Origin of the sequence: Hyphomonas beringensis (assembly GCF_000682755.1) — a bacterium.
Classification (GTDB): Bacteria; Pseudomonadota; Alphaproteobacteria; order Caulobacterales; family Hyphomonadaceae; genus Hyphomonas; species Hyphomonas beringensis.
On sequence record NZ_AWFF01000098.1, the window covers coordinates 56,053 to 110,223 of the forward strand.

General features: G+C 55.2%; 63 protein-coding genes (2 of these 63 cut by a window edge). 38 read left to right on the forward strand and 25 right to left on the reverse strand.

Features of this window, described 5'->3' with window-relative positions; all coding sequences use genetic code 11:
* Together HY29_RS17115 and HY29_RS17120 are read right to left on the reverse strand one after the other, a co-directional pair.
* On the reverse strand, positions 1-387 hold the 5' portion of the coding sequence (locus HY29_RS17115) for a hypothetical protein (protein WP_155838407.1). The gene continues 234 nt to the left of window position 1, outside the view; only the first 387 of its 621 coding nucleotides appear in the window; it begins with the start codon at positions 385-387; its stop codon lies off the left edge, out of view.
* Positions 388-496: 109 nt separating this feature from the next.
* On the reverse strand, positions 497-1,255 hold the full coding sequence (locus HY29_RS17120) for a YebC/PmpR family DNA-binding transcriptional regulator (RefSeq protein ID WP_034799379.1): 759 nt from the start codon (positions 1,253-1,255) through the stop codon (positions 497-499).
* Positions 1,256-1,497: 242 nt separating this feature from the next.
* Here HY29_RS17120 and HY29_RS17125 point away from each other — a divergent pair, with 242 nt between their 5' ends.
* From HY29_RS17125 to HY29_RS17145, 5 genes are all read left to right on the forward strand, one after another.
* Positions 1,498-2,244, forward strand: a complete 747-nt coding sequence (locus HY29_RS17125; RefSeq protein ID WP_034799382.1) for an electron transfer flavoprotein subunit beta/FixA family protein — start codon at positions 1,498-1,500, stop codon at positions 2,242-2,244.
* Positions 2,244-3,173 (forward strand): electron transfer flavoprotein subunit alpha/FixB family protein, encoded by a 930-nt coding sequence (locus tag HY29_RS17130; RefSeq protein ID WP_034799384.1) that lies wholly within the window; start codon positions 2,244-2,246, stop codon positions 3,171-3,173. Before HY29_RS17125 ends, HY29_RS17130 begins: the two co-directional genes overlap by 1 nt.
* A 225-nt stretch (positions 3,174-3,398) precedes the next feature.
* Positions 3,399-4,394 (forward strand): glycosyltransferase family 2 protein, encoded by a 996-nt coding sequence (locus tag HY29_RS17135; RefSeq protein WP_155838408.1) that lies wholly within the window; start codon positions 3,399-3,401, stop codon positions 4,392-4,394.
* A gap of 42 nt (positions 4,395-4,436) precedes the next feature.
* A complete protein-coding gene (locus tag HY29_RS17140) occupies positions 4,437-4,850 on the forward strand; it encodes a GtrA family protein (protein ID WP_034799387.1) in 414 nt (137 codons plus the stop codon).
* 132 nt (positions 4,851-4,982) lie between these two features.
* Positions 4,983-5,861, forward strand: a complete 879-nt coding sequence (locus HY29_RS17145) for a 3-hydroxybutyryl-CoA dehydrogenase (RefSeq protein ID WP_034799391.1) — start codon at positions 4,983-4,985, stop codon at positions 5,859-5,861.
* Between the two features lie 20 nt (positions 5,862-5,881).
* On the opposite strand, the gene HY29_RS17150 is transcribed toward HY29_RS17145, so the two are convergent.
* Positions 5,882-6,637, reverse strand: a complete 756-nt coding sequence (locus HY29_RS17150; RefSeq protein WP_034799393.1) for a PhyR family response regulator anti-anti-sigma factor — start codon at positions 6,635-6,637, stop codon at positions 5,882-5,884.
* Positions 6,638-6,962: 325 nt separating this feature from the next.
* Between HY29_RS17150 and HY29_RS17155 the strand changes: the two genes are divergently transcribed.
* Positions 6,963-7,571, forward strand: coding sequence for a sigma-70 family RNA polymerase sigma factor (locus HY29_RS17155; protein ID WP_051601729.1), 609 nt, complete (start codon positions 6,963-6,965; stop codon positions 7,569-7,571).
* Between the two features lie 6 nt (positions 7,572-7,577).
* Here the strand turns inward: HY29_RS17155 and HY29_RS17160 are convergent, their stop codons facing one another.
* The 3 genes from HY29_RS17160 to HY29_RS17170 all read right to left on the reverse strand — a co-directional run bounded on the left by HY29_RS17160 (position 7,578) and on the right by HY29_RS17170 (position 8,989).
* The gene (locus HY29_RS17160; RefSeq protein ID WP_034799396.1) at positions 7,578-8,225 is read right to left on the reverse strand and encodes a hypothetical protein; all 648 of its coding nucleotides are present in this window, start codon (positions 8,223-8,225) and stop codon (positions 7,578-7,580) included.
* A gap of 61 nt (positions 8,226-8,286) precedes the next feature.
* On the reverse strand, positions 8,287-8,685 hold the full coding sequence (locus HY29_RS17165; protein WP_034799399.1) for a hypothetical protein: 399 nt from the start codon (positions 8,683-8,685) through the stop codon (positions 8,287-8,289).
* 4 nt (positions 8,686-8,689) lie between these two features.
* A complete protein-coding gene (locus tag HY29_RS17170) occupies positions 8,690-8,989 on the reverse strand; it encodes an ElaB/YgaM/YqjD family protein (protein ID WP_034799402.1) in 300 nt (99 codons plus the stop codon).
* A 98-nt stretch (positions 8,990-9,087) separates the two neighbouring features.
* Here HY29_RS17170 and HY29_RS17175 point away from each other — a divergent pair, with 98 nt between their 5' ends.
* Both HY29_RS17175 and HY29_RS19295 read left to right on the forward strand, forming a co-directional pair.
* On the forward strand, positions 9,088-9,915 hold the full coding sequence (locus HY29_RS17175) for a Crp/Fnr family transcriptional regulator (RefSeq protein WP_081811483.1): 828 nt from the start codon (positions 9,088-9,090) through the stop codon (positions 9,913-9,915).
* A gap of 26 nt (positions 9,916-9,941) precedes the next feature.
* Positions 9,942-10,088, forward strand: a complete 147-nt coding sequence (locus HY29_RS19295) for a hypothetical protein (RefSeq protein ID WP_155838409.1) — start codon at positions 9,942-9,944, stop codon at positions 10,086-10,088.
* Between the two features lie 90 nt (positions 10,089-10,178).
* Here the strand turns inward: HY29_RS19295 and HY29_RS17180 are convergent, their stop codons facing one another.
* Positions 10,179-10,973 (reverse strand): response regulator, encoded by a 795-nt coding sequence (locus HY29_RS17180; RefSeq protein WP_034799405.1) that lies wholly within the window; start codon positions 10,971-10,973, stop codon positions 10,179-10,181.
* Positions 10,974-11,138: 165 nt separating this feature from the next.
* Here HY29_RS17180 and HY29_RS19440 point away from each other — a divergent pair, with 165 nt between their 5' ends.
* Genes HY29_RS19440 through HY29_RS18710 form a run of 3 tightly spaced genes read left to right on the forward strand, consistent with a single transcriptional unit; the run spans position 11,139 to position 13,612 of the window.
* On the forward strand, positions 11,139-11,327 hold the full coding sequence (locus HY29_RS19440; protein ID WP_034799408.1) for a NepR family anti-sigma factor: 189 nt from the start codon (positions 11,139-11,141) through the stop codon (positions 11,325-11,327).
* Between the two features lie 10 nt (positions 11,328-11,337).
* The gene (locus HY29_RS17190) at positions 11,338-11,934 is read left to right on the forward strand and encodes a sigma-70 family RNA polymerase sigma factor (protein WP_051601731.1); all 597 of its coding nucleotides are present in this window, start codon (positions 11,338-11,340) and stop codon (positions 11,932-11,934) included.
* A complete protein-coding gene (locus HY29_RS18710; protein ID WP_051601732.1) occupies positions 11,924-13,612 on the forward strand; it encodes a histidine kinase dimerization/phosphoacceptor domain -containing protein in 1,689 nt (562 codons plus the stop codon). The genes HY29_RS17190 and HY29_RS18710 overlap by 11 nt, the downstream gene beginning before the upstream one ends.
* A gap of 68 nt (positions 13,613-13,680) precedes the next feature.
* Here HY29_RS18710 and HY29_RS17200 read toward each other — a convergent pair whose 3' ends face one another.
* Positions 13,681-13,941, reverse strand: a complete 261-nt coding sequence (locus HY29_RS17200) for a hypothetical protein (protein WP_051601734.1) — start codon at positions 13,939-13,941, stop codon at positions 13,681-13,683.
* A 348-nt stretch (positions 13,942-14,289) separates the two neighbouring features.
* Between HY29_RS17200 and HY29_RS19995 the strand changes: the two genes are divergently transcribed.
* On the forward strand, positions 14,290-14,502 hold the full coding sequence (locus tag HY29_RS19995; RefSeq protein ID WP_422119946.1) for an HVA1 family protein: 213 nt from the start codon (positions 14,290-14,292) through the stop codon (positions 14,500-14,502).
* 50 nt (positions 14,503-14,552) lie between these two features.
* On the opposite strand, the gene HY29_RS19075 is transcribed toward HY29_RS19995, so the two are convergent.
* Complete coding sequence (locus HY29_RS19075) at positions 14,553-14,705, reverse strand: entericidin A/B family lipoprotein (RefSeq protein WP_081811484.1); 153 nt, start codon at positions 14,703-14,705, stop codon at positions 14,553-14,555.
* A 152-nt stretch (positions 14,706-14,857) separates the two neighbouring features.
* On the opposite strand from HY29_RS19075, the gene HY29_RS19080 reads away from it, so the two are divergent.
* The 3 genes from HY29_RS19080 to HY29_RS17215 all read left to right on the forward strand — a co-directional run bounded on the left by HY29_RS19080 (position 14,858) and on the right by HY29_RS17215 (position 16,503).
* Positions 14,858-15,031, forward strand: coding sequence for a DUF1328 domain-containing protein (locus HY29_RS19080; protein WP_034799411.1), 174 nt, complete (start codon positions 14,858-14,860; stop codon positions 15,029-15,031).
* A 146-nt stretch (positions 15,032-15,177) separates the two neighbouring features.
* Positions 15,178-15,342, forward strand: coding sequence for a DUF1328 domain-containing protein (locus HY29_RS19085; protein ID WP_034799587.1), 165 nt, complete (start codon positions 15,178-15,180; stop codon positions 15,340-15,342).
* Between the two features lie 42 nt (positions 15,343-15,384).
* The gene (locus HY29_RS17215) at positions 15,385-16,503 is read left to right on the forward strand and encodes an AI-2E family transporter (RefSeq protein ID WP_081811485.1); all 1,119 of its coding nucleotides are present in this window, start codon (positions 15,385-15,387) and stop codon (positions 16,501-16,503) included.
* 12 nt (positions 16,504-16,515) lie between these two features.
* On the opposite strand, the gene HY29_RS17220 is transcribed toward HY29_RS17215, so the two are convergent.
* Entirely contained in the window at positions 16,516-18,969 is a 2,454-nt protein-coding gene (locus HY29_RS17220; protein ID WP_051601737.1) for a glycoside hydrolase family 3 protein, read from the reverse strand.
* Positions 18,966-20,894, reverse strand: coding sequence for a sodium:solute symporter family protein (locus HY29_RS17225; protein WP_034799413.1), 1,929 nt, complete (start codon positions 20,892-20,894; stop codon positions 18,966-18,968). Before HY29_RS17225 ends, HY29_RS17220 begins: the two co-directional genes overlap by 4 nt.
* A gap of 230 nt (positions 20,895-21,124) precedes the next feature.
* On the opposite strand from HY29_RS17225, the gene HY29_RS17230 reads away from it, so the two are divergent.
* Positions 21,125-22,135, forward strand: coding sequence for a LacI family DNA-binding transcriptional regulator (locus tag HY29_RS17230; RefSeq protein ID WP_034799416.1), 1,011 nt, complete (start codon positions 21,125-21,127; stop codon positions 22,133-22,135).
* A gap of 76 nt (positions 22,136-22,211) precedes the next feature.
* Positions 22,212-23,561: an oxygen-independent coproporphyrinogen III oxidase gene (hemN, locus tag HY29_RS17235; protein ID WP_051601739.1), complete on the forward strand. Its 1,350-nt coding sequence runs from the start codon at positions 22,212-22,214 to the stop codon at positions 23,559-23,561.
* 79 nt (positions 23,562-23,640) lie between these two features.
* Here the strand turns inward: hemN and HY29_RS17240 are convergent, their stop codons facing one another.
* From HY29_RS17240 to HY29_RS17255, 4 genes are all read right to left on the reverse strand, one after another.
* On the reverse strand, positions 23,641-24,030 hold the full coding sequence (locus tag HY29_RS17240; RefSeq protein WP_051601740.1) for a response regulator: 390 nt from the start codon (positions 24,028-24,030) through the stop codon (positions 23,641-23,643).
* 77 nt (positions 24,031-24,107) lie between these two features.
* Positions 24,108-24,737 (reverse strand): response regulator transcription factor, encoded by a 630-nt coding sequence (locus HY29_RS17245; RefSeq protein WP_034799419.1) that lies wholly within the window; start codon positions 24,735-24,737, stop codon positions 24,108-24,110.
* Positions 24,734-25,906 (reverse strand): PAS domain-containing sensor histidine kinase, encoded by a 1,173-nt coding sequence (locus HY29_RS17250; RefSeq protein ID WP_051601741.1) that lies wholly within the window; start codon positions 25,904-25,906, stop codon positions 24,734-24,736. The genes HY29_RS17245 and HY29_RS17250 overlap by 4 nt, the downstream gene beginning before the upstream one ends.
* Before the next feature lie 19 nt (positions 25,907-25,925).
* Positions 25,926-26,189 (reverse strand): hypothetical protein, encoded by a 264-nt coding sequence (locus HY29_RS17255; protein WP_034799422.1) that lies wholly within the window; start codon positions 26,187-26,189, stop codon positions 25,926-25,928.
* A 152-nt stretch (positions 26,190-26,341) separates the two neighbouring features.
* Between HY29_RS17255 and ccoN the strand changes: the two genes are divergently transcribed.
* Genes ccoN through ccoS form a run of 8 tightly spaced genes read left to right on the forward strand, consistent with a single transcriptional unit; the run spans position 26,342 to position 34,208 of the window.
* The gene (gene ccoN / locus HY29_RS17260; RefSeq protein WP_034799425.1) at positions 26,342-28,021 is read left to right on the forward strand and encodes a cytochrome-c oxidase, cbb3-type subunit I; all 1,680 of its coding nucleotides are present in this window, start codon (positions 26,342-26,344) and stop codon (positions 28,019-28,021) included.
* A gap of 13 nt (positions 28,022-28,034) precedes the next feature.
* Entirely contained in the window at positions 28,035-28,805 is a 771-nt protein-coding gene (gene ccoO / locus HY29_RS17265) for a cytochrome-c oxidase, cbb3-type subunit II (RefSeq protein ID WP_034799428.1), read from the forward strand.
* A gap of 11 nt (positions 28,806-28,816) precedes the next feature.
* Positions 28,817-28,978, forward strand: a complete 162-nt coding sequence (locus HY29_RS17270; protein WP_034799431.1) for a cbb3-type cytochrome c oxidase subunit 3 — start codon at positions 28,817-28,819, stop codon at positions 28,976-28,978.
* Positions 28,971-29,855, forward strand: coding sequence for a cytochrome-c oxidase, cbb3-type subunit III (gene ccoP, locus HY29_RS17275; RefSeq protein ID WP_034799433.1), 885 nt, complete (start codon positions 28,971-28,973; stop codon positions 29,853-29,855). The genes HY29_RS17270 and ccoP overlap by 8 nt, the downstream gene beginning before the upstream one ends.
* 9 nt (positions 29,856-29,864) lie before the next feature.
* Positions 29,865-31,334, forward strand: a complete 1,470-nt coding sequence (gene ccoG, locus HY29_RS17280) for a cytochrome c oxidase accessory protein CcoG (protein ID WP_081811486.1) — start codon at positions 29,865-29,867, stop codon at positions 31,332-31,334.
* A complete protein-coding gene (locus HY29_RS18715; protein WP_051601742.1) occupies positions 31,334-31,846 on the forward strand; it encodes a FixH family protein in 513 nt (170 codons plus the stop codon). Before ccoG ends, HY29_RS18715 begins: the two co-directional genes overlap by 1 nt.
* A 2-nt stretch (positions 31,847-31,848) precedes the next feature.
* Positions 31,849-34,059: a heavy metal translocating P-type ATPase gene (locus HY29_RS17290; RefSeq protein WP_241765252.1), complete on the forward strand. Its 2,211-nt coding sequence runs from the start codon at positions 31,849-31,851 to the stop codon at positions 34,057-34,059.
* Positions 34,059-34,208, forward strand: a complete 150-nt coding sequence (gene ccoS / locus HY29_RS19090) for a cbb3-type cytochrome oxidase assembly protein CcoS (RefSeq protein WP_081811487.1) — start codon at positions 34,059-34,061, stop codon at positions 34,206-34,208. Before HY29_RS17290 ends, ccoS begins: the two co-directional genes overlap by 1 nt.
* Positions 34,209-34,223: 15 nt before the next feature.
* On the opposite strand, the gene HY29_RS18720 is transcribed toward ccoS, so the two are convergent.
* From HY29_RS18720 to HY29_RS17305, 3 genes are all read right to left on the reverse strand, one after another.
* Positions 34,224-34,835 carry a MotE family protein gene (locus tag HY29_RS18720; protein WP_051601744.1) on the reverse strand — a complete coding sequence of 204 codons (612 nt, stop codon included), beginning with the start codon at positions 34,833-34,835 and terminating at the stop codon, positions 34,224-34,226.
* On the reverse strand, positions 34,819-35,202 hold the full coding sequence (locus HY29_RS17300; RefSeq protein ID WP_155838412.1) for a hypothetical protein: 384 nt from the start codon (positions 35,200-35,202) through the stop codon (positions 34,819-34,821). Before HY29_RS17300 ends, HY29_RS18720 begins: the two co-directional genes overlap by 17 nt.
* 136 nt (positions 35,203-35,338) lie before the next feature.
* Positions 35,339-35,839 carry a flagellar basal body-associated FliL family protein gene (locus HY29_RS17305; protein ID WP_034799443.1) on the reverse strand — a complete coding sequence of 167 codons (501 nt, stop codon included), beginning with the start codon at positions 35,837-35,839 and terminating at the stop codon, positions 35,339-35,341.
* Positions 35,840-35,970: 131 nt separating this feature from the next.
* Between HY29_RS17305 and fliF the strand changes: the two genes are divergently transcribed.
* Genes fliF through HY29_RS17330 form a run of 5 tightly spaced genes read left to right on the forward strand, consistent with a single transcriptional unit; the run spans position 35,971 to position 40,269 of the window.
* Complete coding sequence (fliF, locus tag HY29_RS17310; protein ID WP_034799446.1) at positions 35,971-37,497, forward strand: flagellar basal-body MS-ring/collar protein FliF; 1,527 nt, start codon at positions 35,971-35,973, stop codon at positions 37,495-37,497.
* Positions 37,490-38,068, forward strand: a complete 579-nt coding sequence (locus HY29_RS17315; RefSeq protein WP_034799449.1) for a hypothetical protein — start codon at positions 37,490-37,492, stop codon at positions 38,066-38,068. The genes fliF and HY29_RS17315 overlap by 8 nt, the downstream gene beginning before the upstream one ends.
* Positions 38,068-38,391: a FliM/FliN family flagellar motor switch protein gene (locus tag HY29_RS17320; protein ID WP_034799452.1), complete on the forward strand. Its 324-nt coding sequence runs from the start codon at positions 38,068-38,070 to the stop codon at positions 38,389-38,391. The genes HY29_RS17315 and HY29_RS17320 overlap by 1 nt, the downstream gene beginning before the upstream one ends.
* A complete protein-coding gene (gene fliP / locus HY29_RS17325) occupies positions 38,375-39,160 on the forward strand; it encodes a flagellar type III secretion system pore protein FliP (protein ID WP_081811489.1) in 786 nt (261 codons plus the stop codon). Before HY29_RS17320 ends, fliP begins: the two co-directional genes overlap by 17 nt.
* Positions 39,157-40,269, forward strand: a complete 1,113-nt coding sequence (locus tag HY29_RS17330) for a FliG C-terminal domain-containing protein (protein WP_034799455.1) — start codon at positions 39,157-39,159, stop codon at positions 40,267-40,269. The genes fliP and HY29_RS17330 overlap by 4 nt, the downstream gene beginning before the upstream one ends.
* A gap of 46 nt (positions 40,270-40,315) precedes the next feature.
* On the opposite strand, the gene HY29_RS17335 is transcribed toward HY29_RS17330, so the two are convergent.
* Genes HY29_RS17335 through HY29_RS17355 form a run of 5 tightly spaced genes read right to left on the reverse strand, consistent with a single transcriptional unit; the run spans position 40,316 to position 46,168 of the window.
* A complete protein-coding gene (locus tag HY29_RS17335) occupies positions 40,316-41,425 on the reverse strand; it encodes a flagellar basal body P-ring protein FlgI (RefSeq protein ID WP_034799606.1) in 1,110 nt (369 codons plus the stop codon).
* A 4-nt stretch (positions 41,426-41,429) separates the two neighbouring features.
* The gene (locus HY29_RS17340) at positions 41,430-42,410 is read right to left on the reverse strand and encodes a flagellin (RefSeq protein ID WP_034799457.1); all 981 of its coding nucleotides are present in this window, start codon (positions 42,408-42,410) and stop codon (positions 41,430-41,432) included.
* A 1-nt stretch (position 42,411) separates the two neighbouring features.
* A complete protein-coding gene (gene flgK / locus HY29_RS17345; protein ID WP_034799459.1) occupies positions 42,412-43,860 on the reverse strand; it encodes a flagellar hook-associated protein FlgK in 1,449 nt (482 codons plus the stop codon).
* A gap of 28 nt (positions 43,861-43,888) precedes the next feature.
* Positions 43,889-45,193, reverse strand: coding sequence for a flagellar hook protein FlgE (locus HY29_RS17350; protein ID WP_034799461.1), 1,305 nt, complete (start codon positions 45,191-45,193; stop codon positions 43,889-43,891).
* A gap of 45 nt (positions 45,194-45,238) precedes the next feature.
* Positions 45,239-46,168, reverse strand: coding sequence for a flagellar motor protein MotB (locus HY29_RS17355; protein ID WP_241765254.1), 930 nt, complete (start codon positions 46,166-46,168; stop codon positions 45,239-45,241).
* Between the two features lie 178 nt (positions 46,169-46,346).
* Between HY29_RS17355 and HY29_RS17360 the strand changes: the two genes are divergently transcribed.
* From HY29_RS17360 to HY29_RS17395, 8 genes are read left to right on the forward strand one after another with little or no spacing between them, the layout of a single operon-like run.
* Positions 46,347-47,183, forward strand: coding sequence for a FliM/FliN family flagellar motor switch protein (locus HY29_RS17360; protein ID WP_034799467.1), 837 nt, complete (start codon positions 46,347-46,349; stop codon positions 47,181-47,183).
* A 44-nt stretch (positions 47,184-47,227) separates the two neighbouring features.
* A complete protein-coding gene (motA, locus tag HY29_RS17365; protein WP_034799470.1) occupies positions 47,228-48,094 on the forward strand; it encodes a flagellar motor stator protein MotA in 867 nt (288 codons plus the stop codon).
* Positions 48,091-49,800 carry a hypothetical protein gene (locus HY29_RS17370; RefSeq protein ID WP_155838414.1) on the forward strand — a complete coding sequence of 570 codons (1,710 nt, stop codon included), beginning with the start codon at positions 48,091-48,093 and terminating at the stop codon, positions 49,798-49,800. Before motA ends, HY29_RS17370 begins: the two co-directional genes overlap by 4 nt.
* Positions 49,800-50,513, forward strand: a complete 714-nt coding sequence (locus HY29_RS17375) for a flagellar hook-basal body complex protein (RefSeq protein WP_034799477.1) — start codon at positions 49,800-49,802, stop codon at positions 50,511-50,513. Before HY29_RS17370 ends, HY29_RS17375 begins: the two co-directional genes overlap by 1 nt.
* A gap of 28 nt (positions 50,514-50,541) precedes the next feature.
* Positions 50,542-51,327, forward strand: coding sequence for a flagellar basal-body rod protein FlgG (flgG, locus tag HY29_RS17380; RefSeq protein WP_034799480.1), 786 nt, complete (start codon positions 50,542-50,544; stop codon positions 51,325-51,327).
* A gap of 37 nt (positions 51,328-51,364) precedes the next feature.
* Positions 51,365-51,739, forward strand: coding sequence for a flagellar basal body P-ring formation chaperone FlgA (gene flgA / locus HY29_RS17385; RefSeq protein ID WP_034799483.1), 375 nt, complete (start codon positions 51,365-51,367; stop codon positions 51,737-51,739).
* Positions 51,736-52,440 carry a flagellar basal body L-ring protein FlgH gene (locus HY29_RS17390; RefSeq protein ID WP_241765255.1) on the forward strand — a complete coding sequence of 235 codons (705 nt, stop codon included), beginning with the start codon at positions 51,736-51,738 and terminating at the stop codon, positions 52,438-52,440. Before flgA ends, HY29_RS17390 begins: the two co-directional genes overlap by 4 nt.
* 6 nt (positions 52,441-52,446) lie before the next feature.
* Positions 52,447-52,977, forward strand: coding sequence for a flagellar basal body-associated FliL family protein (locus HY29_RS17395; protein WP_034799487.1), 531 nt, complete (start codon positions 52,447-52,449; stop codon positions 52,975-52,977).
* A gap of 12 nt (positions 52,978-52,989) precedes the next feature.
* Here the strand turns inward: HY29_RS17395 and HY29_RS17400 are convergent, their stop codons facing one another.
* Together HY29_RS17400 and fliK are read right to left on the reverse strand one after the other, a co-directional pair.
* A complete protein-coding gene (locus tag HY29_RS17400) occupies positions 52,990-53,676 on the reverse strand; it encodes a flagellar hook assembly protein FlgD (RefSeq protein ID WP_034799491.1) in 687 nt (228 codons plus the stop codon).
* Positions 53,677-53,688: 12 nt separating this feature from the next.
* Positions 53,689-54,171: the final stretch of a flagellar hook-length control protein FliK gene (gene fliK / locus HY29_RS17405; RefSeq protein ID WP_034799494.1), read on the reverse strand. It continues 855 nt past the right edge of the window; 483 of the gene's 1,338 nt are visible here — the last part of the coding sequence; its start codon lies beyond the right edge, outside the window — the gene reads right to left on this strand; it ends in the stop codon at positions 53,689-53,691.

Genomic DNA, 54,171 nt, shown 5'->3' on the forward strand with positions numbered 1-54,171 from the left:
GAGGAACGGTGAGAAGACGTCAAAAATCATCGCCGACAGGAAGGCACCAAGGAAGTAGGCGCCGAGAAAATAGCCAGAAGCCTGCCACACAAGAGCAGAGACCTTGTTGCCCGTTGAGGCGCGGCCAGGTTTGCTGTCGGGATAGCTCATCTTCAACAAGTACATGCCGCCGACACCCAGGATGGCATAGGCAATCCACATGATTGCGAAAGCTACAGGCTGAAGGCCGAACATGCCTTCGGCAATGGCGTAGTGGCCGATATAGGCGGCCGTGGTCAGGCCGCCCCACAAGACAAGAAACCTGCCACCTAGAAGCGGCGCATTTTTCCCAGCCTCAGCCAGGTCGCGGATGTAGGCAAGATCATCTGCCATGGTTTGAGGACTCATTTTGATCTCCATAGAGTACTTTGAAAAACAAAGTACATGAGTAATCGAAGGAGTCAATGCCTTGGCCAGGCAGTTTCAAACCGGGCAGGTGATCAGGATTTAAGAGCGCCTATTGCTCGGACAGGCGCGCCATTTCCTCGTCAGAGAGTTCGGAATTGTCATAGACGTTCGAAACGTCGTCCAGATCGTCCAGAACATCGAGCAGCTTCATCAGCGTGTCCGCCTGGTCGCCTTCAACAGGAACTGTGTTTTGCGGTTTCCAGATCAGCTTGGCGGACTTTGCCTCGACGGCTTCCCCGAAATGTTCTTCCAGTGCGTCGGCAACGGTCTGCAGGTCTTCGCGCGCTGTGTAGATCCAGTGGCCTTCCTCGTCGGATTCGACATCCTGGGCGCCAGCCATGATGGCGGCTTCCATCATCTCGTCTTCGCTGCCAGCATCTGCCGGATACTGGATTTCACCGACCTGGTCGAAGCCGAAGGAGACAGAGCCCGTCTCGCCAAGGTTTCCGCCATTCTTGGAGAAGGCCGTGCGGATGTCAGTGGCGGCGCGGTTCTTGTTGTCGGTTGAGGCTTCCACAATGATGCCGACGCCGCCGGGGCCAAAGCCCTCGTAACGGATGTCGAGATAGTCATCGCCGCCGCCGCCCTGGCCCTTGTCGATGGCGCGTTGGATGTTGTCCTTTGGCATGGATTGGCCGCGCGCGTTCTGGATCGCCAGACGCAAGCGTGGATTGCCGTCAGGGTCAGGCCCGCCCATCTTGGAAGCGATGGTGAGTTCCTTGGAAAGGCGTGCGAACAGCGCGGCGCGCTTCTTGTCCTGCGCGCCTTTGCGGTGCTGGATGTTTGCCCATTTACTGTGGCCGGCCATGTGAGTCCTCGTCGGATCGGTTCGGAAGATGGAAAGTGTGGCGTTTAGCGCAGGTTGGCGGGATGGCCAAGGTGGAGGATGCAAGCCATTTTCACCCCTGTGGGCGTGAATGACTGTAGAATTTGCAAAAATTTTCCGCGCCAAATTGACACTTACGTTAACGTCAACCTTGCGTCTTTTATTTGGGGACGATAGGCACAGTCCACGAAGTCTAAACCCCAACAGATATCTGGAGCGCTTGTATGAAGGTCATCGTGCCCGTCAAACGCGTGATCGATTATAATGTGAAGGTCCGGGTCAAACCTGACCAGACCGGCGTCGATCTCGCCAATGTGAAAATGTCCATGAATCCGTTCGACGAAATCTCCGTCGAAGAGGCTGTTCGCATGAAGGAAGCCGGCACGGCGACGGAAGTCGTCATCGTCTCCATCGGCCCGCAACAAGCCCAGGAAACCATCCGTACGGCGCTTGCCATGGGCGGTGACCGCGGCATCCTGATCAAGACGGATGAAACGGTTGAGCCGCTGGCTGTTGCGAAACTGCTCGCAAAGGTCGTGGAAGAAGAAAAACCGGATCTTGTTCTGCTGGGCAAGCAGGCGATTGATGATGATTCCAACCAGACTGGCCAGATGTTGGCCGCTCTGCTCGACTGGCCGCAAGCTACATTCGCCTACAAGCTGGAAAAGGACGGTGACGCCCTGACAGTGACACGCGAAGTGGATGGCGGTCTGCAGACCCTGAAGCTGGCCACACCGGCCATCGTAACGGTTGACCTGCGTCTCAACGAGCCGCGCTATGCGTCCCTGCCGAACATCATGAAGGCGAAGAAAAAGCCGATCGATGAGAAGGCGCCGGGCGATTACGGTGTCGACATTGCGCCGCGCCTGTCCGTGGTGAAAGTGACCGAGCCGCCGGTACGTGAAGCGGGCGAGAAAGTCGAAGACGTCGCCACGCTGGTTTCGAAACTCAAAGCTGCGGGAGCGATCTAATGGCTGTTCTTGTTATTGCCGAACACGACAATGCGTCCCTGAACGACGCGACCCATAAAGTGGTCACTGCTGCTGCCAAATTCGGCGGCGATGTGGATGTCCTCGTGGCGGGCGAAGGTGCTGGCGATGTCGCTGCGGCAGCTGGAAAGATTTCCGGCGTTCGCAAAGTGCTGCACGCTGATGGCGCATCTGTTGCCAAGCAGGTTGCCGAAGCCATGGAGGCCCTGATTGTGCCGCTGATGGATGGCTATGATGCCGTCTTCATCCCAGCCACCACGATGGGCAAGAATATCGGTCCGCGCATTGCAGCCAAACTTGATGTGATGCAGCTGTCCGATATCACCGATGTGATCGATACTGACACGTTCGAGCGTCCGATCTATGCTGGTAACGCCATCCTGACAGTGAAGTCTTCCGACGCCAAGAAAGTCATCACCGTTCGCGGTACGGCTTTTGATGCTGCAGGCGAAGATGGTTCCGCGTCCGTGGAAGCCGTTGATGCCCCGGCAGGTCCGTTCAAGTCGGAGTTTGTTTCCGAGCAGATGGTCAAGTCAGACCGCCCGGAACTGGCAGGCGCCAAGCGCGTCGTCTCCGGCGGCCGTGCCCTCGGTTCCAAGGAAGAGTTCGACCGTTTGATTGTGCCTCTGGCTGACAAGCTGGAAGCCGCCGTTGGCGCCTCTCGCGCCGCCGTCGATGCGGGCTATGCCCCGAACGATTATCAGGTTGGTCAAACCGGCAAGATCGTCGCGCCTGAGCTGTATGTGGCTGTCGGTATTTCCGGCGCCATTCAGCACCTGGCCGGCATGAAGGACTCCAAGATCATTGTTGCGATCAACAAGGACGAAGAGGCTCCGATCTTCCAGGTTGCTGATTATGGCCTGGTCGCTGACCTGTTCAATGCTGTTCCGGAGCTGACCGAAGCGCTCTGATCCAATTAAGCATCAATTCTCAAAAGCCCCCGGTGCATAATGCGCCGGGGGCTTTTTCGTGGCCTGAGCATCGGTGTGGCCATGACGACTGGGACGGCGGCGAGCCAAAAGGAGCCCGTATTCCGTTTTGTTAAGGTCGGTTCGCTATAGAGGGTGCAATGTCTGGGGCTCAGGGCAGTTAGTCTTATGCTTTTTCCTGACTCAAGAGCTGATTGAGGTGGATACATGGCCAAGTCATTTTTGCGATCTGTGCCCGCAGATGCCGGAACGGTCGACACTTTGGGTCTACAGGACCTGAAGATTGCCATTATCCTTCCATGCTACAATGAAGAGGCCTCCATCGCGCAGGTCGTGCAGGAATTCCGCGCGGCGCTGCCTCAGGCGGACATATTTGTCTGTGACAACAATTCTTCGGATCGGACAGCCGAAATTGCCCGCGCAGCTGGTGCTGTCGTTCTCCACGAATCTTACCAGGGAAAAGGCAATGCGGTCCGCCGCTTGTTCAGTGATGTCGAGGCAGACGTTTATGTCATGGCTGATGGTGATGCGACGTATGATGCCGAGGCGGCTCCGCGCATGATCACTCGGCTGGTAGAGGATCGTCTGGCCATGGTCAGCGGCGCGCGAATAAGCGACCATGAGGACGCCTATCGCTTTGGGCATAAGTTCGGAAACTGGATGCTGGCTGGGCTGGTCAGGATGAGCTTTGGCGATCGCTTCCGTGACATGCTGTCAGGTTACCGGGTGATGAGCCGACAATTCGTCAAAAGTTTTCCGGCGCTTTCGAATGGCTTTGAGATCGAAACGGAATTGTGCGTGCATTCCCTTCGGTTGCAATTGCCCGTCATCGAAATGGATACGGCTTATCGCGCGCGTCCCGAAGGATCTGCCAGCAAGCTGAGCACAGTGCGGGATGGCGTGCGTATACTCCGGATGATCAGTCGACTTGTCCGCGATGAGAAGCCGCTGGAATTCTTCTCCACTGTTGCGGCCCTGCTTTTTCTCATGGCCAGTATTCTCATCATTCCGATCCTGATGACTTATGTGGACACTGGTCTGGTGCCGCGCTTCCCGACACTTTTTGTCGCTATCGGCATCTTTGGCATTTCCATGCTGTCGCTGTCAGTGGGGCTGACACTGGACACGCTTTCCAGAGGACGCACTGAAGTCCGGCGTCTCGCCTATCTGGCCGCTTCGTCTTACCGCAAGGACCATTACTGATCGCGGCCAAAAGGCCTTTGGAATCAGGGATAATAGGCCGTGATGGATAAACAGTCGGGCTCCTCCCTGATCAGAAATACGGGGCTGAGATACTTTTTAGTGAGTCTCTGTGCGCTGGGTGTGGATTATGTTCTCACCCTGTCGCTGTTTCATACTACGCATCTGAGTCTCACCTCGGCTGCCGCAGTCTCCTTCATACTGGTCGGCTTCGTGTTCTATTTTGTGCATGAGTTCTGGACATTCAGAAGCGCTGAATCACGGGTCTCGCATCATCGATTGCTGGGCAATCTCGCCGTCCTGTTGCTGGCTGGTCTCGTGAGAGTGATCCTGATCTTCCTTCTGGAATCGTGGAAAGCACCTGTCGGTATTCTCGCAAGCATCTATTTCGCAATTGGGGTCGCAGGCTCCTTTACGACGAACTTTGTCCTGAACCGCTTTCTCGTGTTCCGCCGCTGAGCGCAGGGCTGTGCTTGCAAAGCAACATTATGGCGCACACGCACAGCCAGGCTGCGACATAGACTTGTGTTTGACGCACTGCACAAACACGATATGACATGTCTTTTTGAACAAGCTTGGGGCAAAAGCGAGATGACAGACCTGAAGACAATTGGCGTGATTGGCGCGGGTCAGATGGGCAACGGGATTGCTCATGTGAGCGCTCTCGCAGGATATGACGTTATCCTGAGCGATATCTCCGAAGATGCGCTGCAGCACGGCATGAAAGCGATTGAGCGCAATATGGTGCGCCAGGTTAGCCGTGACCTCATCAATCAGGATGAAATGCAGACTGCGCTGGCACGCATCAAGCCGACAACGGTCATTAAGGACCATGAAGCTGCAGGTTTTGTGATCGAGGCCGCGACAGAGAAACGCGAAGTGAAAGAGCAGATTTTCCGCTCTATTTGCGAGATCGTGCCTCCGGAAACCTATCTAGCGACCAACACATCCTCCATCTCGATTACACGCCTCGCTTCCGTGACCGATAGGCCAGAGAAATTCATCGGCCTGCACTTCATGAACCCGGTGCCGCTGATGAAGCTGGTGGAAGTTATTCGCGGGCTGGCCACAAGCCAGGAAACTTATGAGCTGGCTATCAACTTTGCCAACAGGCTGGAGAAAACCACGACCAATGCCGAGGATTATCCGGCATTTATCGTGAACCGCATTCTTGTCCCGATGATCAATGAGGCCGTCTATGCGCTGTATGAAGGCGTTGGCACGGTTGAAAGCATCGACACGGCAATGCGCCTTGGCGCAAACCACCCTATGGGGCCTCTGACCCTCGCAGACTTTATTGGATTGGATACCTGCCTTTCGATCATGCAGGTTCTGCATGATGGTCTGGCAGATACCAAATACCGCCCGTGCCCGCTGCTGGTGAAATATGTTGAGGCCGGCTGGGTGGGCAAGAAAGTCGGAAAGGGCTTTTACGACTATTCCGGCGAGCATCCTGTCCCGACACGCTAACCTGGATTGGGGTAGCGAGCTTACCGGGCCATCTGGTGCATAAGTAAAGCCTGGCACACCACGGCAGTAACCGTTTTCGTCTTGAAGGGCTTCGGGATGAGAAAGGCCGGCTCCGGTTTGTCTCCGGTCAGCAATTGCTCCGGATAGGCCGTAATAAAGACGACTTGCGCGTTACAGAATTCCTGAATTTCTTCGACTGCTTCCAGACCTGAGCTCTCATCAGCCAGACGCAGGTCTGCCAGGATAAGGGAAGGCTTGTGCATTTTGGCAAGGGCAACGGCCTGCGCATGCGTGTTCGCGGTTGCAGGAACAGTATGTCCCAGTCCCCGCAAAGTCGTAGCCAGGTCATAGGCGATAAAAGGTTCGTCCTCGATCACCATGGCCGTTGTGGCCAGAGAAGACAAAAGCTCCTCAGTTGCATTCCTGACGCGGTCCTGAACGCTATCTGTCTCGATATCCAGTGCCTCTGCCACTTCTTCATCCGAGAAATTCTCGACTGAGGTCAGCAGAAGTGCCCGGCGATCTGTCGTATTTGCAAGGCGCAGATACTCCGGCAAGATGTCGCTCGCCTCGATCTGTACGTCTACCAAATCCCCAAGCGCCTTGTAAAAGGCGGGACGCGAACTGGCGGTATGGCTTAGGTCCAGCTTATCTTCGAGAAGTTGATTCAGGAGGTCTTCAACCAGCTGATCTCCTTCACGTTGTTTGCCCGTGAGAGAGCGGGCATAGCGCCGCAACGATGGCAAAAGGGCCTGAAGGTGTTCGTGCAACGGCATAATAGGCCCCGCGATGGTTATGGCATCGTTCAAGTCTGAGGATCGGCATTCGCGGTTCGTTAACCTGAAACTGTGATCATGCTGAAAGATAGAACAAAAAAGTGAATGTGGAGAGTGTGTTTCTTCCAAAATAGCATGGCAAAAAGAGGGCAGTTTCTCTCTCATGCGTATAGCGTCGCAGGCTTGGAAGAAAATGCATATTTCCACCCAGGGCTTCAGTGGACACAGAGTGTCCCTGCAATATCTGGGGCAGAAATGCCTCTCAATAGGTGCCCGCTAAGGGCTAGGTGGTTTGGTTGAGGAAACAACCGGGGGACAAGATATCATGTGCAAGAGCGATGACTGTTCTGTAGAAAACTGGTCTTTTGTTGATGAGCTGGAAGCCATGCTTCCGCAAATGCGCGCCTTTGCGCGAAGTCTCTGTCATGATGTAACTCTGGCCGACGACATTGTTCAGTCCGCCTGCCTGAAAGCCTGGGGCGCAGCGGATACGTTCGACCGTACTGCCAGTATGCGCCCATGGATTCTGCGAATCGTTCGGAATGAGTATCTGCAGCATTGCCGGCGCTCGTGGCGCACTGTCGATGTCGAACATGGCTATCTTGAGGATACACTGGTCGACCATTGCGCTGCAGAGACGGTAAATGATGCGTCGCGCGCGATTCAGGAAATCTATGCCCTGCCGGTTAAGCAGCGGGACGCAATTATTCTCGTTCTGGGTGCCGGGCTGACATATGAAGAGGCCGGTGAGGTCATGGGCTGTTCCGCGGGTACGATCAAAAGCCGCGTAAGCCGGGCCCGTGCAATCCTGATGGATGGTTTGAACGGTGTGACCCAGCTATCATCGCGCCGTGACGCGCCTGATGTCAGCCATATGCCGCAAATGCACCGGCTGGTTCAGCATGCCGAAATACTTATGGCCAGAGCTGCCTGAGCTTATTCAGGCCATCAGGAAAAAGACACTGACAGAGTAAATCGTCGTGAGTGCAGCCATTTTTATGCCGGCAGAGACCAGGAATGGCCGCAAGTCATTCCATGTTGTGTCTCGCGCTACGGCGGCAACTGCGGTTGCGATTTCCAGATGCACGCCTTCATGGCTTTGCCCCGCCAGCATCAGGACAATTTTGGTCGAGCGGGATGTGGGTGTTGCGCGCGCTTCAGTCAGAACTTCCTGAAACACGCGAGCCGCTACAACTTCACTGAGCGCGCGGCGAGGGCGCCAGCCATATTTGGAGAGTTCTGCGGCTCCTAGCCAGACAAAAGGCCAACTGATCCACATATCCCGCAACAAGAACATTGCTAGGGTTATGCCTGTTAGCACGGCGAATAACTCGCGCTCGATCAGTTGTGTATGATAGATGCCCCACAGCACTGCGAGGATGGTGAGTTTACATCCTGTGGCGATGGCAAAGCGCCGAAAGCTCTTTCGTAGAAAGTCATGAGCATGCCGTTTAACGCGCCGGCGCGTTTCGATCGCGGCATCCTGGATAGCCTTGTCCTTCTGCGCGGTAACGCCGCGCTCCAGATACTTGCGCCCAAGTGCCAGTCCAGCACCGACCGCAGATGCAATAAGCAGGACAGATCTCATGCTTTATATATAGGAAACCCTGGCGGCTTTGTCGCCTCCCGAGGCGCCGCCAGGGCTAGAATTATAGTAACCCCAGCAAGAGCCTCTGGGCGTGCCTTGTCGCTGCTTTAGGGTCGCGTACCAACGTGTAGCCCAAGATCAATGCGCCTGCGGTAACAGATACGGGATATTTTTCGACCAGCTTTTTGAGAGTATCAAAAGGCAGGTCTGCCAGAGCATCTGCCGTGCTGTCTTCCAGATCATCAATCTCTTCCGAAGAGGGCCGATATGGCTTCAGGAAAAGATACATCATGATGACCGAAATCAGCATCAGGATGGAAGACACAAGAAAACACGCTGCAGTCATGCCTATGACGGCAGCCAGAGCCAGCACCCCTGCCGTCATCAAAGCGAGAATGCCGCAAAATCCACACAGGATTCCTACAGCTGCCGCTAGGAGCCGCCCCTTTGTGGCATCCATATTATTATTTGCCCCTCATCATCGCGATGATGAGGCCCGCGCCAAAGGCAATGCCCACTGCTGCAAGAGGATTGTCTCGAATCTGTGTTTCGACCTCAGAACGGGTTTCCTTGAACTGTGTTCCAGCTTTGTCGGCCAGATCCTTGCCTTTTTCCATCCCGTCCTGCGCCTTCACTTTGGCCAGCCCGCGAACATCTTCGATAATGCTTTTGAGATCACCGCGCAGCATGGCGATGTCATCTTTCAGCGCAGCATAATCGCTTTCGGCTTCGGCTTTGAGAATGGTTTCAGTCTTACCCGTCATGGGAGTCTCCTATTCAAGATTCCCTAGTGCAACGCAGAACCGGCATGGAAGTTCCCTGATGATGTGGAACGAAACCAGGGCCCAGACGTTTGCAGGCCATGCAGGTATTTCGAAACAGACTATCACAATATGTAACGCTGGATGATGTCATCTGGAGTGAATTTGAAAAGCTTCAGACTCAGAACAAAGCCTATGAGGCAGGGGATGACCTGATCCGCGTTGGTCAGCGTCCCAAACATGTTTTTCTTCTCACGGAAGGTTGGGCGATCCGGCATCGCACATTGGAAGATGGCCGCCGGCAGATTGTAAACTTCATGCTTCCTGGTGATGTATTTGACCTGCAGGTACTTGCTGGACTTGAGGCGGACCATGGTGTCACGGCCGTAAATCGCACCGCGACTATGCGCATTGAGGCCGATGAGTTCATTACTATGCTGAAGAAGAGCGGACCTTTGGCTTCTGCCTTCTGGTGGTCAGCCGTACAGGAAGAATCCATCCTGCGTGAGCAAATTGTCCGCGTGGGTCGCCGATCTGCCCGGGAGCGGATCGGGCACCTTCTTCTTGAGCTGCAGCGCCGCCTTCAGGCCGCTATCGGGTCAGACAATGATGTCATGCCCTTGCCATTGACGCGAACCGACCTGGCCGATGCACTTGGGCTGACCCCAGTACACGTCTCTAGAACCATGTCCGCACTTCGCCGGGCAGGCCTGATCGAAGAGTCGCGCGGCCGAGTAAAAATTCTCGACGCAGACAAGCTGGCCCGTCAGTCACATTTTGACATGGACTATTTGCACATGCGGCGCCTGGATCTCCTGAATGGGAGCGACGGCATGAATGGGCACGCCGCCGCACACAATGGAAATGGCAGCAGCCACCAGGGCCTGACCGCCTCAACATTACGCCCGCCACGTTCGCGAGATTACTGAGACATGAATCGTCAAGGAGACACAGAATGAATAAGACTGTACACGAACAGGACGTCACGCCCAAGGAGGCTCGACAGGGGCGTCGGGTGGGGCTCGTAAAAATACTTGGGATCGGCATAGCCGTTGCCGTTCTTGGCATTATCGTTGTGGCACTGGTCCAGAATATGGGCTGATTTTACAATCGCCAAACATGAAAAAGCCGCGCAGTCCTGATGGGCTGCGCGGCTTTTCTTTTGGGATTAGGTGCCCTGGCGGGCTGATCCTTACGCGTCGACCCGCGCACCTGTAGCCGGATGGAAGAACAGGGCCTGGCCAATGGCTGCCTTGACCGTGTTTTCCTGGAAAGGCTTGGGAATCAGATAGGTCGGTTCTGGTCTTTCACCTGTCAGCAGGCGCTCCGGGAAGGCCGTGATGAAGATGATCGGAACATCATGGTCGGCCAGGATGTCATGCGCGGCGTCAATGCCGGAAGATCCGTCAGCCAGCTGGATGTCACACAGAACCAGGCCGGGTGGGTTGGCGCCGAACAGACGCAGCGCCTCGCGATGTGTCGTGGCAATACCGGTAACGGTGTGGCCAAGATCTTCAACCAGGCTTTCGAGATCTGCCGCAATGATTGGCTCGTCCTCGATGATCAGAACCTTCGTGGCCAGTTCGCCCTCGATTTCACGTTGGGCTTCCTGTTCCAGAAGGCGATGCTCTTCTTCAGTGATACCAAGAATTTTTGCAGCTTCTGCAGCCGTGAATCCCTCAAGGGCGGTCAGCAGAAATGCCTGGCGTTGAATGGGGGCCAGGGCTTGCAGTCTTTTATCGGCAGGGTCTGCCTGGCCAGAACGCTCGCCTTCAAGCTGGGCGCCGGTCGTTCCCCAGATTACGTGGAAGAAACGGTACAGAGAAAGCCGAGAATCTTCTGTATCTTCAACGACTTCCGGGTTTTCGGCAAGGGCTTGGAGGGAGGCCCGGATATATGCGTCCCCACTCTCCTGACTGCCCGTGAGGGCGCGCGCATACCTGCGAAGGAATGGCAGGTGAGGGGCAAAGGATTTAACCAGACTCATTGGGAACCTCTCTTTTGGGTACGCATTACTAAATCGTGAATTCGGGAAAAGTTCCATGCGGTGAGAAATTTTCTCAACCTCTGTGGAACCTTTCTTGCCTGCATAAGTTTCTATACCAGACACTAGAATAGGTATCATGCAGTGAATCAGGTTAGATCAGGCGATATGGACAAGAGCGGGAAATCCAAATCCGTTTCGGCTGACCTCGGCACGAAACGGCGTACGCAGCGCATCGGTGAACAGCTGCGGAGAGTTTATGACGAGGTCGCCCAGGAAGATATTCCGGATGAGTTTCTTCGACTTCTCGAAGAAGCAGATCATGCCCGGACTTCCAAAACCTCAGATAAAACCTGAGGGGGGCACCATGACAGACAAGATTGAGAAGCTCAGCGATAATGATTTCAAGCGTGAGCTTGCGGGTCTGATCCCGCATTTGCGGGCGTTTGCGCGCAGCTTGTGTGGGGATGCCACGCTCGCCGACGATCTGGCGCAGGATGCCATGCTCAAGGCATGGAATGCGCGGGAAAGTTTCCAGGCAGGGACGAACATGAAGGCGTGGGCCTTCACCATTCTAAGAAACGTATTCTATTCCGAAAAGCGCCGGTCCTGGCGCCGCACTCCGCTTGACCCGGAAGTGGCCGAGGCGACCCTGATTGCTAATAACAACCCTGCAGATGGTCTGGACCTTTTGGCAATGCGTAATGCATTGGGGATGCTGCCGATTGATCAGAGGGAAGCCCTGATCCTCGTTGGTGCGGGCGGTATGGCATATGAAGAAGCTGCCGAAATCTGCGGTGTCGCTGTCGGAACCATCAAAAGCCGCGTGTCCCGTGCCCGCAAAGCTGTTGCAGAAATACTTGACACCAATTCTGCAGGCTACAGTGATGATAAAGGGATGACAGCTGGAGAGGCTTTCGAGGACATCATGCAGCAGGCGGACACAATAGCCGGTGTCGGATAAGAAGGATGACCGGCCCGATGTGCCGGATACCCCAAATGCGGCCCCGCTACGGAACAAGCTTGTCCTGACCCTTGCGGCTGCGTTGACGCCTGTTCTGCTGCTATCTGCTTTCAAGGCTTATATTGATGCGCGCGATGTGCGCGAGGACCAGCGAAAGACGCTGGTTCTCGCTGCTGACGCTGCGATTGATGGGGCTGGGCAGTCTCTCAAGGAAGCAGAACTGCTGATTTCCCTCTACGAGTCCCGTATCGCCGCAGGCCAGTGCAGTGGCACGTATAATGAACTGACAGAATATCTTCCGGCCTTGTCCAATGTGATCTTTTATGGGCCAGATAGCACTCTCGAATGTGCAGCCGTCGGCAAACCCACGCCTACCCGTGAAACCAAGATCATTCACGACCGTCTGAGAGCTGGCGGTGACGTTACGCTTAGAAGCGATGCCTTTTTCGGCAATGCCTCAAATGCCTGGTTGTTCACGATTAGCCGCCGCGTTGAGGGACCCGCCGGAGACTTCAAGGGCGTAAACACGTTCGCCATCAGGGCTGACAAGCTTGCGGAACTGATGCGCGCAGAATTCCTGCCCGATGGTGTGCAGGTCTCTCTCGCGGATCAGGATGGTCGCGTATTTGGCGAGCCCTTGATCGGGCCGATCCCTGAACAATGGATTGAAGCCGTAAAGATGACAGGTGATGCGCAGCTTTTCCGTATGGACCGGAAAGAGGGCTATAATCTTGATGTCGTCCTTAAGCCTGTTGGGACGACTAACATCTATGCCGTTATCTCGCGTCCATCCTATGGCATCTGGAATGATATTGTGGTGAGGCCGGCAACCTCCTTCGGCCTTCCCTTGCTTGCCTTTGCCGTGACGCTGCTGGCTGCCTGGATGGCAATCGACGGGCTGGTTCTGAGATGGATTTCGCGCCTTACGCGAACAGTGCGAATTTATGGCGCCGGTCGATATCAGTTCAAGGCAGGGAATTCCTTCACGGACGCGCCAGCGGAAATCTCCAGTCTAGCGCGTGCCATGGAAGTCATGGCGCAGGATATTGATCACCGTGACCAGGAACTGAAGGAAGCGATCGCTACCCGCGACGCCGCAGTGAAAGAGATTCACCACCGGGTGAAGAACAATCTCCAGATCGTGACGAGTTTTCTGAACCTGCAGGGCAGGCAGCTGAGAGATCCTCAGGCCAAGGAGGCAATTTCGGCGACACGGCACAGGATTGATGCGCTCGCAATTGTGCATCAGACACTCTACCAGAACGAGCGTCTCGAAAGCGTGGATATGCGGCCCTTCCTGACAGGCCTGTTGAATCACCTCGCAGACGCGCTGGGAATGACAGAAGCCGGGATCCGTCTGGTTCAGTCCTATGAGGATATTCAGCGGGATGCGGATGATGCCATCCCGATGGCCTTGTTCATTGTGGAAGCCGTTACCAATGCGATGAAATATGCCTTTGGTGATGATGGTGGTGAGATATCTGTAACGCTGGCCACAGAGCAGGATAAAGTGATCCTAGAGATCGCTGACAGTGGCCTGGGCTATGATGCCGAAGCCCACAGTTCTGGTCTTGGCTCCAAGCTAATGATGGCATTCGCGCGCCAGCTGTCTGCAGAATTCTCTACAGATGCGAAACCAGGTGAGGGGTGCAAGCACCGCCTCGTCATGAGCATGTAAAAAACGGAAAGGAAAAACCCCGGTCCTGTAAATAGACCGGGGTGTGTTTTGGTATATCGACCTAAACTCTAGTTAGGTGTGTCGGTGGTTTCAGTCATGGACTCGCCGGCTTCATTCATTGCGGCGCTGGCATCTTCTGCGGCATCTTCAATTTCATCGCTCGCCTCTTCAGCGCTCTCTTCAATGGCCTCACCAGCATCTTCAAGATTTTCCGAAATCGTATCAGGTTCTTCGATTGTAACCTCTACATCGGCAGGCTCTTCAGCCTGATTGCAGGCCGTGATGAGCCCGATGCTGAACAGTGACGCTACAATAAAATGAGGTTTCATGATTTGCTCCTATATGGGTCTAGTCTGCGAACGCACACAGTCCGAAATCGTTCCTGATGGAGTGGCGCAGCAAGTCCGGGAACCCATACGTAGAATGCGCGTTCTCACTTCATGCTAATCAAACCCATACATAAGAGCGTCAAATCCTCCCGCCGACAGGCGTCCCAGTCCCTGTCTTATGTCATAAGGCGTTTGAGTGGCCCTCATCGCATCCCAGTTATCATCTCAGTGCTGATCATAGGAATTGGTCAGATCTGGACGTGTCTGCTGAAGCATCGCGATTTGCTGCGGGGGAAGGCCCAGCCACGGGTCAAGCTCATAGGATATACACATTCATAGGCGACCCGTGTGAGTATTCCCAAAGGATCCCGTGTAGAATGGCATGTGGCGGGAACCTGGCACATGGGGAAGGTCATAGCTGTCTATACTCATGACATCAGGGAAGTGCGAGGTGGGAAGCGTATCCTGCGGATCGCAACAGATGCCTGCCCGGCATATCTCATCGAGATGGGTGACGGCTTTACACTGATCAAATCTCATTCAGAATTGACCAGATGTTAAAAAAGCGCGCCGGAGGGGCGCGCTTTTCGTGGTCTCAACGGACTAAGGGCTTAGTCCTTGATATCTTCTTCAACGTCGTTGGAGGTGTCCTGAATAACTTCACCGCCGGCTTCGACATCCTTGCCAACGCCTTCAACCGTATTGCAGGCGGTAAGGAAAATGGCGAGAGCGCCCAGGCTAGCAACTTTCAATGTGTTCTTCATGGCATAATCCTTCTTGCTGATTGCCGTTCACGAACGCTCGGCATGCATTTGGGTTCCGCAAAAAAATCGAAGGAACCTAACCACTTTTTGGAGAGTTAGTATGCGTGTCGGTTGAGACGACCGATTAACATGAATTTGAAGGAGATTTCGTCATGCTCGGTTGGGCAATTGCATTCTTTATCCTCGCCCTTGTGGCTGCGGTTCTTGGTTTCGGTGGTATCGCGGGTGCTTCCGCAGGTATTGCCAAGATTCTGTTCTTTGTCTTCCTGGTGCTTCTGGTGCTGTCGTTCGTTGCGCGTGCCGTGCGCGGACGAAATGTTATGTAACCAGGCCAGAGGTTATGAAAAAGGGGCGCCGTGCGAACGGTGCCCCTTTTTATTAATCAAGCGTGGGAACGGTGCCCCTTTTTATTAATCAAGCGTGGGAACGAACAGGGTTTCCAGACATTGCTTTGGAAATAATGGAGGAAACCATGTTAAGAATTGCTATCATATTTCTGGTTATCGCGCTTGTCGCCGCCGTACTGGGTTTTGGCGGTATTGCCGGCGCATCTGCAGGCATTGCGAAAATCCTTGCCCTGATCTTTGTTGTCCTGTTTCTGATCTCTCTCCTCGTGGGACGCGGCCGAAAGGCCTAAAGGAAGCGGGTGGACAACGCATCTGCATCCAATGCTGCGGTGATGGATAAGAAGGGGGTTGTCCGAAACTGGGCAATAACTGGAATATTCTGGATCCTGGCGATTGGCACCCTGAGCGTTGCTCAGGGTGTCTTTGTGCCTATTATCTCTGCCTTCATTTTGGCCCTTACGCTTAGCCCTCTACGCAGGGCGCTAGGCGGGTTAGGTGTGCCGCCGGGGCTGGCCGCTGCCATTTTGATGATTGGCTTGCTGATAATTTTATCTATCCTTTTCTATTTCCTGTCAGAAGGCGTTCAGAAGTATCTGAGCGATGCGCCAACCTTCGCAAGACAGGTTCGTCAAGAATTGAGTGGCCTGTTCGGTACGATCGAACCTGTGCTCGAGGCGGGAAACCAGATCGAGGCGATGACACAACAGGCGGGAACGCAATCCGTAACGATCAGTGAACCTGGTTTTGTGAAAGTCATGACACATGCAACGCCAGCGGTTGTGAGCCAGATTGTTGTGGCGCTTACCCTTAGCTTTTTCCTGCTCGCTTCCGGCGACATGTTCTACGAGAAGCTGGTGCAGGTGATGCCGACGCTGAAGGACAAACGGCGCGCGCTAGATGCGGCGCGGACCATTGAAAGTCAGCTGTCGGTTTATTTCTTCACAATCAGTACAATAAACGCCATCCTCGGCCTTGTTATTGGCCTGACCATGTGGGCGTTGGGGATGCCGAACCCTCTATTGTTCGGTCTGGGAGCTTTCCTGCTCAACTATATTCCGTATATCGGTTCTATAGCTGGTATCGCGGTTACCCTCGTATCGGGCCTTGTTGTATTTGATGGTGTCATTGCGGGCATTTTGCCTGCCTTCCTGTATTGGGTCATCAACACACTGGAAGGCCAGTTTCTTACTCCCATTCTTGTTGGTCGCAGGTTGAAGCTGAACGCTGTCGTCATCTTCATATCCTTTGCCCTCTGGGCCTGGGTGTGGTCCTTCATGGGCATGCTGCTCTCGACGCCTCTACTCATTGCGGCAAAAGTCGTGTCAGATAATGTGCAGGGACTGGAGAGCTTCGGGAAGTTCCTGGCAGACAGGGATGATTTGTCTGGATCAGATTCCCGTCTCTTGAAATTTGTCTTCCGTCAGAAACGTAAACCTCTGGCAGAGGACTGACACATCATCTCGTCACAGCGTCGAGATGCCTATGTGAGAGATAACGATCTGCCCTGAACCAGGATTCCAGAATTCAATTCCCTTGACGCTCGTCAAATCCGCGCCTGCGGATGCAAATTTCTTGAGCGGAATTGTAATCGTCAGTGTCAGATCTGTTTCTTCCTGTCGGTACATACAGAGCAAGTCTCCCATTCGTATCCGGCCGCTTCCCGAGATTACAGACATCTGGGTGCCATTAATATCGTCCGGCAAATTTGCGAGCACAAGTTTAAGATAAAAATCTGCATTGGCCTCCCGTGTCATGTCGAGCGGGGGATGAAGGAAGGTCAAAGTTGCTGTGTTTGTACGAGCCCAGCCAACGCGAATGGCATTCTCCTGTTGCCCGAGATCAGCTGGCTGCGCATGAATTTCAGCGGCTGGGGAGACCAGACTGCGTCCTTTCCAAGTCGCATGGCCCGACGGATCCGTGAGGAGAATTTCCCAGCTTCCTTGCGGTGCGCCATGGTCAAATATTGTCCCATGGTCTGGCTCTGTGGCAAGGCTGTTCTCGTGTAGCTGCCCTAGCGTACAGGTATCCTGCAAGGATAGGCGGAAGCCGTATGGGAATAGGGGCTGATAATCCGTATCCCCTTGGTTCAACAGGTACTGGTCTGCATGCTCGGGCCATGAGAAGGGCAGCATCCCCGTAAAATCCAGGTCTGCAGTAGCGTTTTCCTGTCGGAAAAGGAGATCTGCGATTGCGCCGGATTGTGAGCCGGGAAGAAAGGCGGCAATGAATGCGTCAGACTTGTTGAGCTCGGGGTTCACCCAAAGGGGGCGCCCTGAGAGGAAAATCGTGATGACAGGTATTCCGGCCTCTTTGAGCCGCCGGATGGCTTGCAGATCCGTTCTGTTGCCCGGTTTGAAATCCAGCGTTGTCAGGTCGCCGCGAAACTCCGCATAGGGCTTTTCGCCAAACACGTAGATCGCCACGTCTGGCGTGCTCTGATATATGCCGTCTGGCGCATATTCGACGTTCCCACCATCTGCCTCTGCCACCCGCTTGATGCCCTGCAACAGAGTTTCGGCGTGGGGGTAATCAGCCTTGCGAACGCCTTCTCCCTGCCAGGACAGCGTCCAGCCGCCGCACAATATGCCGAGATCATCTGCTGCTTTGCCTGCAACGAGGATGTTCTGACGGGGCGAAAGGGGAAGTGAGCGGTTGGCATTCTTCAGAAGTACTGCCGACTTGCGTGCGGCTTCGGCCGCGAGATCACGATGTCTCTGGCAGCCTATCAGATGATAGTCACCAGCATGTTGTCGCTCGCTGGGTTTCGGCTGAGTGAAAAGCCGTGCCCTGACTTTCAGGCGCAGCACACGCCTAACGGCATCATCCAGCCGGTCCTGACAGATTGTGCCCTCCTGCAGTTGACTGAGAAGGGAGGTGTAAAGCCCCTTCCAGCTATCAGGAGCCATGTACATATCAAGACCAGCATTCAGGGCGTCAGGGCAGTTTGTCGTAGATGTGCCAGGGATTTGCCCGTGCCCGTTCCAGTCCCCAACGACGAGGCCGTCAAATTCCCAATGCTCCTTCAGTAGATGAGTGAGAAAGCCTTTATGGCCATGCATCTTCTGGCCTTTCCAGCTTGAAAATGATGCCATGATGCTGAGGATGCCTTCCCCTATGGCCCTATAGTATCCAGCGGCATGAACATCCCGCAATTCTTCCTCAGTGGCGATTGTCTCGCCTTGGTCTCGTCCGTCTTGCGTGCCCCCATCGCCAATGAAGTGCTTGGCGGTGGCGATAACATGATCCGCATCTAGAAATGTGGGTGTGTTGGGGCGCCCCTGCAGGCCGCGCACCATGGCTGCGCCAAGGTCGGCGACCAGATCAGGAGATTCCGAATAGGATTCATAACTGCGGCCCCACCGGTCGTCACGGGTGACGGCAAGGGTGGGGGCGAAAGTCCAGTCCATTCCCGTCGCGCGCACTTCCAATGCTGTGGCCGAGCCGATGCGCTCCACAAGATTTGCGTCTCTCGTGGCGCCGAGATTTATGTTGTGCGGGAAAATAGTAGCACCGGTCAGATTATTATGACCGTGTACGGCATCAGTGCCCCACATGACGGGAATCTGAGGTCCGTCCGGCTGCATGGAGGCCTCCCAAAAGGCATCTGCCAGTGCGAGCCATTCGGATGGTGCGGCTCTCATTTTTCCGCCTGGGGAAGAGTTTCCGCCGTTGAGGACAGAGCCAATATGATACTTGTGGACCTCTTCCGGGGTGATGGACGCGATATCAGCCTGAAGGATCTGACCAACTTTTTGCTCAGCCGACATGCGCGAGAGGATTGCCTCTATACGCGCTTCCGTTTCCGGATCTTGGGCAAGCGGACTGCTTGCCTTGGGCCAGACGTCCAAATTGAGATGGGTGTTCGGTGATTTCGTCGCAGGGGATGCATCTGCCGAAGGGTACGTCCGCGAGGTCATGAGGTTGTTTCCTGCGGTGTGTAGCCCTCAGGATAGTCGCGCATATTGTCGTACCAGTAGATCTTCAGGAAGACGGATGTTGCGATGGCGATGATCAGGGCAATCAGGAATTTCGGCCAGTCGCGGATGACCAGGAAGATGGGAACGCAGATTAACGCGGTTTGCCAGATGATGCCGACAGTGACGTTGATCATGTCTCGTGCGAAATCCTTGTTTTCTTCCACAGGCGTACCTTTGGCGGCGAGGGAGTCCCTTACGGGCTTCCAAAAGCCCCATGGCCGTGTACGGATATAGAAGGTTTCCAATGTCTCCATCTCTGTCGGTTTGGTGAGTAGCGATCCGGCAATCACCGCGACCAGACAGGCAAGGAAGAAGAAGGGGAAAGCCTGCAGTGGGTTGATATCTACCTGCGGCATGCCGATCAGCAGGGCAAAGGCGATCCCCGTCAGCATGCCCCAGAAATAGCCATAACCATTCATGCGCCACCAATACCATTTGACGACATTCGCAGCGGTGTAGCCGCCATACAGGCCGGCTGTGATCCAGTTCACGAAATTGTCGATACTGGTCAGGAAGATGCCAAACAGTGTGCCGATCACTACGAAGATCGCAGACACCAGATAGCTGATACGCAAATAGGTTTTTTCGGACGCATCAGGCCGAATGTATTTGCGGTAAATGTCATTCACGACATAGGCGGGCGCTGCATTCAGAGGCGCGGCAAAGCTGGACATGAATGCCGCAAGCAAGCCGGCCAAGGTCAGGCCCAGCAGGCCGACAGGCACGAACTCCCTGAGTGCGAATGGCAAGATGGCTTCATAGTCTGCATCCGGGCCCAGACTTCGCAGTTCCGGGCTGAAATAGACCAAGGCAAGTACGGTCAGACCGGCAATCAGGAGATAGCGCGGCACGTTGAGTACCAGACTGACGACCGCGCTCATCTTTGCGGCCTCAATCGGGGTGCGCGCCGACAGAATGCGCTGCATGTCATAGTTAGGGGCCGGGCCGGCGAGAGACGTGAAAATACCTTTCAGCAGCACCAGCATGAAAAAGATGGTGAACAGCGAATAGCCTTCATGAGCGATCTTTTCATTGGCTGAGGGCAAGAGGTCGGACCAGTCGAGCCCCAGTTCCCACCCAAAGAACGGATTGGTCCATCCATCCGGGATCGCTGCCTGTAATGCCTCTGGCGACACATGCATGATCGCGATCACGGCAATGCCAATACTGGCAATGGTCATGACCATGAATTGCAGAACTTCCGTGAAGACAACGGAGTACATGCCGCCTTTGATCACATAGAGCGCCGTCAGGAAGACGATGAATGCGCCATAAGCTTTTTCATTGAGAGCGGCCATGGCGGCTTCGCGCTGGACCAGAAGATCACCGGTCAGGCTGGCAGACTGCAGTTGTTCTGGCAGGAAGACGTGAAGGCTCAGCAGTTCCGCCAGGCTGAAAGGCACGAACTGGGCGACCAGTTTGCCGATGCCGAGAAAGCCATAGGCCATATAGGCCAGCACCATGATCAGCGCGAACAGCACGATGATCAAATGGCTTAGTCGCGCGGCTGGGCCATCCCCAAAGCGGAATGTGATCCATTCTGCTCCGGTCATCGCGCCGGATCGGCGCATCCAGATCGACATGAAGACCATCAGGAAGATCTGGTTGAAGACAGGCCACAGCCACGGAATCCAGACGCTTTTCAGGCCATAAATGAACAGGATCGAGACGAGCCACATTGTGCCAGCGACATCAAACATGCCTGACGCGTTTGACAGGCCGAGCGCGTACCAAGGCAAGCGATTTCCGCCCAGAAAATAGCTCCGAAGGCCCTTGGAGGCTCGGCTGGAAATCCAGAAGCCTATCAGCAGGGTCACGCCGATATAGATAGCGATGATCGTCAGGTCGATAGGGTGAAGGGTCATGCTTCACGGCCTCTTGCAGAGGCTGCGGGGACCCGCAGTACGGCTTCGATCATACTTTCCTCCCTGCTGGACTTATGCCGTCCAGTGCGAAATATTTTACCCCATTAATCGGCTGCACAATCCAATGAAAACGGTTTCATGACAAGAGGAGATGTGTCCGTGAGTATAATATTCTGTTTCGGCGAGGGGTGTGTATGTTAAGAGATGCACGCTGCGTAAAGGAGAGCTGAATGGCTCAGATCAGGGATGTGTCGAAGCTGGCCGGCGTTTCACCGGCGACGGTTTCACGTGCCTTTTCAGACCCTGGAAAGCTGTCTGCGGGGACCCTGAAGAAGGTTCTCGCTGCAGCTGAGGAGTTGAACTACAAGCCGAGTTCTCTTGCGCAGCTCTTCCGTGTAAAGCGTACAAATACGGTTCTCGTCATGGTGCCGGACATTGCCAACGTCCTGTTTGCACGGGTTGTTTCGGGAATTGAGCGTATTGCTGCAGACAATGGCTACAACCTCCTCGTCATCGATACGAAAGACAATAAGGATGTTGAGTCTGCCGGTATCGAGATGGTGGAAACCTATCGCGCGGATGGTGTGATCCAGCTGGGAGAGCGGGCCCTGCGCTGGCTGCATCGCGATGCGGAGAAATGCACGATCCCATTTGTCCATGCCATCGGCACGGGGCTTGATGAGGCCTACCCCACGGTCACAATCAACAATCAGGCTGCCGCCGAATCCATGGCCAATTATTTGCTGTCTCTGGGGCATCGCAAGATTGGTGTCCTGGCGGGTATCAAGGGGCGGCTTGTCACCCAGCACCGCCTCGATGGGTTTCGCGCCGCCATGAACGCATTTGGCGTGACGCTGGACGAAGGCCTTGTTGAATACGGTGCTTACTCGTTGTCGGGCGGGGCACAGTCGGCGCAAAGACTGCTGTCGCGCCGACGCGATGCAACGGCTTTGCTGGCCATGAGTGACGAGATCGCCATCGGCGCCATCCGAACGGCCCAGGATCTTGGGCTGCGTCTGCCTGAAGACCTGTCGATTACGGGTTTCGACAATATCGAGTTCGGCAAGTATTGCGAACCGCCACTGACGACGGTGATGCAGCCTGCTGAGCGGATCGGCGAGGTAGCGATGACCCTGATGTGCGGCGTATTGCGGGATGAACTGCAGGGTGAGATCCATCCACTTCTGCCCACCGAGCTAGTTATTCGCAAAAGCGTTTGCCGAGTGGAAGAACCGGCATAGCCACAGCGATCATGTCGCAGCAGGATACGTAGTATCCCTGACGTACAGGCCGCACGTATTCGGCTATTCCGCCGATATGAGACAAGACTGGATATCCCTCGCGACGGCGCGGCTCCCGCGGTACACCTCCTATCCAACGGCGGCTGATTTCAGCGATATGCCGGATGGCCATGCGGTTCGCTCGGCAATGGATCGGATTACACCGGAAACGTCTCTGGGCGTGTATGTCCATGTGCCTTTCTGCGAGAAACTCTGCTGGTATTGCGGCTGTGCGACGACTGTCCCGAACGGGTATCGCCGCGTTTCCAGTTTCGTCGATGTTCTGATGAAGGAGATCGATGTTTGGCGGAATCATCTGCCTGCCCATGCCGATATGCGCCATTTACACTTTGGCGGCGGCTCTCCCAATAGCCTGAATTGCGGTGATTTTCGCGAGATTATAAATCACATCAAGCTGGCCTTTGGCGTCGACGAAGATATCGAGATTGATATCGAACTTGATCCGCGTACCACCACGGATGCCTTCATCGAGACATTGGCCAGTTGTGGCGTGACACGCGCGAGCCTGGGTGTGCAGACGCTGAGCGATCCTGTGCAGAAGGCCATCAACCGGATTCAGCCACGCCATATGGTAACGGCAAAGCTGGCGCACCTTCGCCAGAATGGCATACGCCGCATCAATATGGATCTGATGTATGGTCTGCCGCTGCAGACGCGTGAAGACGTTAAAGAGGCGGCACAATACGCGGCCGATGTTGGTGCGGACCGGATCTCTCTATTCGGCTATGCGCACGTTCCTTGGTTCGCAAAGCATCAGCGCGCGATCCGTGACGAAGACCTTCCCGGTTTGGAAGAGCGGTTTGAGCAGGCGCGCGTCGGCCATGAAGTGCTGACAGGTGAGGGCTATGTAGCGATTGGCCTGGACCATTATGCGCGGCCGGAAGATTCCCTTGCTCAGTCGCTGCGTGATGGCACCATCCGCCGGACATTTCAGGGATATACGGATAATCCATGTAAGACGCTGATTGGTCTGGGCCCTTCCGCCATTTCAGAAATGCCGGGTGGATTCTTCCAGACCAGCAAGGCTCAGCCGATTTGGCGTGCGCAGGTCGAAGGGGGTGTGCTGCCGATCTCCCGCGGCGTATTACAAAGTGCCGATGACAAGGTCCGCGCGCGTGCGATCGAGACCGTGATGTCTACGATGCGCGTTGATATCGCTGATGTGGCCAGAGAGATGCGCGCCCCGGTGCGTGCGCTTGAACCGGCCCTCGATGCTGCCCGCAAACTGGAGCCACTTGGCCTTTGCACCGTCAGCGGCACCATTGTGGAAGTTCCCGAAGAGGCCCGCATGATGTTGCGCACTGTCGCGAGCTGCTTTGACTGGCGCCTGGCCTCAAGCGAAGGGCGCCACGCGGTCGCCGTATAGGTTCAGTGCCATGTGATCGCGAAGGCAGGGGGGCTCCTGCAAGGAAATACGCCTGAAAAGGGCGTACTTCTCTATAGTGCTAGGCTGCGTTCAGTGTGGTTTGCAATTTGTTTTGCAGCAGACGGTTCATCGTGGGTTTTTCCAGAACGTCACAGAAGCCGAGCGATTTCGCGCGCTCTGCCAAGGAATTGGAATAGAAGCCCGTGATGAGGATGGCCGGCGTTGTCAGGCCTTGCTGACGCAAGCGTTTCAGCAGGGCGAGTCCGTCCATGTGAGGCATTTTGTAGTCAATAATAACCGCATCTGACGCGGGAATATGCCGGGTGCTCAGAAGCTCGATCCCGCTGCTATAGACTTCGACAGAATATCCCCACGAGCGCAGCAACATGGTCATCGAGCGGCGCACATCATCATCGTCCTCAACAAGGAGGACATGGGGGTCACGCGCAGGTGTGGTCTGGGTGGACATGATTGAACTTACTGTGACTGTTGGACCTGTGGAGGATGATATTCCAACAGCCAAATTCTGTCCCTACGTATCCACCCTTAAGCGGTAGGACTTTCCTCGTCGAGACCGGCCGCGAATGCGATCCGCAGCGCGGCAGACAGGCTGTCAGCCTCAAGTTTTTCCATTAGGTTCGCGCGGTGAATTTCGACCGTGCGATGGGAGATATCCAGCTCTTCCGCGATCATCTTGTTCGTCAGGCCGGCAACGAGGCGTTCGAGAACTTCTTTCTCGCGGGGGGTAAGCTGTGCGATCAGAGCGGCAGCTTCCTGTTGCCGTCGATCATGGGAATCGCGGTTTTTCACGGCCGCCAAGCCGTTTTCGATAGCGGTCAGCAGGGCGCTTTTTTCATAGGGCTTTTCCAGAAAATCGATTGCGCCGCCTTTCATGGCTTCGACAGCCACAGACACATCGCCATGGCCTGTCAGGACGACAACTGGCATGGCAATACCCTTGCTAGCCATGGCTTTTTGGACAGCCAGGCCATCCATGACCGGCATACGAACATCGAGCAGGACACAGCCTGAATCTTCCGGTGTGACTTCATCCAGAAATGTCACACCATCCTTGTAGGTTTTGACGGTATAGCCCGCATGGCGCAGCATAAAGCTGGCGGAATGGCGGATGGCCTCGTCATCATCGACCAGGTGCACTGTTTTTGAATTCGTCATGTGTCTGCGACCTCATCTGCCCGATGCAGGGTAAAGGAAAAACAGGCGCCTTTCCCCTGCGGCGAGTCAACGCTGATATCACCCCCATGTGCTTCGACAATCGTCTTGCAGATGGAAAGACCCAAACCCATGCCAGAGCTTTTCGAACTGTTAAATGCGTCAAAGGGTGTGTGGCCGCTTTCCATGGAAAGCCCCGGTCCGTTGTCGCAAATGGTTACCCTGATCAGCTCGGGCTCCTGATCATCAATCTGTGCTTTGACGGTAATGACTGGAGTATCGGTCTCGGCCAGGGCTTCCAGAGCATTGCGCACGAGATTGACGATGACCTGACGCAGTTGCAACTTGTCTGCTCGCACCAGCGGCAGATCTTCTGGAACATCCTGCAGAATGCGGGCGATCGGGCCTTCAATGCCAATCTTGGACAGGGAAACCGCTTCGGCCACAATTGCGGGCAGCGACATGGGCCGCATTTCAATCTCGCCGCGGGAAACATAATCCCTGAGACGCCGCACGATCTGGCCTGCCCGAATGGACTGTTTGGCCGCAGCATCCAGAGCCTCATGGGCCATGGCCAGAGAGGCCTCATCCGGTGTGTCCAGCATATCGCGGGCTGCTTCCAGATAGTTTGCCACAGCGGTCAGGGGCTGGTTAAGCTCGTGTGCCATGGCCGAGGCCATGCTGCCGACAGCGCTCAGGCGCGAGAAATTGGCGACCTCTGCCTGAAGCTGTGACAATTTGTGCTGCTGGGCCTGTTGGTCGGTCACATCCCGGATATAGCCGGTGAAGATCTTGCGGCCGGAAATATCAGCCTCGCCAATTTTCAATTCTACCGGGATCGTTGAACCATCCGCCAGCTTTGCCTCAACGATCCGGCCGATACCGATAATATGGGCCACACCGGTGTCGAGATAGTTTCGAATGTACCGGTTGTGATGGTCCTCATCCCGGTGCGTCATCAAGACGCTAACATTTTTTCCGGCAATATCAGCAGCCTTGTAGCCGAACATCTTTTCAGCCGCGGAGCTGAACGCCATGACGATGCCATGCTCGTCAATGACGATCATGGCATCTGGCACGCTCGCAAGCATGGACGACAAAAGGGACTGCAGCGATTGCTCGCCGGTCAGGCCAATGGGCGTTTTCGACTCGGAATTGGATGGCTCAGACATGAGCCACCCCTTGTAAGCGTCATTTGGCACGTATCAAGCGTGCACGGTAGCGCGGCAGAGCCCGGACAGACAGAATTGTCAGCCAGACGGCTCCAGCCAACGCAGCGTAGCACCCCCAGCAATGAGCACGCTCCCAGAAACTGGCACCCAGCGTAACCGTCTGGCTGCCACCGAAACAGGTCGGGATGTTAAGTGTTGTTACCGCTGTCATGTGCGACACGGCCTTTATCAGGCCTGCCACAAGCAAGGTGAGCGCAGTAAGCAGTTGCGCGAGAAATGGCATTGTTTGCCTCCTTGAAATATGATGCGACTTTAGATCGCGTGGGCCCTTATGGCCCATACGGGAAAACACCTATTCAGAGTCGTGGGCACCCGGCCTACGGACAGCTTATTCTACACACGCGTCCATCCCGGGCGCAAACGGGGAGCAATCTCATGGCGAATGTGATCGCAAGAGGGCGGGGTTATACGTCCACCATAATGATGGTGGGCGCGTTGCTTGGCGTCTTCATGATCCTGGCGCTGCTGATGGCAGCAGGGGCCAAGGATACAGGTATGGCCGTTCAGGCCTGGACTTTTATAGGACTGGCGGGGGCTTTCCTCGTCGGCATGTCCCTGTGGGCAGGCCAGTTGCTCGGACGAAATCCGTTCGACCAGTCTGAATATGAAAATGCCATTGTGAAATGGGGCGTTGCGGCGTCCATGTTCTGGGGCATTGCGGGACTGCTGGTCGGCGTTGTGATCGCGCTTCAGCTGACATTCCCTCACTTCATGTACTTCCCTGAATGGGGTTTCACCAATTTCGGGCGCTTGAGACCGCTGCACACGTCTGCGGTGATCTTTGCGTTCGGTGGCAACGTTCTGCTGGCGACCAGCTTTTACGTTGTTCAACGCACCTGCCGTGCGCGTCTGGCTGGTGGGATGTGGCCCTGGTTCGTTTTCTGGGGATATCAGATCTTCATCGTACTGGCGGCGACCGGCTATCTGCTCGGCATCACCCAATCCAAGGAATATGCTGAGCCGGAATGGTATGTCGACTGGTGGCTAACTCTTGTCTGGGTTGCCTATCTGCTGGTCTTCCTGGGCACGATCTGGAAGCGGAAAGAGCCTCATATCTACGTGGCCAACTGGTTCTACCTGTCCTTCATCGTGACCATCGCGATGCTGCACATCGTCAACAATCTGTCTGTTCCAGTTAGCTTCACGGGCTCCAAATCCGTGCAGGTCTTCTCCGGCGTGCAGGACGCCATGACGCAGTGGTGGTACGGTCACAATGCCGTGGGCTTCTTCCTGACCACGGGCTTCCTGGCCATTATGTACTACTTCATTCCGAAGCGCGTGAACCGGCCGATCTATTCCTACCGTCTGTCCATCGTGCACTTCTGGTCCCTGATCTTCATCTACATCTGGGCTGGTCCGCACCACCTGCACTACACGGCTCTGCCGCAATGGGCGCAAACACTGGGCATGACCTTCTCCATCATGCTGTGGATGCCCAGCTGGGGTGGCATGATCAACGGCGTCATGACGCTGTCTGGCGCTTGGGACAAGCTGCGCACCGATCCGGTTGTCCGGATGATGGTGGTCAGCCTTGCCTTCTACGGCATGTCCACCTTCGAGGGGCCGCTTATGTCTGTGCGGGCTGTTAACTCCCTGTCTCACTATACTGAGTGGGGCATTGGCCACGTGCACTCTGGTGCTCTGGGCTGGGTTGGGTACATCTCCTTCGGTGCGCTCTACTGCCTCGTTCCGTGGCTGTGGAAGAAGAAGGCCCTGTACTCCAAATCCCTTGTCGAATGGCACTTCTGGGTCTCAACCATCGGCATCCTGTTCTACATGATCTCCATGTGGTTCGCCGGGATCACTGAGGGCTTGATGTGGCGTGCCTATAATGAATTCGGCTTCCTCGAGTACAGTTTCGTGGAAACCGTTGAGGCCAAGCATATCAGCTACATGATCCGTGCTTTGGGTGGCTTCCTGTACTTCAGCGGCGCCTGCCTGATGGCCTACAACCTCGTGCGCACAGTGCTCGGCCATGGCGAAGCGGAAAGCTTCGACACGATCGACCCGAAATATGCGCGTCCTCACCAGCCTGCCCTGCAGCCGGCCGAATAGAAGGAGCTGACCCATGGGACTTATGAACAAGCACGTCGTTCTGGAGCGGCATTCCCTGCTCCTGACAGTCTGCATACTCATCGTCGTGTCCATCGGCGGGATCATTCAAATGGTGCCCTTGATGTACATGGACAACACGATCGAGCGTGTTGACGGTATGCGGCCCTATACGCCACTGGAGCTGGCAGGTCGTGACATCTACATCCGTGAGGGATGCTATGTCTGCCACAGCCAGATGGTTCGTCCACTGCGCGACGAGGTGGAGCGTTATGGCCACTACTCTCTGGCTGCAGAGAGCATGTACGACCACCCCTTCCAGTGGGGCTCCAAGCGGACAGGCCCTGACCTGGCCCGTGTGGGTGGCAAGTATTCTGCCGAATGGCAGGTCGACCACTTGACGGATCCTCGGTCTGTGGTTCCAGAATCCATCATGCCGCCTTATGCCTTCCTGGCTGACAAGACGCTGAAATATGATGGGATCGAGGATCGTCTGAAAACGGAGCGCCTGGTTGGTGTGCCCTACACAGATGATATGATCGAAAACGCCAAGGCGCACCTTGTGGCTCAGGCAGACCCGGATAATCTTGGCTATGATGATGTCGATGGCCTGATTGAAGCCTATACCGAGGCATCTGGCCGTGAGGGCACTGTCGAGACACGTGACTATGATGGCGATCCGAGCCGGATCACCGAAATGGACGCCTTGGTTGCCTACCTGCAGATGACCGGCACGTTGGTGGATTTCTCCACCTATCAAGCCGGCGATCTTAACAATAGTCGCTAAGGAGACTTGCCATGTATGAGATGCTTTCACGCTTCGCTCAAACAGGCGGCATGATCTACTTCCTGTTGCTGTTTGCCGGTGTTCTAGCCTACGCCCTGTGGCCGCGTAATCAGGAGAAATTTGACGCTGCGGCCCGGATGCCTCTTTCCGATAAGGAACCTAACGATGACTGATCAAAACAAAGACATCGACACCCATAGCGGCACCGAAACCACGGGCCATTCCTGGGATGGGATCAAGGAGCTGAACACGCCCTTGCCTCGCTGGTGGCTGATCGTCTGGTACGCTACGATTGTGTGGGCCATCATCTATATGATCCTGATGCCTGCGATTCCGGCTTTGCCGGGCATGGGCACCAATACGCGAGGCCTGCTCGGCGAGTCCGACCGTGACAATGTTGCGGTGGCAGTTCAGGAGCTTCGCCAGAAACGGGCTGATAGTTCTGCCATCCTGCTGGGTGCCAGCCTGGAGCAGATTGAAACCGACCGTGAACTGCAGCAGTTCGCCCTTGCCATGGGCGATAGCGTTTTCGGCGATAACTGTGCCACGTGCCATGGCTCTGGCGGCCGGGGTGCCAAAGGCTACCCAGCCCTCGCAGATGATGTCTGGCTGTGGGATGGAACGCTCGATGGTATTCAGTACACGATTACACATGGTATTCGTGACCCGGAGAATCTTGACACACGCTTCTCCATGATGCCGCGTTTCGGTCGTGACGGTCTGCTGGAAGCAGGCCAGATTGATGACCTGGTCGAGTATGTTGTGAATCTGTCTGGCCGTGAGGCCGACGGGGCCGCAGTCGAACGCGCTGCTCCGATCTTTGCCCAGCAATGTGCAACTTGCCATGGTGAAGATGGCAAGGGCATGCACAATCTCGGTGCTCCGAATCTGACCGATGCTGATTGGCTCTACGGTGGTAATCGCGAAGATATCTACAACACGATTTACAATGCCCGTAATTCTCACATGCCAGCCTGGGACGGTCGTCTTGACGATGCGTCCATCAAGGCCCTGGCAGTCTATGTCCACTCTCTGGGTGGCGGAGAATAGAGAAGTAAAATGGTTGAACTTATAGGTCCCCATAACAAGACCTCGAAAGAGGGGGCGCCGGCACCGGTGCCCCCTCAACACGAGGATCTTTATGCCAAGCGGCGTCAGATTTACCCAAAGCTGGCGCACGGCAAGTTCCGGACGATCAAGTGGATCGTCATGGCACTGACATTGGGGGCCTATTACATTGTTCCCTGGATTCGATGGGACAGAGGAGAAGGTATCCCTGACCAGGCGGTTCTTGCGGACTTTGCCGGAGAAAAATTCTATTTTTTCTGGATCCAGATCTGGCCTCAGGAGGCCTATTATATTGCTGGCTTGCTTATCCTTGCCGCTCTGCTTTTGTTTCTTGTAACATCCTTGTTCGGACGGGTTTGGTGTGGATACACTTGCCCGCAAACCGTCTGGACGGACCTTTACATCTGGGTCGAGCGCGCTTTTGAGGGTGATCGTGCCGCCCGTATGCGCCTCGACAAGGCTCCGTGGAGCTTTAACAAGGTCTGGCGCAAACTGGGCAAACATATTGTCTGGCTGATCATTGCCTTCTGGACGGGAGGTGCCTTCATTCTTTACTGGCATGACGCCCCGACCGTGGCGAAAGGCTGGTTCACAGGGGAAGCGCCGCTGTCAGCCTATTGGTTTGCCGGTATCCTGACCATGACCACCTACTTTCTGGCCGGCATGATGCGCGAGCAGGTTTGCACGTATATGTGCCCGTGGCCTCGCATTCAGGGTGCACTGACCGATGAAGACGCCCTGAACGTCACCTATCGTTATGACCGCGGTGAACCGCGCGGTCCCAAGCGCAAGGACCAGGACTGGGAAGGCCGCGGTGACTGTATCGACTGCAACCAGTGTGTGCAGGTCTGCCCGATGGGGATCGACATTCGCGACGGCTCTCAGCTGGAATGCATCCATTGTGCGCTCTGTATTGATGCTTGTGATGAAATGATGGTGCGTGTCGGTCGGCCCAAAGGCCTGATCGCCTATGATACCGATAATGCCGTGGCTGCAAGGGTAGAGGGCCGCAAACCGCCCAAGTGGCACCCATTCCGTATACGCACATTTCTGTACGCCGCGTTGATGGCTGCAATCGGTGGCATCATGCTGTTTGGTCTGATGACCAAGTCCACTTTCGAAGTGAATGTCCTGAAAGACCGGTCTCCACCCTTTGTACGCTTGTCTTCCGGTGACTATCGCAATGGCTATGCGCTTAAACTGGTCAACAAGGACACGACGGCGCGGACTCTGACGCTGAAAGTCTCAGGCATCGAAGGCGCGAAAGTCTCCGTGATTGGTATGGAAGAGGATACCGATGGTGAGTTTGAGCTTCCTGTGGATGCTTATGGTGTGGACCGCTACCGGCTTCTGGTCACGGCCCCCGCCGGAGATGCTCGCCGTACCCTCATCTTCGAAACAACAGACCCTAAAACTGGCGAAACTACGCGCGATAGCGTACCATTCCAGGGAGAGAAGTAATGAGTGTTCAGGACATGACTGCCAGCGAGCCATCTTCCGGAAAGCGTCTGAAAGGGCGCCACGTATTGATGTATTTCATGGGCTTTTTCGGGCTCATGTTCGTGGTGAACGGCATTTTCCTGGAAAAGGCGATCACGTCATTTCCAGGCGAGGACGTTGAAAAATCCTATCTTCAGGGACTCCATTACAACTCGACCCTGGCTGCGCGTCAGGCGCAGAGCGAACTGGGCTGGCAGGCGCAAGCAGGTCTTGAGGGTGGTATTGTCCGTTTCCATCTCGAAGATGCAAAAGGGAACAAGCTTAGCGCCATGCATGTAAGCGCTATTCTCAAGCACGCCGCCAATGCCACGTTAGATACACCGCTTGTGATGGCCGCCATTGGCGATGGAGATTATACGGCCACTCTTCCTGCCGGTCTTCCGGCGGGCAAATGGACGCTCCAGACAAGTGTGCAATCTGAGGCTGGGGAAGATGTCCTGTTCACTGCGAGCAAAACGCTGCTGATAAGATGAGCATGATGGCTGACACTGTGGAGAGGGGGTGTCCGTCGGGGCTTGCGCCACCGGCGGAAGACCGTGCGAGCGACTTTTCCGCCTTTGTCCGCGAGGCGGGCAAGGAAAAGGCCCTTTCCCTGTCTGTGCGCGGGGCGAAGTGTGGAGGGTGCCTCTCAAAGATCGAGGGTGCCCTTCAAGCATTGCCGGGTGTCACCACTGCGCGCATGAATTTGTCCACGGGCGCCACGGATGTTCGCTGGACCGGATCACTGGACCCTAACCGCGTCGCGCAGACCGTGCGGGATCTTGGCTATGGTGTGTCCGCGCGTGCGGAAGCAAATGATGCTGATCTTCACAAAGCGGAAGAACGCAAGCTGCTGATCGCGATGGGCGTAGCAGGCTTTGCCGCGGCGAACATCATGCTGCTGTCTGTTTCCGTCTGGGGTGGGCACGGCGAAATGGGCGAGGCGACCCGTCGCGGTCTTCACGCGCTTTCCGGCCTGATTGCCCTGCCGGCCGTTATCTTCTCAGGGCGGCACTTCTTTGGCTCTGCCTGGTCTGTTCTGCGAAAGGGCAAGGCCAACATGGATGTGCCGATTTCGCTGGCAGTCATATTGGCCTTTTCGGTCAGTATCTGGGCCACGATCAAAGGGGCTGAACACGCTTATTTTGATGCGTGTGTCATGCTGCTCTTCTTCCTGCTCATCGGGCGGTTCCTGGATGCTCGCTTGCGGCGCCGCGCCTATTCGGCAGCCCTGGATCTGGCCGCGCTTCAAAATCGCTCCGTCAATCGTGTGTCCAGCAATGGCGAGGTAAATGCCGTCCGGGCCGCGGATGTTGTTGCAGGCGACCGGCTGCTGCTTGCTGCAGGCGAGCGCGCCGTGGTGGACATGACGGTACTGGACGGTGTCAGCGAAGTTGATGAGAGCCTTGTCACCGGTGAAAGCCTGCCGCGCCTGGCGAGCGTGGGCAGCAAACTCTTTGCGGGGTCTGTTAATCTCGGCACACCCCTGACAGGTCAGGCGCTGGCTGGCACGGAAGATTCCCTCCTGTCAGACATTGCCCGCATGATGGAGGCGGGCGAGCAGCGTCGCAGCGGATATCGCAAGATCGCAGACAGAGCCGTCAGTCTCTATGTGCCTTTTGTGCATACAACAGCCGCGCTGGCCTTCCTCGGCTGGCTGATGCTGGGTGCTGGCTTTGAGCACGCGATCATGATTGCCGTGACGACACTGATCATTACTTGCCCATGCGCCTTGGCCCTTGCTGCGCCCGTGGCCCAAGTGGTTGCCTCGGGTCGCTTGTTCCGGAAGGGCATCTTCCTGAAGTCCGGGGACGCGCTGGAGCGTTTGTCGGAAATTGATCACATCGTTTTCGACAAGACGGGCACGCTGACACTGGGTGAGCCTGAATTGATGAATGCTGACAGCATTCCTGCAGAGGTGCTGGCCATGGCCGCGTCTTTGGCGCGAGCCAGTCGACACCCGCTTTCCCGCTCACTGGTCGCCGCGGCAGGGCCTGGGCAGATGGCCGCCAATGTGAAGGAACAACCGGGGCTCGGCCTTGAGGCAGAAATCGATGGCAACATCTGCCGTCTTGGCTCAGCGGATTGGACCGGGGCGACCAAGGGTGCTGCCAAGGGGCCTGTCCTGTGGTTTGCATGCGGAGATGACGCGCCGGTGCGTTTTGACTTTCATGATGTGGCGCAGGCCGGCACCCGCAAGACCGTCGAGACCCTTCAGGCAGAGGGCTACGAGCTGGAAGTCTTGTCGGGCGACCGGGAAGAAGCTGTTGCTACGGTCTCACATGATGTCGGCATCAGCCAATGGACTGCTTCAGCCTCACCGGCTGTGAAAGTGAAGCGCCTCGAGGCGCTGCGCGCAGAAGGGCACAATGTCCTGATGATCGGCGATGGTCTCAATGATGCGGGCGCATTGTCTCTGGCCCATGCGGCACTGGCGCCCGGTGCGGCGATGGATATCAGCCAGTCCGCCAGCGATGCTGTCTATAGCGGTGGCCCCGAAAAGGTTCCGTTTATTCTGGAGACAGCCAAGCGCGCGCAGAACATTACGCGGCAGAACTTCGCGTTGGCTGCGATCTATAATGTTATCGCTGTGCCGATTGCCGTTACCGGCCATGTAACGCCACTGGTCGCTGCCATTGCCATGTCGGCTTCATCCCTCATCGTGACGATGAATGCGCTGCGCATTGAGGCCGGGGGACGCAGCTGATGGAGATCATTATCTATCTGATCCCGGTCGCGCTCTTTCTAGGTGGCGCTGGCCTCGCGGCATTTATCTGGTCGGTAAATTCCGGCCAGTATGAAGACCTGGATGGGGCCTCCTACCGCATTCTCGAAGACGAAGACAAACCGCTCTGAGACAGAGTGTGAGGCCTAAGGATTAGCCAGAGCTTCGCGGACATCCTTGTTTTGAGATGCCAGTTTGACACTGACGATGTAGGCCTTGTCACTCTGCATGTTGGCCATGATCAGTCCGGCCTGATCGCTTGGGATGAGGCGCAGGAAGCCCGCAGCAAAGCCGGGATCCATCTGATTGAAGATGCCGGCGGCCTGGTCAGGTTTCATTGCCCCATACATCTGGGCCAAATGCTGGATGTCCTGATTGGCGGTTTCAGACATCTTCTGCCATTTTTGGTCCAGTTCAGCCTGAATGGCCTTGAGGTCTTCTGCCTGTTGATCCAGCTCCAGCTTTCGATTCTGAACCTGAATTTCTTCGTCCCGAAGATCCGCAATACGTTGCTCGATATTCTTCTGGTCCTGTTCCAAGGCTTCGGCCATGTCTCCGCTGAAGCAGATGTTCCGGACCCGGTCTGAGGAGTCCACATCATAGGCTGTAGGCAGAGCGGTCGGCGCCAGACTGGCCTTAGGCTTGTCATCTTCTGTGGTCGCAAAAGCCTGGGGCAACCAGCGCGTTCCGCCAGCTACCGTGAAGAGTATGCCGATTGTGAGCAAGACGTTGGTGCGTCCGTTACCGTTTTTGCCCATAGCGCTCATAAGCCTTTTGCTGGATACCCTGTTCCTCATCTTCGAAGAGGAATTCCGAGCTGTTGAAATTGGAAGCTGCGCGCCCGGCAACTGCTTCAAGGCGCTCGATGAGTTGCTTGATTTCCATGATCCGGCTGCCGGATTGGGTGACCGCATCGCGCATGGCTTTACGAAGGTCTGCCTCTGCGGCCTGATAGCGGCGTGATGTTTCGGCTTCTTTCACCTCAATCGCATCCTTGAGGTCTGAAAGGCTTTTCGTGGCTTCAGCCGATTCCTGTAGAAGGGCGGTCAGCCGCATGGCGATCTCATTGGCTTGGGCCTGCGTCTCGTTGCGGGCTGATGAGACCGCTGCGACCGATTCCGACATTGCGCGAATGGTTGCCCCGAGACCATTGCGCGTATTCTGCAGCGCCTTAAGCCGGCGACTGAGGATGGCGCAATATATACAGGCCGCGAATGAGACCAGAAAAAGCGCGATATCTGAGGGCTGGAAAGGCATCATCTTACCGCAACAGGAATTCGGTTATCAGCACGCCCTGAGAGGCGTCTGGACCCAGCACAATTTCGGATCTTCGGGAGAGCTGTTCCCTCATCTTGGGGTAGAAGTCTGCGGATTCAAATTCTGAGAGTTGAAGTGCTCTCAAATATCCGACGAATGCATCAACCAGCATGGGTTCAGCTTTCTTCACCGCGTTAAGGTGATCCTTGTCCGAGATCACGGACATCTTGATCTTGACGTAGCGTGTCGCTGGCTCATTCCCGATTGTGACGAGAATATCCTGCAACTCCACATAGACATGATCTTCCAACGCCAAAGGAGTATGACCCGCAACTTCAGTGGAGTCGGCCTCGCATGCAAGGGCAGCAGGACTGGCATTCGGCGACAGAAAGAAAACTGTAGCAAATCCACCTATCGCGCAGGTAACGGCCAGAAGGATGAGCTGTATCAGCCCACCCCCCGACGAGCCCTTGTCAGGGGTGGTCGTCTCCGAATCAGAAGCCACAATTAACCCTCGCCCAAAAGAATTTGCACTCAATTGTGAATATTAATTTCTGGGTAAAGGAAGCGTTAACAATTTCACGGAAAATCTTAACCAATAGGACAGGTGGAGTCCGGACCGGGGTTTTTCGTCGTATGAAGCTGTTGGAAACACTCAAGGCGCTTTCAATGGCGCAGAAGCTTGCGTTGGCTGGCGCAATGGCGGGTGTTGTCCTGGCGATGACTATGCTCGTTCAGGGTGCAGTGAAGCAGCCTATGGCGCTTCTGTATTCGGGGCTCGATCCGATGCACACTGGAGAGGTGATTGAAGAACTCGAAAAACGCGGCGTGGAATACGAACTTCGCGGTGAGGCGATTTTCATTCCCCAGTCCGAGCGTGACTCTGTGCGCTTCTCCCTCGCCAAGGACGGTCTGCCCCAGCAATCCGTGCGCGGATATGAGCTGCTGGACGATGTGAACGGATTTTCTGTTACATCGGAAATGTACAATGCGGCGTACTGGCGAGCCAAGGAGGGCGAACTCACCCGGACAATCCTGGCAATTCCCGGTGTTGCCTCAGCACGCGTTCACATCGGAACCAGTCTGCGGTCGGGATTTTCACGTTCCGGCCCGCCGCAGACAGCCTCTGTCACGCTGGTCTCCAGCGGGCAGTTGAGTGCTAACCAGGCTGAAGCCATCCAGTATCTGGTGGCCCTTGCTGTGTCCGGTCTTGATCCAAAGGATGTCGCGGTTATTGACCCAAAGCGTGGACTCCTGGCGGGGCCTAATGTCGACAAGATGGAAGAGCCTGGTCTCGTTGCTGAGGGCCAGTCCGGTCTTCTGGAGCAGAAGATCATGCGGCTTCTCGAGGCGCGCGTCGGCCCGGGCAATGCCAGAGTTTCAGTGACTGTTGATGTAAACCGTCAGCGCCAGCACGTTTCCGAGGTTGTGTATGACCCCAACTCCCGCGTCGTTCGTAACCGGACGAGCAATGATGTCAGTGAATCCAGCGGCGGTGGTGGTAGCGGCGTTACTGTGGCGAGCAATTTGCCTCAAGGCGCAGGGGGGCAAGGCGGCAGCTCTTCCAGCACCGTGCGCAACTCTACTGAAAGTGTCGTCTATGACATCAACGAGACGCGCAAAGAAACGGAAACCTTGCCGGGTGAAATTGAACGCATCTCGGTTGCTGTGCTGCTGAACGAGCAAGTGCTTGGTATTGAGGAAGGTTCGCCGGATGCGGCAGCCATGACACGCAGTCTCGTGTCTGATTTTGAACAATTGATCTTGTCGGGTGCAGGCCTGGACGCAGACCGTGGCGACTCCCTGACCGTTGAACTGATGCCGTTCCAGGAGGCAGAAGTCGTAGAGATGACGCCGGCTCCCAGCCTGGTGGAGCGCCTGACAGAAAGATATTTCTGGTCCGGACTGCAGGCCGTCCTTTTGGGTCTGGTTGTGATTGTTCTGGCTTTTGGTGTGTTGCGGCCTTTGCTGTCCCAACGGTCCAAGACAGCAGCTGGCTCAGACCTTGCGCTGACGGGGAGTTACGCAAGTGGCGAGTTGACCTCGGATACGCCCGATCCTTTGGATTATCTGAGGTCATATACAAAAGAGCGTCAGGACGAGACGGCCAGCCTGCTGCAGGAATGGCTCAATGAAGACAGGAAGGCCCTCTTGAATGAGTGAGTCTCTCTTTTCTACCTTGCCCAGATTTGATGAGGCGCACTACGGCACCACGGATCGTGATAGTGCTGCCTTTGCTGATGCCAGCAAGTCACCTGCTGCCCCAGCATTTGTGCCCGATGTGCCGGAGCAGGTTGCCGTTAAGCCGGAACTTGATCCGAATGTTGCCGTGTTGATAAAGCAACTCTCCGATGAGGTTGCCGCCGCCAATGACCGGGTCCTGCAGCAGACCAAGCAGTGGGTAATTGCCATTGCAGAAAAGCTTTTCCCGGAATTATCCAAATCGTGCCTGGCAGACGAGATTGCCCGGCAACTACCAGAACTCTTGCCTCAGGCTTCCAACAAGGTGGAAATCCGGGCAGGCGAGCAGCTGGCAGAGGATCTTCAGAATGTCCTTCAGCAATCCGATAAAATTTCCAGTGTGTGCACAATCGTGCCGGTGCAAGGCGCAGCAGGCCAGAAAGTCGAAGTCTCTTGGGTGACGGGAGGTCTCACAATGGACTTTGATGCCCTTCTGGCTGCATGCGTCAGCCGGGTTCAGGCTGTGCAGTTGAGCAAAAAGGGTTCCGAGTGATGGCGCTTCCAGAAATTACGCCTACAGACGAAAACATTATTGAGCAGGATGACGCTTCTTCCGGGGGCAAAGTATATCGCTCAATCTATAACGTCCCGGTGAATGTCGTTGTATCGATCGGGCAGAAGCGCCTGACTGTGTCGGAGATTCTCGACCTGCGGCCGGATTCGGTGATCGCATTGTCTGCGCGTATCGAGGACCCGGTATCACTTACGGTGGACAACCGCCTGATCGCCCGCGGCGAGCTTATCGAGACAGATGAAGGAGGCCTTGGAGTAAAGATTACGGAGATCTCGGAGGATCCCGATGCCAAGGGCGCTTAAGCTCCTGTCACGTCCATTTGCCAGCCTGGTCTTATTTAGCCTGCTGCTCATCTTTGTAAGTCCTGCTCATGCGCAGGAAGCGGACCCGAACCAGCTTTCCTCCATTGCGGATGGCTTTTTGACAAACAATGGAGAGGGCGGCCTGAGCGGCTCCGTCATTGTCCTGTTTGTGCTCGTTACCATACTCAGCCTTGTGCCGGGTATTGCCATGATGGTGACGTGCCTGCCATTCATGATCATTGTCTTCTCGTTTTTGAGACAAGCAATCGGAGTGCAGCAGGCTCCGCCGAACATGTTGATCATGGCGCTCGCAATGTTCCTGACCTTCTTCGTGATGGAGCCCACCTTCATGGAAGCCTGGAGGGAAGGAATCTCTCCCTACATGGACGGGACAATCAACGAAACACAGGCATGGACGGCGGCCACAACACCCTTCCGGGAATTCATGACCGCGCGCGTCGACCCTGAGACGATTCCGGTTCTGGCGGATGCGGTAAACCGTCCTGTTGGGGAGGGGGAGGAGCCAACATTCGCGCTTTTGTCCACGGCCTTCATGCTCTCCGAGATCAAGCATGCTTTTCAGATCGGCTTTGTGATTTTCCTGCCCTTCCTGGTCATAGACCTGGTTGTGTCATCCGTTCTGATGGCGGTGGGCATGATGATGGTGCCGCCTACCGTCGTTTCCCTGCCGTTTAAGGTAGGATTCATAGTTCTGGCCGATGGCTGGTTGAAGATTACTGAAGCGCTATTAAGAGGGTATGCGGGATGAGTACTGCTTTTGAGCAGAAGCAACCTGCGGCAAGGCCTGCTGCGACAACAGCCGTTCAGCCAGCAGGCGCTTCACGCGTGCTTCACCTTACGCGTGCGCAGAAAGCCGCGGTGGTTATTGCCATGCTGGGGGAAGCGGAAGCGCGGCCAATCGTCGAAAAGCTTGATGACTATACAATGTCTCAGGTCGCGGCGGCCCTGGAGACTATTTCTGTTCTCGACAAGCAGGAATTGGCCGAGATTGCGATAGATTTCCTGACCGAGATGCGTGCGGCCAGCGGTTCGTTTGCGGGCGGACAGAGCAAAGCGCGGGAAATCATCTCCAATCTCCTCGACCAAGGCCGGTATGAGCAGATCTATGGCTTGCCTGTTGAGGCAGATGAGTCTGCGGATGCGGGCGCTACCGATACGTGGTCTCGCCTGGAGCAGCACGATGCCAAACAGACGGCAGTCTATTTTCAAACACTGACACCGAACATCATTGCGGTGCTTTTGAGGAAGCTGGATGTGTCCGTGGCTTCTGAAATCATTAGCTTTCTGGATGATGAGCTTCTGGACCCTGTGGTCGGCCATCTGGTGGAGGATGAAACTCCAGATCCGGAAATCTATTCTGTGCTTGCGCACATGGTAGAGCTGGAATTGCTGAATAATACGGAAGCGGATGCGGAAGACGATACCAGTCACTTGGAGGCCGTGGGTGAAATCCTGAGCCTTATTCCGGGAGATAAGCGAGATCGCGTCATCGCATTCCTGAACAGTGCGCATGAGAGTAAAATGCGCAGCATTGAGCGCGTCATGTTCACTATCGACAGCCTCCCGGAAATCCTGCCCCGCAATGTCGTGCCAGTCGTCTTCCGCGAACTTGGGGAAGAGACCATGACGCAATTGCTGGCGAGTCTCAGGAATGGCGGCAGTGCTATTTCGGATTATCTGCTTGGCAATATTTCATCCCGTCTGGCAGACCAGTATCGCCTGCAGGTGGAAGACATCGCTCAAATGTCTGCTGATAAGGCGGAGAAGGTGCAGAGACAGTTCCTCATGTCTCTGATGACGCTCAAGCGCCAGGGTGGGATCAGTATCGGAAAAGTCGATGACGCGGAGGCCGTTTAAGGTCACTCCGCGCTCAAGGCTTAGTGCATAATTTCCACTATTTAGCCTAGCGGATTATCAGGTCCGCATGCAGGGCACCTGCCGCTTTCATTGTGCGGATAATATCAGCCGTTTCCTGAGGTGTCACACCCAGCGCGTTAAGGCCGGAGATGAGTTCTGAGAGCGTTACATTCGGTTCAAGCATGGCGATGTTGTTATCGCCGGTTTGGCCAATCGTGATGCTTGAGCGGGGAAGGGTAATGGATTCGCCTCGGGCAAAGGGGTTCGGCTGAGAAACAACAGGGCTTTCAACCACTTTGATAGAGATATTGCCTTGCGCAATAGCCACTTTCGAAATGGTAACGTCTTCGCCAAGAACGATCGTTCCTGACTTTTCGTCGATCACGATGCGTGCCGGCACAGAGACGCTGACCGGCAGGTTTTCGATGTCGGCAAGAATGCGCGAAGGCGATCCTTGAATTCCTCGCAGATCAAGGTCCACAGTTCCCGGATCACGCATGAAAGCAACTTGAGCTCCATAGGCGCCATTAATAACGTCTTCTATGCGGGCAGCTGTTGTGAAATCAGGATCGCGCAGGGCCAGGACCAGGCTTTCACGGCGGTTGAAGTCATACCCGATCTCTTGCTCGACACGGGCACCGTTTGGAATTGCGCCAGCTGTAGGTGTGCCGCGCGTTTCGCGGGCTGCCTGTGCCTGCACATCCAGGCCAGAGACAATGATGCTGCCTTGGGCGACCGCATATACCTCATTATCAGCGCCCTTGAGCGGAGTAAGGATCAGCGTGCCGCCTTCCAGGCTCTTGGCATCTCCGATAGATGAGACAGATACGTCTATCGTTGAGCCATTCCGAGCGAAAGAGGGCAGGGTGGCTGTAACCAGAACGGCCGCGGCGTTGTTCGGTTTGATGTCTTCGCCCTGAACATTCACGCCAAGACGTTCCAGCATGTAGGTGAGTGTATCTTCCGTATAGGGTGAGTTTCGAACTGTATCGCCAGTGCCATTGAGGCCAACGACAATACCATAGCCTATCAGATCGTTCTGACGTACGCCCTCCACATCCACAACGTCTCGAAGGCGGGTCTGGGCTTCCGTAGCTGGCGCCTGACTGAGTGCACAGAGACAAAACCCGGCGAGAATAATGAGTTTTCGCAGCATCATATTATCCCAGATAGTTTGTCAGTGACAGTTTTGAGAGGCGTGCCGTGATGAGGTATGAAGCCTCAAGCATCGTCTGAAGAGATTCAAGTTCCGTGGCGGCTTCATACTCATCGCGCGCCGTCATCTGGTTGAAAGCCTCCGTCAACAGCGTTTCCTCTGTCTCAAGATTCTTCAGATTTGTTGATATCTGTTCTTCAAAAACACCAAGATCGGCGCGAAGGTCGGTGATCCCGGTTTCGCTGGACGTAAGCTTCAGAGATGTTGTCTGAACAAAATCCTTGTATCCATCCAGTTTTGCCAGAGATCCATTGGGACCAGACGCAGCAAGAACCGCAAGATTTGTGATCAGTGATTTAATGGCGCCATGATCTGCAGAGATGCTTTCCGGGTCAGAGGCTGTGGGGCTGCCCTTGAAGACATTCTGGAACCAGCCTCCTGTCGGAGACTCAAAATAGGTATCAAGTTGAGTCTGGAAGTCCGCAGTATCCGTGGATGTCTGAGCCATCTGCTCAATGTCATTCATTAAGACAGACGGATCCGGGAAGGGTTGGGATGCCGTTGCATCGCCAGAGAACAGAAAACGTTCGCCATATCGGACGTTGAGGGATGAGAAAATGGTGTCCAGTGCAGCCTTTGCATCCCGGGCACTCGTTTTAACACCGACCTCGTGATCTGTACCGATAGCATCAAGCATACTTGCCGCGATACCTGTCGAACTGTCCTGAAGGTTTGTGAGGCTGGTTTGCAGCAGGTTCAGGCGGGAGGCGCGCAGGTTCAGAACGTCGCGCTCAGTGGTGAGATCTGTCAGGGCCTTCTGACCAAGCATTGCTTTCCCGATACGGCCTGACATATGCAGCGTCAGGTCCTGATACCGGCCAGTGGTTGCCTCTGTTGAGGTTGTCCCCATTTTTTGCCTGAGGTCAGAAATGCTCTTGCTGAGCGTGGCTGTCATCAGGCCGGAAGAGACGGCAAAGCGGTCCATGTCAGACCTCCATCAGTTTCTGGAGCATTTGGTTGGCGATTTCGATGACGCGCGCATTCGCGGCATAGGCCTGTTCGATCAATAGCAATTCCTGCATCTGCTCATCAACATCGACGCCCGTTTCAGAAAGTTCGGCCTGGGCCATCAGATCGTGTTGCGTGGACGCCGATGACAGGACCGCTTCATTGGAAATACGTGATTGTCCGGTTAGAGACGCAACGTGTGCGACAAGTTCAGAGACGGAGAAGCTGCCTTGGATGCCGTTGGCGTTTACGGAGTTTACCGATGTGATGGCATCATACATCGCGGAGAGTAGGGTGTTGTTACCCTGGGCGCCCTCACTGGCCGCGCCGACACCATCACGCAGACGCCAGATGTCTCCACCCTGATTTGGATCGATACTGGCATTCAGGGCAATCCGTCCGGCGAGTCCAGGCTCGCCTGGCGTTCCGGTGTCGACAAAGATACCGAACTCCCCGGGCAGCTTGGTCGGGTCGATCGAATCATTGGAAAGACGGGAAACCAGATCCTGTGCAATTGTGTCGAGCTGGGCGCCAAACGCGGGAAGGTCTGTATCCCTCAGTGTAAAGAGAGCGCCGAGCATGCCACTCGATATGGCAGCATAGCTGGATGCTCCAGGGGTTAACTCCAGATCACCAACCTTGAGCCCAGACAGGTTCCCACTTTCCACAGTATTTGACGCTGAGAAGGCATTGGAGGGCGTGAATTCCAATAGTTGGGCCGTGCCGGCGACAAGGAATACACCCTCGCTGGTCACGACATCGACTTTGCCATGTTCTCGGGGAATGACATCAATGGGGAGATATTCTGCAATTGTATCAAGTGTGCGCTGACGCTCATCCATTAGCGCAGCGGCCTGGGGCGTTGTCCGGTCCATACCTGAAAGGCGATTGTTGAGAGCTTCAACCTGTTTCAGGGCAGAATTGACGAACTCGACACCATCCGCGATTTCGCGGTCGGCTTCGGCACGTTGCTGGCTGACAAGGCCGGAGAGGTTGTTCAGCTCCTGCGTGATGGCTTTAGCTGAGTTTAGAAGTGCGGCAAGCTGAGTCCCTGACTCAGGGGAGGCGATGGATGCAGAGAGGGCAGATTCGAATTTGGAGAATTTGCTAAAAAGGCCTGTGCCATCCGCCGTGTCCCCAAAGCGGGAAGACAAAACCTGCCAGGTGCTGGAAAGGAGGCTGGCTTGTGCCACGTCACTGGAGAGGCTTCGTCTCTGCGCTGTCAGCGCAGCGTCCTCTGAACGGCTGATGCCCGTAGAGGCAACGCCATTTGGACGGGATCCAACCATGGTCTCGGCCAACAAAACGGAACGCCGGACATAGCCCGGCGTTGAAGCGTTTGCGACGTTCGTGGCGACAATGTCGGCCCTGAGGCCAGAAACCCTGAGGCCGGACTGTGCCGCGTTTATGGCGTGGGAAATACTCAAAGGACCACCCGCCTTTCAGTCTTGCAGATCAGCGCTTCAGATTTGTGGTTTCCTGAAGCATCTCATCAACGGTCTGAACGATCTTTGCGTTTGAGGAATAAGCGCGCTGCGTTTCGATCAGATCTGTAAGCTCTTCCGCGATGTCCGTGGTGGATTCCATCAGGGCGTAGCCCTCGATGGTGCCTACTGGGCCTGTACCAGCATCCCAGAGATACAAGTTGCCACTCTCGGAGGATACGGAATAGGCTTGGCCATCAAGCGCTTGCAGACCGTTCATGTTCGGCACATCGCCGACCGGGATTTGATACAGTGTACGGCGGAAGCCGGTATTGTAGACCGCCTGCAGATAGCCCTTCTCATCAATCTCAACAGATTGAAGATCGCCAATCGGGGCACCATCCTTGCTCACATTGGTTGGCGAGAAGGGGGCGGAAAGCTGCGTAATGCCAGAGGAGTCACTTGGGCGGCCAATGAAGACATCTACATTGCCGTGCGGCAGGGACATGGAGACCACGCCGTTTGCCGAGTCATAAGAGATCCCGCCAGATGCCGTGACCGTATCGATACGGCCGCCATTTGTCGGGCTGTCAGCAAAGGTGATGTCCAGGTCACCAATTGACGTCAGTGGGTCGCCCGCACTGTCAAATACTTCAACAGACCAGTTGTTGCTGGCACCGCTGGCGGGCACAGTCGGAGTGAACTTGAAGCTGAGCGTCTGGGCCCGGCCCAGATTGTCGAAGTACTCGATCGGCAGCATATAGCCTTCGCCGTTACCGTTCTCTGTCGTGGCATCGGCAGGCAGGTTGATGCCCAGATCGATGCTGGAGGTCGGGGAAGCGGTATATTGGGAAGCTGAAATGTTCACAGCTTCGAGGCTGGTGCCGCTATTACGGCTTACATTGCCAATTTCGCCGTCGGAATTGGCAGGCCAGCCGAGAAGGAACATTCCGCTTTGTGTGCGCAGGTTTCCGTTCTCGTCAGCGTAGAAGGATCCCGTGGGTAGCAACATAAGGCCACGTTCGGAGGAGAGAGCATTAATTCCAGAGCCATCCGTAACCGGAACAAGGCCGCGTCCGGAGACTGCAATGTCGGTCGCGTTCCCCGTGGAAACCAAAGAGCCGGTTGCCGAGATATCCTTGAAGGATGTTACGCGGACGCCGCCGGCCGCGTAAGCGGCTGATTGCTGCTTCAGCACCATACTGGAAAAATCGACCTTGCTACGCTTGTAGCCATAGGTCGATGAGTTGGCGATGTTATCGGAAATTGCGGAAAGGCGACTCGAATTCGAGTTTAGCCCCATAACCCCCGCATTGAGGGATGAAGAAATGCTCATAGTCGACTCCTACGACAGATATACTCTATCAGTGGAGTGCATTCCTTAATAAGCTGATAACCTTGAATTACTTGGTTCTTTGTCGCCCGTGAGGATGACAATTGAGATGCGGCGGTTCTGCGACGCAGACGGATCTTCGGGGGCCAGGGGGTCTGTATCGGCACGGCCAGATACCTCACGTAAACGAGATGGCATAAGGCCCTGTTCCAGAAGAAGTTTGCGAATCGTGTTCGCCCTGTCCGTAGAGAGGTTCCAGTTATCGTAGCTGGCATCAACGGCGTACTGAAGGCTATCCGTGTGCCCTACGATTTTTATATCGTTGCGAAATTCGGAAAGTGAGCCAGCGATGGAGTGAAGCAGTTCCTCCAGCAGAGGCGTAGGGCTGCTGTTGCCGACCGCAAAGAGAGGGGAGCTGTCTGAGTCGATGATCTCCAGAACCATGCCTTCCGGTGACATCTTTATAAGGAGGTGCTCAGAAAGGCGTTTGGAATCCTGGCCCAGCTCTTCTCTTAGGTTGTGAAGATTTTCGGCGACTTCGCCGCTGCTTGCATCATCCTTGCGCAGCGCTTCGCCATGGGGCGAGTCAACGGTTTGCTGCCGCGTACCGCCTGTTCCCATCTTGGCATATGTGTCTTCAGAGAACATGGAGGAACCATTGAGGCCATCTGACCCACCGCCTGAAATACGGCTGATAGGAATGGTAGGATTGAAATAGTCCGCAATGCCCTTGCGTTGTTCTTCCGTGGTAGCGTTCAGCAGCCACATCAACAGAAAGAACGCCATCATGGCGGTCACGAAGTCTGCATAGGCAACTTTCCAGGCGCCGCCATGGTGGCCGTCAGCCTTTACCACCTTCTTGCGCTTGATGATAATCGGTTGAGAGTTTGCCGCCGAATGATCAGCCATGGAGAGCCCGCCCAAATTCAAGAATGCCCTCTCTAGCAGCCCTGAATCAATTCTTGGATAATATGGCAAAGCGGTTTGCGCCCTACTTGGTAACTATTCAGCAACCAAATTACTGAATTCCTACCGAAGGGACTTTATTAAGAAGTGCGGGTTGGATTTGTCTTCTGTACTGCGGAAAAAGATAGGGGCTGGGGGAGGTGTTCCTCCATCCATTCGCGAGTGTGAGGCCCTTTGGCACACGCTTTCGATGGCGATCGCGCAGTGGGCTCAAGATGTCTATTCCCTATCCGTGACGCCGGACCTTATTAACCGTAAAGTGCTTACAGGAGCTGAAGGCGCTTCCTACTTTGGCAAAGCCTATGCCTTTGTTCCGCTTGGTATTCATGCATCTACGGTCATGGCTGTCGCGGTAGATCGCTGCGCAGCCACAAAGTATGCGGCCGGTCGTCTGCGGCAGGATGCAGGCAGCATGAAGAATGCGCCGGATCTGTTTCTGCGCCTCATGTCAGAGCATGCCGCGCGCAATCTGTGGATACGAACCAGTTCATTCATGGCGAAGGATTTTGTTGCGGAGAGTGCAGCGAAACTTACGGATCTTGCCGGGGGCGGGAATGCCCTGGAGGATGAGACGTCCTACCTGTTCGCCCATTACACTCTCGGCGGCGGTGACGAGGACAGCTGGTTGCTGGAAGGGGATGAGAGCCCGCCGGAGGTTTATCTAGCGTTCAGAGTGAGCGACATCCAGAAGGTGGTGCGTCAACTTCAGTCGGGAAGCGTAGTGCACGTACAAGCTGAACAAGACGGTCGTGATACGCTCCGCAAACGGGTGAGGGGTTCAACAGTGGTGCTGGATGCGGTCCTACACTCCGTATCCATGACAATTGGGGAATGTTCGAGACTGGAAGTAGGGCAGATTATCGCCCTGCCAGATGTCAAAATGAATAAACTTGATTTGTGTGCGGAGACCGTGAACGGGTCCCTGCCTATAAGTCAGGGGGAGCTTGGGGCATGGAAAGGGCAGCGGGCACTGAAGCTGCACGCGCCTGTCCCTGAAGATGTTATCAAAGAGATTGCGGAAATCTGAGATCAGCTCTCGCTTTTTGCGATGGGGTGAAAGGAGCTTGATAAGTGAACGCGGTAATTGGGTTGGCTGTAACAATCATCATGGTCTTTGGCGGGTATATTCTCGCTGGAGGACATCTTGAAATCATCACACACTCGCTGCCATTCGAGATGATGATGATTGGCGGTGCCGCCATCGGCGCGTTTCTGGCAGGTAATGATATGACCACGATCAAACATTCCTTCGGGGATGTGGTCGCCGCCTTCAAAGGGCCGAAATGGAAGAAGACTGATTATCAGGACCTTTTGTGCCTGATGCATGAGCTTCTCAACATTCTGAAGAAAAACCCGGTCGACATCGAAAGCCATATCGAGGCGCCGCAAGACTCCGAAATTTTTGCGCGCTACCCCAAGATCCTGAAGGACCCGAGCGCGATTGAAATGATCTGCGACACGATCCGTTCCATGATTATGAACTTTGACAATGTCCATCAGGTTGAAGAGTTGCTGGAGAAGCAACTGGATAGCCTTCTTGAGGAAAAGCTTCACGGTTCGCACGCCCTGCAAAACATGGCAGATGCCTTGCCGGCGCTAGGCATCGTGGCGGCTGTTCTGGGTGTTATCAAGACCATGGCCTCAATCGACAAGCCGCCTGAAATTCTCGGCGGAATGATTGGCGGCGCTCTTGTCGGTACATTCTTGGGAGTATTTCTTGCCTATGGAGTCGTCGGCCCGTTTGCAAATCGGGTGAAGTCTATCCGTATTGAAGAGCACAATTTCTATTCCATGATTGGCGAGGTTCTTGTCTCGAACCTGCACAAGAACCCGGTGAATATCTGTGTCGAAGTTGCACGCAGACATGCGCCAACACGGGTGCGGCCAACCTTCAATGAAGTTGAAGAAGCCATTCGGGGGTTGAAACAGGTCGCGTGAGACGCTTGCACCTCCCCTTGCTTCTGACGCTGGCTATAATGGCTGGCGCTTCGGCGTTTGGCGAACAACCGCCTGAAGCCAATGCTTCCCAGGTGGATGCGGACAGGCTGTCGGAGCATTTTCGGGATTTTGTGGACGAGGCCCTTGATGAGGGTCTCCTGATGCCAAAAGAGACAGACCAGCCAGCAAGCTCTACCCAACTTTTTAGGGGCCGCCTGCAGCAGGCTGAGGAGGCTCAGACCCCGTTGGAGCTGTCTGTCTGCGGGATGGATCGGGTCTCGGGCTTCCAGGAGTTTAAGGACTTCAGTACGTATGAGGACCTCATCCTCTGGCGGCAACAGCGCTTGGCTGAGGATGGCGAGCTTTCGTCTGTCGAGCTATCCAAGGCCTACATTGCGACAGGTCTATACGCTGAGGCTCGCCTTGAGCTGAGCCGCGTGGAGGGAGATGAGAGCAAATTCCTGTACGCAATTGCCCGTCTGCTCGAAGACTCTCAGGTTCCCGATATTGAAGTATTCGAAACCGCTGCCGAATGCGGCGACGAAAACCGTCTCTGGCTGGCAGCAGCTCAACTGGCCATTCTGAACCCGCAGGGCGCAGAAATGCTGGATGGGCAACTAATGGCATTTCGTAACTTGCCCCATCAGATAAAGGTTCAACTCGGGTCAAATCTGATTCCGGTCCTTGACCGGATGAAGCGCAAGCTTCTTGCTGAAAAGCTTCTGGCCGCCTTTGAGCCAGCTATTATCAAACGTACGCGTGGTCTTTCATTCAGCAAGGCTCTGCTGGATCGTGACCAAGCGGTTGTGCGGCAATATCTCGCCTATCCTGAAACGCGCTCGCAGGCTGCTGCTGCGCTGGTGCGTTTCGGTTTCAAGGTTGACCCTGCGCTTCAGAGTGAGCTCGTTGATAACGCCCTGCAGGATGTGCAGCGTTTGCCAGAGAATGCGAATGTACGTGCCAGTATTCAGACCATGCTGAATGATATGGACGACACATCCGACTATACCTTGCTGACGCAGTTGGCCAAACTGTCCACATTGCACGCGCCGGAAATGCGTGACTTGTTGAGTGAGCAATTCGAGTCGCGTCTTCGCAAGGACCTGATGAAGACGGGTGAGACAGCAAACCTCACAGCGATCGGCGCACTTGTGGAGAACGACGCCTTACTTCGGGAGCGTCCAGAGAGCGGTGATATTTTCATGGCTGCCTCTGCGGGTTCTGCAACCCTGGGGCTGAAAAGCCTTTCAGACTTTCTGGGCGCAGGCATGCAGACGTCGGATGATCAGATTTCTGCGCAGGCTGCGCTTGCTTTTCGCATGGCCGACTTTGATACGCTGCACCAGCTTTCCAGGACAGCACAGGACAATCCGGATGTCTCGCGGCTTGCTACCATGAGTGCCATCATGCTTCAGGATAAGGCATGGTTGCAGCAGGCTGGCGCGCATGTGCCGTTGGATACCGAAACATTGGTAGCCTTGATTGAGTGTGACGCTGCTGGCGGGAATTGGCTGCTGCCATCGACCATATATTCTGCTGTTGAGCGAGTTGATGAGCCTGAATACAGGGGGCGCATTGAGTTGATCCTCGCGATGCGCGCGCGCGCGAAGGGTGCAGGTAAACGCGAAATCCAGTTGAGTAGCGTACCTGATGACCTGGCCCAGATTGAGGCCTCATTGAATTCTAATGCTTGGGGGATGCCCTGATGTCTAATGCGATCTATTCAGCGCTGACGCGGCAGGATGGCCTGCTGAAGGAAATGCAGGTCGTTGCGAACAATATCGCGAATGCCAGTACAACCGGGTTCAAGTCGAACCATGCGGTATTCGCTGAGCACCTTGCTGCTGCGGGCAAAGATTCTGATAGCCTCTCCATGGGCAGCCTTGCCGGACATAATTTTGATCTTTCCCAAGGGGCGCTCAAATATACTGGTGGGCAGTTCGATCTGGCCATACAGGGAGAGGGGTTCTTTGTCCTGGACACGCCCGCTGGCGAACGGCTGACACGAGCAGGCGCCTTTCAGCTTTCTGCTGACGGTAATCTGGTCGATGCATTCGGGAACCGTGTCATGGGGGCAGGGGGCGGTGCCATTACTCTACCTGAAGAAGTTACCCAGATATCGATCGCGCCTGATGGAACGATTTCCGCAGGCGAAGAAATATTTGGTCAGATCGGTGTCGTGACGGTTGAAGGGGGATTGCAACAGGAGGCTGGAACCCTGTTCGAGGCCTCTCAGGGCTACAAGCAAGTTGAAGAGCCAAATTTGCTGCAAGGCGCTCTGGAGCAATCGAACGTGTCTTCAATTCTGGAAGTTTCGAGATTGATCGAAGTTCAGCGAGCCTATGAAGCCGGTCAGACACTCATTGAAAAAGAAGACGACCGGATCAACCAACTCATCAAAACTATTCGTCAGCTATAATATTCGCGCAAACCTTTAGGGGGTTGAAATGAAGTCATTGCAGATTGCAGCCACAGGAATGGCCGCCCAACAAATGCGCGTTGAGGTGATTTCCAACAATATCGCCAACATGAGTACCGCAGCGTACCGTCCGCGTACTGCTGAATTTTCTGATCTCATGTATCAGCAGTTTCTGACGCCAGGCACCATTACCTCGCAGGTGGGCACTGTTGTGCCGGCCGGCATTCAGCTGGGAACAGGGGTCAAGCCATCTTCAGTCTCCATGGAGATCACACAGGGCAGTCTGCGTCAGACAGGGTCTGAACTTGACCTGGCGATCGATGGAACGGGGTACTTGGAGATTACGCTGCCTTCCGGCGAGTCCGCCTTCACGCGTGATGGGAAGCTGAATCGCAGCGCAGAAGGCGAGATTGTCACCATGGAGGGCTTCCCTCTGGCAGATGGAATCGTCATCCCTGAAGATGCCCGCAGTATTTCCATCAGCCGCGATGGTGAAGTCGTTGCCTATTTTGATACGGAAACGGATGGCCAGCCGATTGGAACGCTTTCGCTCGTGCGCTTTGTGAATGAAAAGGGGCTTGAGGCGATGGGCGACAACCTGTTCAGGGAAACCGAAGCTTCAGGGCCTGCAAACAGGTTGGTTCCCGGCACAGAAGGGATGGGATTGATCCGTCAGGGTTATCTCGAAGATTCCAGCGTTGATGTGGTGCAGGAGATTTCCGAATTGATCGAAGCGCAGCGCGGCTATGAACTGAATTCCAAAGTCATTACTGCATCAGATGAGATGCTGGCTGCGACAACACGTGTGAGGTAACAGAATGGGACCCGGTATTGCAGTAGGCATAGGCTTGATGGCCCATTTCATTGGGACATCTTCGCTGGTCGCGACAGAAGTCATTCGAGCCGGAGATACGCTCAGCCCTGCTAATGTTTCAACGGAGTCCGGAGATGCTGCGGCTTCGGATGATCCGGTGATGGGCAGGGAAGTCCGCCGCACAGTTTATGTGGGGCAGGAAGTTACACTGGATGACACTCGGCCGGCTCGTTTGATACGGCGTAACCAGGTTGTGACGGTCAAATTTGTCAGCGGCTCACTTGAGATCACAACGACAGGCCGTGCGATGGGTGAGGGCACCCAGGATGAGTCCATATCCGTATTGAATTTGAGCTCGAAGAAGATCGTTAGCGGAATTGTTCAGGAAGGTGGCTGGGTGTTGGTGCAATGAAACAGTACATCTCTTTGTCTCTCGCGACTTTGGGGCTCGCGGCCTGTGCCAGCGCGCCTTCTGAACAAGCCATGATGCCCGCGCCGCCACCGGCCTATTATCCTGTCACTATGGATGTGAATGCCGAACCGGCCGGAGAGAATAATGCCTCTCTTTGGACAACCGCTCCAAATGCCTTACTCAGCATGAGGCGAGCGAAGGAGGTGGGCGATCTGCTGACGGTGGTCGTGGAAATGGATGATCGTGCCAGCATGCAAACCTCTCTGTCGCGCAATCGTGACACAAGCGGCCAGCTGGATGTTGATGCGCTTTTCGGCCTTCCAGAATGGGCGAATGGGGTTCTGCCTGGCGGCGCGAGCCTGTCTCCTGGTGTCAAATATGGCCGGAGCTCTGCCTTGGGTGGCAGTGGCGCCATGAACCGGGCGGAGAAAATTGCCTTCACCCTCGCGGCACGAGTTGTGGCGCTTGAGCCAAACGGGAACCTTGTCATTCAAGGATACCAGCAGACGCGCGTTAGCAATGAAGTCCGTGTCCTTACGGTCAGCGGCGTTATACGGGCACAGGATATCACGCGTACGAATATGGTAACTTACGACAAGATCGCCGATGCTCAGCTGTCTTACTTGAACAGCGGAGACGCAACATCGGCACCGCAACCCAAAATGGGTCAGAAAATTCTTGACCGGGTCGTGCCGTTTTAGGGGGATATGGTGAAACAGATCGTACCAGCAATTGTTGCCCTGCTGTGCATTCTGGCCGGCGGAGCCGGGGGCTATTTCATGAAGTCCAGCAGCGCGGCTTCAGCGCCAAGCGCAGCACATGAAGATACCGAAAAGGGGTATGGCGAGGCCAAGAAGGCAGACAAGGGCCACGACAAAGGTGGCAAGTCCCAGCATGGCGAAGCGGCAGGCGGAGAGGTAACCTTCTACAAGTTCACCCGTGAATTCGTTGTGCCCATGATCGAGGACGACAGGGTGAAGAGTTTGGTCATCCTTAACCTCAACCTCGAAATCGATACATCCATCTCTCAAGAGCTGTTCTCGAAGGAGCCGATCCTGAGAGACAACATCATGACGACACTGGTAAAGCTCAGCAGTGGCGGCAAGACGATGGATTCGATCACGGACGTGGATAATTACGAGACACTTCGGTCCATGATTCTCAGCAACCTGCAGAATGAGATTCCGGAAGGCATACATAATGTGCTGATACTGGATATGGCTCGGCAGGACCTTTAAGGCTTCTGAGTTCTATTCTTCAGAAGAGCCTGCCGGGGCCTTGAATTTCTGCACGCTGTAAAGATCCGCCGTCAGGTGGGAATCTGTTCCAAAGCGCAGCGCACCATTTTCCGTCCCGACATCCGTAATGGTTGTAATGACCTGAGGTGCGCTAAGGCCCAGATATTCCGCGCCACGATAATAATCGATGTTGAACTCGTACACAGTGTCTGGATCTGCGGGATCGCCGGAAGTGGTCTGTCCATTCCAGCTGTGTACATCCTCATCTAGATTCAGGGTCTCGGTCCAAACAAGTTCACCATCCGGGTCGCGAACAGTCAGATATGCCTTGTCGGCATCCGCCGGGGCGCCGTCCTGATACTCTATCTCTGACCCGGAATAGGGGATCCAAGAAGATTCGATGGTCACTTTTTCGCCAAGCCATTCTGACGCGAACATGGTGTGCAATTCCCCGATCAGAGAAGAAATGCCGCCCAAACTGTCATTGGTGCGTACCTGCTGTTCGAGAGAGGAGAAGGTCGCAAGCTGATCAACGAACTGGGTGGAGTCCATCGGCGCGAGAGGGTCCTGATTCTGCACCTGAGCGGTGAGCAGCTTGATGAAGCTTGTGAACTCCTCGCCAAATTTCTGCGTCGCCGGAGAAGCAGAAGCCGAATTGGTGCCAGCTTGCGCTACGGTAGCTGAGTCAACTGTACTCATAGATTTCTACTCCTAGAATCGGACATCCAGACCCGTTGAGGATACACGGGCAGGCACCTTTGAGGAAACATTGATGTCGGGCTTGGCAGTCGAGGCTTCGGTATCGGTCATCGTCTGCATGGAATGACCCGGTCGGGAACGAGAAGGGTTCTGTCCGGAGGATTGCTCACGGAAGGTCATATCCTGACTGGTCAGGCCGTTCTGCTCCAGAACTGAGACGAGATCCGGATGGAATGCGCGTATGCGCCGTATTGCATCGGCTGATTCTGCCGTCACAAGAACATGCTGCAGGCCTTGAGAATCAAATTTGAACTCAATGGACACACGGCCGAGTTCCGGCGGATCCAGTTGAATGTTGATCTTGTCGTGCTTGTTATCCGCAGACAGCTCTTGGGATACAATTGTGGGAATGTCTGCCGGAGCGGCGATGTAGGCTCCCGCAGATACTGGCTGCGCTGCCGGGATTGTGACAGTAGGCGCAGAGGTCTGAGCGGA

What these genes read in the sequence shown, in the direction of transcription:
- ccoN (WP_034799425.1), top strand. Translation starts at nt 26,342, where the DNA reads ATGGCGAATGTGATCGCAAGAGGGCGGGGTTATACGTCCACCATAATG.
- ccoO (WP_034799428.1), top strand. Translation starts at nt 28,035, where the DNA reads ATGGGACTTATGAACAAGCACGTCGTTCTGGAGCGGCATTCCCTGCTC.
- fliP (WP_081811489.1), top strand. Translation starts at nt 38,375, where the DNA reads ATGCCAAGGGCGCTTAAGCTCCTGTCACGTCCATTTGCCAGCCTGGTC.
- HY29_RS17250 (WP_051601741.1), bottom strand. Translation starts at nt 25,906, where the DNA reads ATGTCTGAGCCATCCAATTCCGAGTCGAAAACGCCCATTGGCCTGACC.
- HY29_RS17340 (WP_034799457.1), bottom strand. Translation starts at nt 42,410, where the DNA reads ATGGACCGCTTTGCCGTCTCTTCCGGCCTGATGACAGCCACGCTCAGC.
- HY29_RS17230 (WP_034799416.1), top strand. Translation starts at nt 21,125, where the DNA reads ATGGCTCAGATCAGGGATGTGTCGAAGCTGGCCGGCGTTTCACCGGCG.
- HY29_RS17255 (WP_034799422.1), bottom strand. Translation starts at nt 26,189, where the DNA reads ATGCCATTTCTCGCGCAACTGCTTACTGCGCTCACCTTGCTTGTGGCA.
- HY29_RS17400 (WP_034799491.1), bottom strand. Translation starts at nt 53,676, where the DNA reads ATGAGTACAGTTGACTCAGCTACCGTAGCGCAAGCTGGCACCAATTCG.
- HY29_RS17375 (WP_034799477.1), top strand. Translation starts at nt 49,800, where the DNA reads ATGTCTAATGCGATCTATTCAGCGCTGACGCGGCAGGATGGCCTGCTG.
- HY29_RS17150 (WP_034799393.1), bottom strand. Translation starts at nt 6,637, where the DNA reads ATGCCGTTGCACGAACACCTTCAGGCCCTTTTGCCATCGTTGCGGCGC.
- HY29_RS17300 (WP_155838412.1), bottom strand. Translation starts at nt 35,202, where the DNA reads ATGTCGGAATCGGTCGCAGCGGTCTCATCAGCCCGCAACGAGACGCAG.
- HY29_RS17350 (WP_034799461.1), bottom strand. Translation starts at nt 45,193, where the DNA reads ATGAGCATTTCTTCATCCCTCAATGCGGGGGTTATGGGGCTAAACTCG.
- HY29_RS17215 (WP_081811485.1), top strand. Translation starts at nt 15,385, where the DNA reads ATGGATAAGAAGGGGGTTGTCCGAAACTGGGCAATAACTGGAATATTC.
- HY29_RS19075 (WP_081811484.1), bottom strand. Translation starts at nt 14,705, where the DNA reads ATGAAGAACACATTGAAAGTTGCTAGCCTGGGCGCTCTCGCCATTTTC.
- HY29_RS17160 (WP_034799396.1), bottom strand. Translation starts at nt 8,225, where the DNA reads ATGAGATCTGTCCTGCTTATTGCATCTGCGGTCGGTGCTGGACTGGCA.
- HY29_RS17395 (WP_034799487.1), top strand. Translation starts at nt 52,447, where the DNA reads ATGGTGAAACAGATCGTACCAGCAATTGTTGCCCTGCTGTGCATTCTG.
- HY29_RS19080 (WP_034799411.1), top strand. Translation starts at nt 14,858, where the DNA reads ATGCTCGGTTGGGCAATTGCATTCTTTATCCTCGCCCTTGTGGCTGCG.
- HY29_RS17200 (WP_051601734.1), bottom strand. Translation starts at nt 13,941, where the DNA reads ATGAAACCTCATTTTATTGTAGCGTCACTGTTCAGCATCGGGCTCATC.
- HY29_RS17165 (WP_034799399.1), bottom strand. Translation starts at nt 8,685, where the DNA reads ATGGATGCCACAAAGGGGCGGCTCCTAGCGGCAGCTGTAGGAATCCTG.
- HY29_RS17240 (WP_051601740.1), bottom strand. Translation starts at nt 24,030, where the DNA reads ATGTCCACCCAGACCACACCTGCGCGTGACCCCCATGTCCTCCTTGTT.
- HY29_RS17335 (WP_034799606.1), bottom strand. Translation starts at nt 41,425, where the DNA reads ATGCTGCGAAAACTCATTATTCTCGCCGGGTTTTGTCTCTGTGCACTC.
- HY29_RS17330 (WP_034799455.1), top strand. Translation starts at nt 39,157, where the DNA reads ATGAGTACTGCTTTTGAGCAGAAGCAACCTGCGGCAAGGCCTGCTGCG.
- HY29_RS17175 (WP_081811483.1), top strand. Translation starts at nt 9,088, where the DNA reads ATGCAGGTATTTCGAAACAGACTATCACAATATGTAACGCTGGATGAT.
- HY29_RS17145 (WP_034799391.1), top strand. Translation starts at nt 4,983, where the DNA reads ATGACAGACCTGAAGACAATTGGCGTGATTGGCGCGGGTCAGATGGGC.
- HY29_RS18720 (WP_051601744.1), bottom strand. Translation starts at nt 34,835, where the DNA reads ATGGGCAAAAACGGTAACGGACGCACCAACGTCTTGCTCACAATCGGC.
- flgG (WP_034799480.1), top strand. Translation starts at nt 50,542, where the DNA reads ATGAAGTCATTGCAGATTGCAGCCACAGGAATGGCCGCCCAACAAATG.
- HY29_RS17390 (WP_241765255.1), top strand. Translation starts at nt 51,736, where the DNA reads ATGAAACAGTACATCTCTTTGTCTCTCGCGACTTTGGGGCTCGCGGCC.
- ccoS (WP_081811487.1), top strand. Translation starts at nt 34,059, where the DNA reads ATGGAGATCATTATCTATCTGATCCCGGTCGCGCTCTTTCTAGGTGGC.
- HY29_RS17155 (WP_051601729.1), top strand. Translation starts at nt 6,963, where the DNA reads ATGTGCAAGAGCGATGACTGTTCTGTAGAAAACTGGTCTTTTGTTGAT.
- HY29_RS17135 (WP_155838408.1), top strand. Translation starts at nt 3,399, where the DNA reads ATGGCCAAGTCATTTTTGCGATCTGTGCCCGCAGATGCCGGAACGGTC.
- HY29_RS19295 (WP_155838409.1), top strand. Translation starts at nt 9,942, where the DNA reads ATGAATAAGACTGTACACGAACAGGACGTCACGCCCAAGGAGGCTCGA.
- HY29_RS19440 (WP_034799408.1), top strand. Translation starts at nt 11,139, where the DNA reads ATGGACAAGAGCGGGAAATCCAAATCCGTTTCGGCTGACCTCGGCACG.
- hemN (WP_051601739.1), top strand. Translation starts at nt 22,212, where the DNA reads ATGAGACAAGACTGGATATCCCTCGCGACGGCGCGGCTCCCGCGGTAC.
- ccoP (WP_034799433.1), top strand. Translation starts at nt 28,971, where the DNA reads ATGACTGATCAAAACAAAGACATCGACACCCATAGCGGCACCGAAACC.
- HY29_RS17320 (WP_034799452.1), top strand. Translation starts at nt 38,068, where the DNA reads ATGGCGCTTCCAGAAATTACGCCTACAGACGAAAACATTATTGAGCAG.
- HY29_RS17190 (WP_051601731.1), top strand. Translation starts at nt 11,338, where the DNA reads ATGACAGACAAGATTGAGAAGCTCAGCGATAATGATTTCAAGCGTGAG.
- HY29_RS17315 (WP_034799449.1), top strand. Translation starts at nt 37,490, where the DNA reads ATGAGTGAGTCTCTCTTTTCTACCTTGCCCAGATTTGATGAGGCGCAC.
- fliF (WP_034799446.1), top strand. Translation starts at nt 35,971, where the DNA reads ATGAAGCTGTTGGAAACACTCAAGGCGCTTTCAATGGCGCAGAAGCTT.
- HY29_RS17225 (WP_034799413.1), bottom strand. Translation starts at nt 20,894, where the DNA reads ATGACCCTTCACCCTATCGACCTGACGATCATCGCTATCTATATCGGC.
- HY29_RS17170 (WP_034799402.1), bottom strand. Translation starts at nt 8,989, where the DNA reads ATGACGGGTAAGACTGAAACCATTCTCAAAGCCGAAGCCGAAAGCGAT.
- HY29_RS17120 (WP_034799379.1), bottom strand. Translation starts at nt 1,255, where the DNA reads ATGGCCGGCCACAGTAAATGGGCAAACATCCAGCACCGCAAAGGCGCG.
- HY29_RS17360 (WP_034799467.1), top strand. Translation starts at nt 46,347, where the DNA reads ATGGCGATCGCGCAGTGGGCTCAAGATGTCTATTCCCTATCCGTGACG.
- HY29_RS17125 (WP_034799382.1), top strand. Translation starts at nt 1,498, where the DNA reads ATGAAGGTCATCGTGCCCGTCAAACGCGTGATCGATTATAATGTGAAG.
- ccoG (WP_081811486.1), top strand. Translation starts at nt 29,865, where the DNA reads ATGGTTGAACTTATAGGTCCCCATAACAAGACCTCGAAAGAGGGGGCG.
- HY29_RS17140 (WP_034799387.1), top strand. Translation starts at nt 4,437, where the DNA reads ATGGATAAACAGTCGGGCTCCTCCCTGATCAGAAATACGGGGCTGAGA.
- HY29_RS17270 (WP_034799431.1), top strand. Translation starts at nt 28,817, where the DNA reads ATGTATGAGATGCTTTCACGCTTCGCTCAAACAGGCGGCATGATCTAC.
- flgA (WP_034799483.1), top strand. Translation starts at nt 51,365, where the DNA reads ATGGCCCATTTCATTGGGACATCTTCGCTGGTCGCGACAGAAGTCATT.
- HY29_RS17220 (WP_051601737.1), bottom strand. Translation starts at nt 18,969, where the DNA reads ATGACCTCGCGGACGTACCCTTCGGCAGATGCATCCCCTGCGACGAAA.
- HY29_RS17130 (WP_034799384.1), top strand. Translation starts at nt 2,244, where the DNA reads ATGGCTGTTCTTGTTATTGCCGAACACGACAATGCGTCCCTGAACGAC.
- HY29_RS17290 (WP_241765252.1), top strand. Translation starts at nt 31,849, where the DNA reads ATGATGGCTGACACTGTGGAGAGGGGGTGTCCGTCGGGGCTTGCGCCA.
- HY29_RS19085 (WP_034799587.1), top strand. Translation starts at nt 15,178, where the DNA reads ATGTTAAGAATTGCTATCATATTTCTGGTTATCGCGCTTGTCGCCGCC.
- HY29_RS18715 (WP_051601742.1), top strand. Translation starts at nt 31,334, where the DNA reads ATGAGTGTTCAGGACATGACTGCCAGCGAGCCATCTTCCGGAAAGCGT.
- HY29_RS17180 (WP_034799405.1), bottom strand. Translation starts at nt 10,973, where the DNA reads ATGAGTCTGGTTAAATCCTTTGCCCCTCACCTGCCATTCCTTCGCAGG.
- HY29_RS17245 (WP_034799419.1), bottom strand. Translation starts at nt 24,737, where the DNA reads ATGACGAATTCAAAAACAGTGCACCTGGTCGATGATGACGAGGCCATC.